Annotated in this window: 48 protein-coding genes and 3 pseudogenes (2 of these 51 running past the window's edge); 21 read left to right on the top strand and 30 right to left on the bottom strand. The window is 52.0% G+C overall.

Features of this window, described 5'->3' with window-relative positions; translation table 11 throughout:
* Both MKY59_RS29765 and MKY59_RS29770 read left to right on the top strand, forming a co-directional pair.
* Positions 1 to 113, top strand: partial view of a glycosidase gene (locus MKY59_RS29765; protein WP_236413350.1) — the 3' end only. Its footprint begins 1072 nt before the window's first position; the window shows 113 of its 1185 coding nt (coding positions 1073-1185); its start codon lies off the left edge, out of view; it ends in the stop codon at positions 111 to 113.
* A 205-nt stretch (positions 114 to 318) separates the two neighbouring features.
* On the top strand, positions 319 to 1329 hold the full coding sequence (locus MKY59_RS29770; RefSeq protein WP_236413351.1) for a substrate-binding domain-containing protein: 1011 nt from the start codon (positions 319 to 321) through the stop codon (positions 1327 to 1329).
* Positions 1330 to 1594: 265 nt separating this feature from the next.
* On the opposite strand, the gene MKY59_RS29775 is transcribed toward MKY59_RS29770, so the two are convergent.
* The 13 genes from MKY59_RS29775 to MKY59_RS29835 all read right to left on the bottom strand — a co-directional run bounded on the left by MKY59_RS29775 (position 1595) and on the right by MKY59_RS29835 (position 16812).
* On the bottom strand, positions 1595 to 3025 hold the full coding sequence (locus MKY59_RS29775) for a hypothetical protein (protein WP_339275178.1): 1431 nt from the start codon (positions 3023 to 3025) through the stop codon (positions 1595 to 1597).
* Between the two features lie 558 nt (positions 3026 to 3583).
* The gene (locus MKY59_RS29780; protein ID WP_236413354.1) at positions 3584 to 4099 is read right to left on the bottom strand and encodes a DUF2179 domain-containing protein; all 516 of its coding nucleotides are present in this window, start codon (positions 4097 to 4099) and stop codon (positions 3584 to 3586) included.
* A 208-nt stretch (positions 4100 to 4307) separates the two neighbouring features.
* Positions 4308 to 5990, bottom strand: coding sequence for a hypothetical protein (locus tag MKY59_RS29785; protein ID WP_339275180.1), 1683 nt, complete (start codon positions 5988 to 5990; stop codon positions 4308 to 4310).
* Entirely contained in the window at positions 5991 to 6776 is a 786-nt protein-coding gene (locus MKY59_RS29790) for an ABC transporter ATP-binding protein (protein ID WP_236413356.1), read from the bottom strand.
* A gap of 236 nt (positions 6777 to 7012) precedes the next feature.
* The gene (locus MKY59_RS29795) at positions 7013 to 7624 is read right to left on the bottom strand and encodes a PepSY domain-containing protein (protein ID WP_236413357.1); all 612 of its coding nucleotides are present in this window, start codon (positions 7622 to 7624) and stop codon (positions 7013 to 7015) included.
* 124 nt (positions 7625 to 7748) lie between these two features.
* On the bottom strand, positions 7749 to 8618 hold the full coding sequence (locus MKY59_RS29800) for a PepSY domain-containing protein (RefSeq protein ID WP_339275181.1): 870 nt from the start codon (positions 8616 to 8618) through the stop codon (positions 7749 to 7751).
* A 54-nt stretch (positions 8619 to 8672) separates the two neighbouring features.
* A complete protein-coding gene (locus tag MKY59_RS29805; protein ID WP_236413359.1) occupies positions 8673 to 10049 on the bottom strand; it encodes a HAMP domain-containing sensor histidine kinase in 1377 nt (458 codons plus the stop codon).
* The gene (locus tag MKY59_RS29810) at positions 10046 to 10810 is read right to left on the bottom strand and encodes a response regulator transcription factor (protein ID WP_339275182.1); all 765 of its coding nucleotides are present in this window, start codon (positions 10808 to 10810) and stop codon (positions 10046 to 10048) included. The genes MKY59_RS29805 and MKY59_RS29810 overlap by 4 nt, the downstream gene beginning before the upstream one ends.
* Before the next feature lie 50 nt (positions 10811 to 10860).
* Entirely contained in the window at positions 10861 to 11505 is a 645-nt protein-coding gene (locus MKY59_RS29815; RefSeq protein WP_339275184.1) for an SDR family oxidoreductase, read from the bottom strand.
* A gap of 162 nt (positions 11506 to 11667) precedes the next feature.
* Complete coding sequence (locus MKY59_RS29820; RefSeq protein ID WP_236413361.1) at positions 11668 to 12849, bottom strand: NAD(P)/FAD-dependent oxidoreductase; 1182 nt, start codon at positions 12847 to 12849, stop codon at positions 11668 to 11670.
* 24 nt (positions 12850 to 12873) lie between these two features.
* Positions 12874 to 13311 (bottom strand): DUF1641 domain-containing protein, encoded by a 438-nt coding sequence (locus MKY59_RS29825; protein ID WP_236413362.1) that lies wholly within the window; start codon positions 13309 to 13311, stop codon positions 12874 to 12876.
* A gap of 697 nt (positions 13312 to 14008) precedes the next feature.
* A complete protein-coding gene (locus tag MKY59_RS29830; RefSeq protein ID WP_339275186.1) occupies positions 14009 to 15829 on the bottom strand; it encodes an RNA polymerase sigma factor in 1821 nt (606 codons plus the stop codon).
* A 50-nt stretch (positions 15830 to 15879) separates the two neighbouring features.
* Positions 15880 to 16812, bottom strand: coding sequence for a hypothetical protein (locus MKY59_RS29835; RefSeq protein ID WP_339275187.1), 933 nt, complete (start codon positions 16810 to 16812; stop codon positions 15880 to 15882).
* Positions 16813 to 17011: 199 nt separating this feature from the next.
* Here MKY59_RS29835 and MKY59_RS29840 point away from each other — a divergent pair, with 199 nt between their 5' ends.
* Positions 17012 to 17185 (top strand): CsbD family protein, encoded by a 174-nt coding sequence (locus MKY59_RS29840; RefSeq protein ID WP_339275189.1) that lies wholly within the window; start codon positions 17012 to 17014, stop codon positions 17183 to 17185.
* A 169-nt stretch (positions 17186 to 17354) separates the two neighbouring features.
* Here the strand turns inward: MKY59_RS29840 and MKY59_RS29845 are convergent, their stop codons facing one another.
* Positions 17355 to 18353: an NAD-dependent epimerase/dehydratase family protein gene (locus MKY59_RS29845; protein WP_339275190.1), complete on the bottom strand. Its 999-nt coding sequence runs from the start codon at positions 18351 to 18353 to the stop codon at positions 17355 to 17357.
* Positions 18354 to 18508: 155 nt separating this feature from the next.
* Here MKY59_RS29845 and MKY59_RS29850 point away from each other — a divergent pair, with 155 nt between their 5' ends.
* Positions 18509 to 19027 carry a cupin domain-containing protein gene (locus MKY59_RS29850; protein ID WP_236413369.1) on the top strand — a complete coding sequence of 173 codons (519 nt, stop codon included), beginning with the start codon at positions 18509 to 18511 and terminating at the stop codon, positions 19025 to 19027.
* Positions 19028 to 19081: 54 nt separating this feature from the next.
* Here MKY59_RS29850 and MKY59_RS29855 read toward each other — a convergent pair whose 3' ends face one another.
* The 4 genes and pseudogenes from MKY59_RS29855 to MKY59_RS29870 all read right to left on the bottom strand — a co-directional run bounded on the left by MKY59_RS29855 (position 19082) and on the right by MKY59_RS29870 (position 23536).
* Entirely contained in the window at positions 19082 to 19738 is a 657-nt protein-coding gene (locus tag MKY59_RS29855) for a TVP38/TMEM64 family protein (RefSeq protein ID WP_339275193.1), read from the bottom strand.
* 210 nt (positions 19739 to 19948) lie between these two features.
* Positions 19949 to 20398 (bottom strand): annotated as a pseudogene (locus MKY59_RS29860) (HNH endonuclease); the annotation flags it as partial.
* Between the two features lie 1264 nt (positions 20399 to 21662).
* On the bottom strand, positions 21663 to 22838 hold the full coding sequence (locus tag MKY59_RS29865; RefSeq protein ID WP_236413371.1) for an acyltransferase: 1176 nt from the start codon (positions 22836 to 22838) through the stop codon (positions 21663 to 21665).
* 215 nt (positions 22839 to 23053) lie between these two features.
* A complete protein-coding gene (locus MKY59_RS29870; RefSeq protein WP_339275195.1) occupies positions 23054 to 23536 on the bottom strand; it encodes a GyrI-like domain-containing protein in 483 nt (160 codons plus the stop codon).
* Positions 23537 to 23677: 141 nt separating this feature from the next.
* Here MKY59_RS29870 and MKY59_RS29875 point away from each other — a divergent pair.
* Together MKY59_RS29875 and MKY59_RS29880 are read left to right on the top strand one after the other, a co-directional pair.
* Positions 23678 to 23866, top strand: a pseudogene (locus MKY59_RS29875) (HTH domain-containing protein); the annotation flags it as partial.
* A 24-nt stretch (positions 23867 to 23890) separates the two neighbouring features.
* Positions 23891 to 24400, top strand: coding sequence for a GyrI-like domain-containing protein (locus tag MKY59_RS29880; RefSeq protein ID WP_290371424.1), 510 nt, complete (start codon positions 23891 to 23893; stop codon positions 24398 to 24400).
* Positions 24401 to 24532: 132 nt separating this feature from the next.
* Here MKY59_RS29880 and MKY59_RS29885 read toward each other — a convergent pair whose 3' ends face one another.
* Both MKY59_RS29885 and MKY59_RS29890 read right to left on the bottom strand, forming a co-directional pair.
* On the bottom strand, positions 24533 to 24958 hold the full coding sequence (locus MKY59_RS29885; protein WP_339275196.1) for an SRPBCC domain-containing protein: 426 nt from the start codon (positions 24956 to 24958) through the stop codon (positions 24533 to 24535).
* A gap of 136 nt (positions 24959 to 25094) precedes the next feature.
* Positions 25095 to 26129 carry an NADH:flavin oxidoreductase/NADH oxidase gene (locus MKY59_RS29890; RefSeq protein WP_339275197.1) on the bottom strand — a complete coding sequence of 345 codons (1035 nt, stop codon included), beginning with the start codon at positions 26127 to 26129 and terminating at the stop codon, positions 25095 to 25097.
* Between the two features lie 224 nt (positions 26130 to 26353).
* Here MKY59_RS29890 and pepT point away from each other — a divergent pair, with 224 nt between their 5' ends.
* Positions 26354 to 27592 carry a peptidase T gene (pepT, locus tag MKY59_RS29895; RefSeq protein WP_339275198.1) on the top strand — a complete coding sequence of 413 codons (1239 nt, stop codon included), beginning with the start codon at positions 26354 to 26356 and terminating at the stop codon, positions 27590 to 27592.
* A gap of 153 nt (positions 27593 to 27745) precedes the next feature.
* Here the strand turns inward: pepT and MKY59_RS29900 are convergent, their stop codons facing one another.
* Positions 27746 to 28438 carry a cyclic nucleotide-binding domain-containing protein gene (locus tag MKY59_RS29900; protein ID WP_339275200.1) on the bottom strand — a complete coding sequence of 231 codons (693 nt, stop codon included), beginning with the start codon at positions 28436 to 28438 and terminating at the stop codon, positions 27746 to 27748.
* A gap of 276 nt (positions 28439 to 28714) precedes the next feature.
* Between MKY59_RS29900 and MKY59_RS29905 the strand changes: the two genes are divergently transcribed.
* Positions 28715 to 29557, top strand: a complete 843-nt coding sequence (locus tag MKY59_RS29905; RefSeq protein WP_339275202.1) for a methyl-accepting chemotaxis protein — start codon at positions 28715 to 28717, stop codon at positions 29555 to 29557.
* Positions 29558 to 29668: 111 nt separating this feature from the next.
* On the opposite strand, the gene MKY59_RS29910 is transcribed toward MKY59_RS29905, so the two are convergent.
* Positions 29669 to 31111, bottom strand: coding sequence for an alanine/glycine:cation symporter family protein (locus tag MKY59_RS29910; protein WP_339275203.1), 1443 nt, complete (start codon positions 31109 to 31111; stop codon positions 29669 to 29671).
* A 401-nt stretch (positions 31112 to 31512) separates the two neighbouring features.
* Here MKY59_RS29910 and MKY59_RS29915 point away from each other — a divergent pair, with 401 nt between their 5' ends.
* Positions 31513 to 32445, top strand: coding sequence for a response regulator (locus tag MKY59_RS29915; protein ID WP_236413381.1), 933 nt, complete (start codon positions 31513 to 31515; stop codon positions 32443 to 32445).
* Positions 32446 to 32577: 132 nt separating this feature from the next.
* Here the strand turns inward: MKY59_RS29915 and MKY59_RS29920 are convergent, their stop codons facing one another.
* On the bottom strand, positions 32578 to 32763 hold the full coding sequence (locus tag MKY59_RS29920) for an aspartyl-phosphate phosphatase Spo0E family protein (protein WP_236413382.1): 186 nt from the start codon (positions 32761 to 32763) through the stop codon (positions 32578 to 32580).
* A gap of 531 nt (positions 32764 to 33294) precedes the next feature.
* Complete coding sequence (locus MKY59_RS29925; RefSeq protein WP_339275206.1) at positions 33295 to 38490, bottom strand: SGNH/GDSL hydrolase family protein; 5196 nt, start codon at positions 38488 to 38490, stop codon at positions 33295 to 33297.
* 444 nt (positions 38491 to 38934) lie between these two features.
* Between MKY59_RS29925 and MKY59_RS29930 the strand changes: the two genes are divergently transcribed.
* The 6 genes from MKY59_RS29930 (at position 38935) to MKY59_RS29955 (ending at position 45737) form a co-directional block, all read left to right on the top strand.
* Complete coding sequence (locus MKY59_RS29930) at positions 38935 to 39558, top strand: acetate uptake transporter (RefSeq protein ID WP_236413383.1); 624 nt, start codon at positions 38935 to 38937, stop codon at positions 39556 to 39558.
* A 321-nt stretch (positions 39559 to 39879) separates the two neighbouring features.
* Positions 39880 to 41658, top strand: a complete 1779-nt coding sequence (locus MKY59_RS29935; protein WP_339275207.1) for a sensor histidine kinase — start codon at positions 39880 to 39882, stop codon at positions 41656 to 41658.
* Positions 41633 to 42424: a response regulator gene (locus MKY59_RS29940; RefSeq protein ID WP_339275208.1), complete on the top strand. Its 792-nt coding sequence runs from the start codon at positions 41633 to 41635 to the stop codon at positions 42422 to 42424. Before MKY59_RS29935 ends, MKY59_RS29940 begins: the two co-directional genes overlap by 26 nt.
* 122 nt (positions 42425 to 42546) lie before the next feature.
* On the top strand, positions 42547 to 43872 hold the full coding sequence (locus MKY59_RS29945) for an extracellular solute-binding protein (RefSeq protein WP_339275210.1): 1326 nt from the start codon (positions 42547 to 42549) through the stop codon (positions 43870 to 43872).
* 90 nt (positions 43873 to 43962) lie between these two features.
* Positions 43963 to 44844: a sugar ABC transporter permease gene (locus tag MKY59_RS29950; protein ID WP_236413388.1), complete on the top strand. Its 882-nt coding sequence runs from the start codon at positions 43963 to 43965 to the stop codon at positions 44842 to 44844.
* Between the two features lie 14 nt (positions 44845 to 44858).
* The gene (locus MKY59_RS29955; RefSeq protein ID WP_339275212.1) at positions 44859 to 45737 is read left to right on the top strand and encodes a carbohydrate ABC transporter permease; all 879 of its coding nucleotides are present in this window, start codon (positions 44859 to 44861) and stop codon (positions 45735 to 45737) included.
* A 104-nt stretch (positions 45738 to 45841) separates the two neighbouring features.
* Here the strand turns inward: MKY59_RS29955 and MKY59_RS29960 are convergent, their stop codons facing one another.
* On the bottom strand, positions 45842 to 47455 hold the full coding sequence (locus MKY59_RS29960; protein ID WP_236413390.1) for a glycoside hydrolase family 43 protein: 1614 nt from the start codon (positions 47453 to 47455) through the stop codon (positions 45842 to 45844).
* A gap of 270 nt (positions 47456 to 47725) precedes the next feature.
* On the opposite strand from MKY59_RS29960, the gene MKY59_RS29965 reads away from it, so the two are divergent.
* Both MKY59_RS29965 and MKY59_RS29970 read left to right on the top strand, forming a co-directional pair.
* The gene (locus MKY59_RS29965; RefSeq protein WP_236413391.1) at positions 47726 to 48571 is read left to right on the top strand and encodes an AraC family transcriptional regulator; all 846 of its coding nucleotides are present in this window, start codon (positions 47726 to 47728) and stop codon (positions 48569 to 48571) included.
* A 118-nt stretch (positions 48572 to 48689) separates the two neighbouring features.
* Positions 48690 to 48976 (top strand): annotated as a pseudogene (locus MKY59_RS29970) (acyl-CoA thioesterase); the annotation flags it as partial.
* 6 nt (positions 48977 to 48982) lie between these two features.
* On the opposite strand, the gene MKY59_RS29975 reads toward MKY59_RS29970, so the two are convergent.
* A complete protein-coding gene (locus MKY59_RS29975) occupies positions 48983 to 50053 on the bottom strand; it encodes an anthranilate phosphoribosyltransferase (protein WP_339278500.1) in 1071 nt (356 codons plus the stop codon).
* 25 nt (positions 50054 to 50078) lie between these two features.
* Complete coding sequence (locus tag MKY59_RS29980; RefSeq protein WP_236413393.1) at positions 50079 to 50672, bottom strand: ANTAR domain-containing protein; 594 nt, start codon at positions 50670 to 50672, stop codon at positions 50079 to 50081.
* A gap of 479 nt (positions 50673 to 51151) precedes the next feature.
* Here MKY59_RS29980 and nirB point away from each other — a divergent pair, with 479 nt between their 5' ends.
* Genes nirB through cobA form a run of 3 tightly spaced genes read left to right on the top strand, consistent with a single transcriptional unit; the run spans position 51152 to position 54772 of the window.
* Complete coding sequence (nirB, locus tag MKY59_RS29985) at positions 51152 to 53596, top strand: nitrite reductase large subunit NirB (RefSeq protein ID WP_339275214.1); 2445 nt, start codon at positions 51152 to 51154, stop codon at positions 53594 to 53596.
* A 16-nt stretch (positions 53597 to 53612) separates the two neighbouring features.
* The gene (gene nirD, locus MKY59_RS29990) at positions 53613 to 53930 is read left to right on the top strand and encodes a nitrite reductase small subunit NirD (protein ID WP_236413395.1); all 318 of its coding nucleotides are present in this window, start codon (positions 53613 to 53615) and stop codon (positions 53928 to 53930) included.
* A gap of 53 nt (positions 53931 to 53983) precedes the next feature.
* Positions 53984 to 54772, top strand: a complete 789-nt coding sequence (cobA, locus tag MKY59_RS29995) for a uroporphyrinogen-III C-methyltransferase (protein ID WP_339275215.1) — start codon at positions 53984 to 53986, stop codon at positions 54770 to 54772.
* A gap of 28 nt (positions 54773 to 54800) precedes the next feature.
* On the opposite strand, the gene MKY59_RS30000 is transcribed toward cobA, so the two are convergent.
* Positions 54801 to 55439, bottom strand: coding sequence for a TetR family transcriptional regulator (locus MKY59_RS30000; RefSeq protein ID WP_236413398.1), 639 nt, complete (start codon positions 55437 to 55439; stop codon positions 54801 to 54803).
* A 198-nt stretch (positions 55440 to 55637) separates the two neighbouring features.
* Between MKY59_RS30000 and MKY59_RS30005 the strand changes: the two genes are divergently transcribed.
* The gene (locus MKY59_RS30005; RefSeq protein ID WP_236413400.1) at positions 55638 to 56405 is read left to right on the top strand and encodes an SDR family NAD(P)-dependent oxidoreductase; all 768 of its coding nucleotides are present in this window, start codon (positions 55638 to 55640) and stop codon (positions 56403 to 56405) included.
* Positions 56406 to 56547: 142 nt separating this feature from the next.
* On the opposite strand, the gene MKY59_RS30010 is transcribed toward MKY59_RS30005, so the two are convergent.
* Both MKY59_RS30010 and MKY59_RS30015 read right to left on the bottom strand, forming a co-directional pair.
* Positions 56548 to 56832 carry a hypothetical protein gene (locus tag MKY59_RS30010; protein WP_236413402.1) on the bottom strand — a complete coding sequence of 95 codons (285 nt, stop codon included), beginning with the start codon at positions 56830 to 56832 and terminating at the stop codon, positions 56548 to 56550.
* Between the two features lie 110 nt (positions 56833 to 56942).
* Positions 56943 to 57671, bottom strand: partial view of a HAMP domain-containing sensor histidine kinase gene (locus MKY59_RS30015; protein ID WP_236413404.1) — the 3' portion only. 564 nt of this gene lie beyond the right edge of the window; the window shows 729 of its 1293 coding nt (coding positions 565-1293); the start codon falls outside the window, past its right edge — the gene reads right to left on this strand; the stop codon is at positions 56943 to 56945.

Genomic DNA, 57671 nt, shown 5'->3' on the forward strand with positions numbered 1-57671 from the left:
TCGATTACACCTTCAATACGCCAGCCGATCCATATCGCTCCCTGGATTGCGCCATTCAGCGCGGCGAGCTTATCGCGCAGAACGAAAAACTGCTGCAGCTCCAAACAACCTGAAGCGCATCCGAAGAGACCGATCCTTCCGCTGGCCAGGAACGGCCTTCTTTACCCTCGAATTTCTTTATTCCGCGCGAGTAACGATGTATACTGATATGGATTGTTACTATGCATAACGAAATGAAGAAAACCGGTAATTGGAGGACTGCACACTGGACCTATACCGGCTTGAAGGGGGCGACCAAAGCTGAAGAACAACATCACCATGCGGGATATCGCCGACAGGCTCGGGGTCAGCAGTGTGACCGTCTCGAAAGCACTTAACGATAAGGAAGGCGTCAGCGACGAGTTGAAGGAGAAGATCAAGGCGCTGGCCGTGGAAATGGGCTACCGCTTCAACGCTGCCGCAAGGTCGATGAAGGAAGGCCTGACGCACAACATCGGCGTCATTATTCCCGAGCGCTTCACCGGGCCCGACCAATCGTTCTATGTTCGTGTCTTCCAACGGATTACGAAGCATCTGGAGGATCAGGGCTACTACGGCATCCTCCATATTTTGAACGAACACGACGAAAAAGCATTGACGCTGCCGCGACTGTACAGCGAGAGCAAGGTGGATGGGTTCATCGTGCTGGGTCAGATCAGCAAAGAATACATCGAACTGGTGCAGTCGATGGAAGCGCCGAAAATATTTTTGGATTTTTACGACGAACATGCGGATATCGACTCGGTGGTCACGGACAATTTCTATGCCGCATACGAGCTGACCAACTACCTCGTTCAGCAGGGCCATCGCCAAATCGCCTATGTCGGCAATCTGTATTCGACCAGCAGCATTCAGGACCGCTTCCTCGGCTATTACAAATCCTTGCTGGAGCACCGGCTTCCGCTAAACCAGGAACTGGTGCTCAACGATCGGGACGAAAGGGGAACCTTTGTCGAGATCGAACTGCCCGAGGAATTGCCTACCGCTTTTGTCTGCAACTGCGATCAGGTAGCGCACCTGCTGGTGCAGAAGCTGACCTCCATGGGGGTTCGGGTACCGGATCAATGTTCTGTGGTCGGCTTCGATAACGACATTTACGCTATGCTGTCCGATCCAAAGCTCACCACAGTGGAAGTGGATGTCGAACATATGGCGCGAACCGCCGTACAATCCATTTTGAAAAAAATCGAGCAGCCTAACCGCAGCTTCGGACGCGTGCAGGTCAAGGGGAACATTATCTACCGCGATTCCGTCAGCACGCCGCCCGCTAATGCGGAGCATCCGCTATAAGAACTGTACCGCCCACCCGTTCCTCGGGATGCCTCAATCGCGGCTGCCCAAAGCGTCAGCCTACGCAGTTTGCTCGATCGTTCAAGCCCCGAATGGGTTTGAGCGCAGGCACAGCTTTGCACGTCGGTTCGACCGAATACAAACACCCCGCGAACGCGAACGTTCCCGGGGTGTTTGGCGTTGACTTGGCAAAGCACAGCGCCGTTCAACTTCACCGTTCCTCAGCCATGTCTGGCAAACCGTTCTCTCCAGGCTCTTTTGCCGTTTAGTAGGCGACCTTCAACCAATTCTCCTTAGACCACGAAAGCTTGCCGGCACCGGCTCCGTTCGAACCGGAAAGCCGCGCGTTCAGCGTGGATGGATCGTCCACCGAATAGCTGTAAGGCAGAGACGAGAAGCCGTTCCACGAAAACGCCTTAATAGCTGCGGGGACAGGGCCAAGCGGGCTCCCCGAAGTATCGCTGTCGCCCCGGAACGAACTTCCGTCCAGCGAATAGATCGTGTCGGCAACCCGAATTTTGCCCGTATACGCTGCATCGGACGGATCGGTCTGATTGTTGCGGACCGGGTATACCACGTCCTTGATGACTGATTTTTCCACCAGCACGGCACCGCTTTCCGTCGAAATCGCTCCATTGCTGGTGACGTCGAACTTATACCCTTTGGACGAAATGGCCGAGGCCATGGCTGACGTAATTTTGCCCTTGGCCGCACGCGCTCCGCTTGCATCCATAATGATGTTGTACGCGTGCACATTGCCGCCGCGCAGGCGCGGCATGCGGTCCTGGATGTCTTTGTACAGGTTATGGTGCAGCGTCATGGACAGATTTGCGTTGGCCGCCTCAAGGCTGGTCGAGCCCACAAGATGCCCTTTTTTCTGCGAGGAAGCGACGGCGATAATGTCCGCTTTGCTCAGGCCCACGGCACTGCTGCGAAGATAGTTGTACATCGGGTAGGCGGATTTGTTTGCCTCGAGCTCGTTGATCTGCTGCGTAACCCAACTATTCGAGCTGCCGTCGTCGCCTTTGAACAGAGACCAGGAAATGGTCACGCCGCTCGTTCCTTTTTTGGAATCCACGAGACCGTCATACGCTTTGTTGAATGTACAGTGATCGATCCAGACGCCGCTGCTTTCTTCCAGCGTAATGTAATCCCAGTCGTTTTTGTCGTAATCGCCCTTGGTCGACTCGTCCCACTCCCATAATTCATCGAATTCCAGATTGCGAATGACCACATTGGAGCTGCGTTTGATCGAGAATGCTGCATGTTTGATCTTGGACCCGTTGGCCGAAAAAATAGTCAGACCGTTAAAGCCGTCGATCGTCACCTTGCTGACGCCGGTCTGCTTCAACACGGGATGGGTCAGCGCATCGTTATGTTTGGCAAACGGGGATGTCTGCGCTGCGCCCGGAATTTCGTTCCAACCCAGATGGAGATCGTTCATGATCTCGACCACCTTGACGCCAGACCCTTTCTTGAGCGCTGCCTGCAGATCATTCGCCGTATACACCTTCCGGTATTTGGCGGTATCCGATTCGCTCACGATGCCTCCGCCTGCATTGCCTTGGGAGAAGCCCGTCAGATTATAGTCGGCGTTTCCCGCCGCCTTCACATCCGACCCGCCTGCACCCAGAAGCGTGAAACCCAATGCAAGCGCCAGGGCCCCGCTGCACAACGTACGAATCTTGTTTCTCATAGAACGATGCCTCCCGATTCATAATGGAATGTGTACGTTCGCCAGCCCTTTCCCGGACCGCACGGACATGCTCCCAATGTAATTCGGGAAACCGGTTACGACAATAATCTCTGGATCACATTCATGTTTTTGAGGCGGAAAAGCGGCTGTGATCCACCTAAAGCAACCTCCCATCATTCATGTTTAACCCTGCCTTGATCCAGTCTGAAATGCCTACAGCATCAACAAGGTAAACCCCCATCCTAATTTCTACCTCATTCAACCGCCATCTTCCAATTCCAACCTTTCCAGAATTCACGCGCTTAGTCGTAACGAGCCCTTATCCTGTTAGGGATGGGGATGCAAACGCTTATGGTCTTTGCACACCTTATACATGAATTTTGGGGTTTGGGCCTCTACACGATTTATGCATCCCAGGCACGCGAATGAGGGCGAAGCAAAGCATACATGCGCCATTCTTTTGAACATAGCGCGAGTACGCTTCGCATCTCCCCCTGGAATCGTCAGATTTCCGCCAAATAAGACACCTCGGATTCGTGGTTCGTTGATTGTTGAGCTTTACCGCTTAATGGAACGCGTCCAGAATCCGCCATGGAACTGTTTCGGTTCCACCGTGATGACAAACGCCTTCGGATCGAGTGCCAAAATGGTCTGGTAGAGCAGCTTCTGGTTTTTGCGTTTAGCCAAAATCTCCATCACCAGCCGATCCCCGTCCCGGCCGCTGCCAACCCATGAGGTTACTCCGTATCCCTTATCTCTTAACGCATTCGCCAGGCTTCCGTCCATCTGGTTGCAGATCACCTTCACCGTGACGTAGCCCAATGCAATCTTCTCCTCGATCCATGCCCCCAAGAGCACGCCAAGTCCATACCCCACCGCATAGACGATCAACGCCGCAGGCTGCTTCAAATAACTGAGCACGAGATTGAGCCCCAACACGTAAATGACGATTTCGCCCATGCTGATCAGAGCTGCGATGTACTTTTGACCTTTCAGCGTCAGGATCATCCGCAGCGTATATGCCGACACGTACACGATCTGTATCGCGAAAATGAACAACAATATTTTAAACAATCGCACATCCCTCTCTTTTCCGAACCTGGCGGGCAGCATGCGAGAAAGTACAACCTCGCTCCAACTCCGATTCGTTCTCTCGCCTGCATCTTCGTTCGACGCACCTTATCTTCATCATTGGACGTAAAGCACGAATTTTAAACGGGATGGACGAAATCTGCCCGGAAGGCATGAAAGTGCCGCGATGCGCGCGGCGGATTATGGACGTTCAGCGCCAAGAGGGAGGTTCAAGCTGCCGTCCGGAAGCCATCCCGGAGCTTGGCCGATAAAGCACCGTCCACAGCACAACATTGGCTACAAGCAATATGGCGAGATAGATCCAAATGCCTGCAGGCAAAGTACGCACCCATGCGTGCAGTCCCCACAGCAGGCCAATGACAGGCAAATACGCGAGAATGATCCATCCATCACTTTGCTGCGCCATGCTGAAGGACTGGGAGAATGGAGGCTGCTTCAGCAGCAGCTTGCCGGACGGCGGAATCAGCGCCAACGCGGTGAGCAGGATGACTATGAGATCAGGGACGATTCTCCACCCGAACGTCCAGCCGAACACGACGGCGTTAAGCAGATACATGGGCAGGAACACGTTGGTGGCGAACGCCTTCAGCGCCGCGCTGTACAATACCCCGTCATGCGCCAGCGGGGCGGCACGGAAGCTCCAGAATGCCTTGTAGTTCCCCGAAAATTTGAGCATGAGCACGACGGACATAATTAGAAACAACATGATATACATCGTATAGAACATCGAACTTTGCCTTAGCTCGCCCCACGACTCCGACTGCAAATAGGTGAGCCAGAACACGTAAGGCAGCACAAAGGATAAGCCGATGGAAGGATATACTTTGAGCTTGAATTCCCGTTCGTTCCGCATCATGTTCGCTGACAAGCGGAAGCAAGCCTGTTCTTCCCTAGAGCGGCACAACAATTGCGCGATGCGCCGATCCCAACGGCCACGCTTGCGCTTCGACGTTTGCCCGGAATGGGCCATTTTCTCCAGATAAAGCTCAAAGGACGGCATAAGCTTCACGTATGCAAACATGCCGATCATCGGGACAAGAACGCCCAGCGCGGTGAAGACGTAAATCCAAGCATTCCCGCCACCGCCTAACAACCATTCAAACGCAGACGCATACCACACCGGAGGGAGAAACATCTGCCACCAGTCTGGGGTATACACCATGTCTGTGTCGATGATGGAGAACGAGCGAATGACGAGCTGATATCCTACCGCGATGCTGATGGACAATGCGATTTGAACCGTGTTAATCATGTCCCTGAGCCTTTCCCCGTCCAGGAATCGCATCATGAACAAATAGACCAGGGATGTGCTTACGAGCACAAGCGATACCATCAGAATGAGCTCCACCAGAAAGATGACAAAAAAGATGATGCCATGTTTGACAAACGCAGCAACGAGCGGAGCGGCCGTCAAGGAACCGGTCAGGAGCAGCAAATACACGCCTGCATGGATGGCTCTTGCCAAGCCCACGGTTCGGGCGTTTACCGGTTTGGTCAAAATGATGTTGCGATCCCGGATATCCAGCAGCACCGCGGAAAAATCGGAAACCATCGACGTCATGATGATGAACATCAGCATCGCCGTCACGATACTCATGGACAGGATGTAGGGGCCCATATCCCAGATCATGAAAGGCACCATAATGATGCCCATCAACGCATAGAACCACAGGGAACGAATGTACATATTGCCGTCCTTGTTTTCCTTGGCTGCCCTGGACCCCGACAAAATGGTCGGCACCCTGCGTCCATCCATCTGGAACTTCACCTGCAAAATCAGACGCAGCATGTCGTAATCGGCTCCCGTGCGTTCGACCAGGCCGCGAAATCGGTCCAAGATCTGCAGCGAGCGAAAGTCCGGTCTCTCCACCACTCAGCCCACCTCCTGTACAATGGACACGAAACGCTCCGCAATCGTCTTATGTTCATTGAAACCCGTCAGCTGGTTGAATACTTCCTCCAGACTGCCCTCCTTGGACTGCTGCTGCAGCTCTCTGAACGTGCCGTCCGCCATGACGCGGCCTTCCTGAATGAGCACGATGCGGCTGCTGATCTTCTCTACCACATCCATAATGTGCGAGGAGTAGAAGATCGTCGTACCCTTGGCCGAGAGCTGAGCCATAATCTCCTTGAATACCATGACGCTGTTGGCATCCAGCCCGCTGAGCGGTTCATCCAGAAACAGCAGATCCGGATCATGCAGCAGCGCCGAGATTAACAGCACCTTTTGCCGCATGCCTTTGGAGAAGGATGAGATGCGCGAATGATAGGATTTCTCCAGTCCAAAACAGTCCATCAGCCGCTTCGCCTTATAGTCGGCCTCCTCGTACGGAATGCCGTACAGCTCGCCGGTAAACGTCAAATATTCCGCTGGTGTCAATTGTTCATACAGATCGGCCACTTCCGGCACGTAACCGATTCTGCGTTTGTATTCCACGCTGCCATCCTCTATATCTTGGCCAAAGATGCGGACCTTGCCCGAAAACCCCTGAACCAAACCAAGCATGATTTTGACGGTGGTGCTTTTTCCCGCGCCGTTGGGACCGATATACCCGATCATTTCTCCCCGATTTACCTCAAGATCAATGCCATTCAACACGTAACGCCCGCCATATCTCATGCGCAATCCTTCCATGGAAAGCACTTGTTGTTTATTCATTCGGTATTCCTCCCCTTCCATTTGTTATCTGCAATCCCACTATTTTACCACATTTAAGTGTTCAAAAAATGATACATTGTTCGCAATTCGTTTTCCTCCGCAGTTTCTACGATCGACAATGTGCCCCATCCATGCTTTGCAGCGCCGGTAGAACAGCAAAAAGACGCTTCCCCGGAAGCGCCTCCTCTGTTCAGGCACAGCAATGCCTTTTTATAGATAAAATTATATCGTTGGATTTAATCCTCATCATCAAAGTCCTGATCGAACTTCAACACTTTGCCCGTGTCGGCGTCGACATCGACGTCTGCCTCGCCCTGATCCGTTCTCAGCTCGACTTCGTACACATAGCGGCCGTCGTCATGGTCCAGCTCCACTTTGGTCACTTTGCCGCCGCCCACTTGTTTCAACGCGATGCTCGATGCTTGGGCTGCCGTCAGCTTTACTTCTTTGGAACCCGCAGCAACCGTGCCTGTTGTGTAATCGTCGTCATTGTCGTCATCGTCGTCATTAAGCACGGCAACAATTTTCCCGGTGTATGCATCCAAACGCACAACCGCATCGTTGCCTTTCCGGTCAATTTCGACCTCATAGAACGTTTGGCCGTTTCTGCGCTCCAAGTCCACATCGTCCACTTTCCCTTCAACCGCCTTCAAGGCTGCTGCTTTGGCCTGCGCTGCCGTCAACAGCGTTTCCGTGCCCGTTTGAGTCGTCACTTGCGAAGTCGGCTTCGACGCCTGCTGCGCGGATTGTCCACCGATGCCGCTGCTTGCCGCCGCTACGGCCGTTCCGCTCAACAATACTGCCGCCGATATCGTGCCAATCCAAAGTTTACGTTTGTTCATCATCATCCATCATCTCCTCATGTCATGTTCTGATCTCGTCTACAAATACAGCTTAACCCTTAAGGATGAGAGAGCATGGAGAACAAGATTAGAATTTGATGAGAAAACGACAAACCGGTTCGCGCCCCGCTCAATCGTCTTCCTTATCCCACGTAACCGAGCGGATGTCGCCGGAGATGGCGTTGACCTGCACCGTAGCTTCACGGCCGTCTTCCAGATCGATGTCTACCAAGTAATAAGCAATGCCGTCGTCGGTGCTGCGCAGTTCGATGTCATCGACCTCCCCAGGCACCCTCGCCAAAGCTTTGCGTTCGGCTTCCTTTTCGGTCAAAATGTGAGCCGCACTCTCCCCATCCGACTTCCGATCGGACGGCTGCAGTTTTTTCGAGGACAGCACCTTCCCTTCATAAGGGTCGATCGTCAATTCCGCACGACTGTTGTCTGCCGCTTGGACCACGGCCGTGTATACGGGGCTGCCATCCTTCTCGATCAGTTCCAGCGATTCCACTTGTCCCACGGTCTGATTCGATAGCTCCGTTTTGACCTGCTCCCGGCTTAACAGAGGTTTCTCCTCCGATCGCTCGCCGGCTTCCAATCGTTTGATGGCTTGCACGGTTCCCGTTACCGCATCCAGCTGAATGTCATACAGTCCCGTTTCGGAGCGAAGCTGTATCATATAGGTACGGTCTTTCAGCGTGGAGCTGACGATTTCCCCGGGGTACTGCTTCAGTACCGATTGCGCAGCTGCCTCGGCGGTCAACGTTGCCCGTCCGGATTCCCAAGGTCGCCACCACACAGCCGTCCATACAACAACTGCCGCCACAACGAGTCTCCCCACGATCCAGCCTAGAGCACGCAGCCCGACAGTGCCCTTACGTCCGCCAACCTGCGGGATCTGATCTTGCTTCTTCATCCGGGAATGCTGTGATAGATAACCGTTATGGCTATTATGATCGTTATGGCTGTTGTGGCTGTTATAGCCGTTATGCCCGTCCTCCATTCCATGTCCTCCTTCCGTGCTCTATGGGTATTATAAAAGGGAAGAATGAGAAATTCATGAGAACGGGACCTCCCGAGCTGCAGCCGGCAAAACGATGGACGCCTCAGTGCCTCGGCCGACACGGCTTGCAAGCTCGATTCGTGCACCTACCGCCTCGGCGATATCTTTCGCCAGCGAAAGGCCCAGCCCTGATCCGCTAATGCCTTCGCTGCGGGTTCTGGACTGTTCGACGCGATAGAAGCGGTCAAATACCTTGTCCAATTCTTCTTCGCGGATGCCGATCCCCCGGTCCACGATTCGGATCACGCAATCCCTTTTGCTTGCTTCGAGCCGGACAGCAATGTCATCCTCGCTATATTTGCGGGCATTATCCAACAGGATGAACAAAAGCTGTTTCAGCTTGCTTTCATCCGTAACTGCCCAGACGTTGTCTGGAGCTTCGCATGTCACTTTACGATGGTATGCCTCCCGAAAAGCCATGGCCGATTCCTGCACCAGTCGGGAAACATTCACCTTGTCCAGCCGCACATTCCACTGTTCGGGCTGCTTGGCCAGCTGCAGCAGTTGTTCGGTCATTTCCCGCATGCGGACCGCTTCCGACAGGATCGCATCTACCGCTTCCTCGAACACCTCCGGCTGCTCTTTGCCTCTCCGCTGCAGCAGGCTGGCATAGCTCTCGATAATGGTAAGCGGGGTCTTCAACTCATGCGATGCATCGGAAACGAACCGTTCCTGCCGTTCAAAGTTCGATTCCAGCAAATCCATCATTCGGTTGAACGTCTGGCCCATCGTGTTCAGTTCATCCTTTGAACCCGCTCCCAGCACCAGGCGTTTAAACTGGCCGCTCGACTGAATGTCGCTCATGGTGTTCGTCATCTGTTGAATCGGCCGGGTCATTCGGTTGGCCAGAATCCGGCTGGCTGCGATGGCCGGGATCAACGCCACAACCGTGACGACGATCAGTACCGTGCGCAGCACTGCAAGGCGACTCTCCGTATCCGCAATGCTCTCGGTAACCTGCACGTTGACCACTTTGCCGTCCGGCCAAATCAAGGGCACGGACACCCACACGTAACCGGTCTGGTCGACGCGGATATATTCGGATTTTTTGGCGCTTTCGTATTTGTAGGGCTGCTTGCTCAGCTCCTCCTCGTTAAACGTCGTAACCGGTGGAGAACTGGTGCCGTCCTCGTTCACGATTCGCAGCATGCCGTTCAGCGGCGCATAAGCCCGAAGCAGATCGTCCGGCGGAATCGCATCCGCCGACTGGCGAACCCCCGACACAATCGATTCGGCCTCGGCCTCGATTCGTTTGATTTCATTATCCATGGACATCCATTCAAACACATAATAGATCGACAAATTCGCGGCGATTAGCAGCACGGCGAACAGGACGGAAGAGTACCCGTATATTTTGCTGCGCAGGCTCATATCGTTTCCTTGAGCACGTAACCCACGCCACGCACGGTATGGATCAAAGGCTGCGCGAAGCCGTTATCCACCTTTTTGCGCACATAGCGGATATAGACATCCACCACGTTGGTATCGCCGTAATAGTCAAACCCCCAAACGGACTGTACGATCTGGTCGCGCGTCAGCACCTGGCGCTGGTTGCGCAGCAAATATACGAGCAGGTCGAACTCCCGCGGCGTCAATTCGATCGGCTTGCCGTTACGCAGCACTTCACGGGTTCCTTCGTTCAGCTTCAGGTCTGCCGCAGATAACCATCCGCTCTCCGGCTCCGCCATTCCGGCATCTGACACCTGACCGCCGTTTCCCCCCTCATTCGGTCCGCCCATCGAAGAAACCGCCGCCGATGCCGCCGCGGCGCTTAACCTCAATGCTGCACGTACTCTCGCAAGCAATTCCTCAATACGGAACGGCTTCGTAATATAATCGTTGGCCCCCAGGTCAAGGCCCGAAACCTTGTCTTCCACCGAATCCTTGGCGGTCAGCAGCAAGATTGGAATCGATGCATCCTTTGCCCGGATGCGCCGCAAAACCTCGATGCCGCTCAAACCAGGCAGCATAATGTCCAGCAGAATCAAATCCCACTGACCGCCTGCATATTTCTCCAACCCTTCCGTTCCGCTGCCAGCCTTTCCTACGCGGTATCCCTCATATTGCAGCTCAATTTCCAGCAGGCGCGCAATTTTCGGCTCGTCTTCAATGACCAGCACGGCTTCATCCATACAGCTTTCCCCCTTAATCCACTTTCCAGCTCCCATATCCGATATGCGTGCTACAGCTTGCCCAATGCATCCTCAATGGCATCGTTTCCGGCCACAAGATCGAATGCCCTGCGATACGTCTTCTCTTCCTGCAAAGATGCCGCGATAACGCGGGCAACATCCTCGCGCGGGATGCTTCCCGGCTTCAAGTCCGTGCCAACGGCCACTTTGCCGGTGCCCGGCTCATTCTTTAATCCGCCCGGGCGAATGATCGTGTAGTTTAGTTCACTGTCCAACAACGCCCGATCCGCATAGTGCTTTGCCACATAATAGGGCTTGATGGCCTGGGACCATTTTTCCCGCTGATCCGCGCCAAATGCGCTGACCATAATATATCGTTTGATTCCGCGTTCTTTCGCCGCTTCCATCGTTTTCACCGCTCCGTCCAGGTCGATCAGCAGCGTTTTGTCCGCTCCCGTGGAACCGCCAGAACCTGCCGTAAATACGACTGCATCGTGATCCTTCATCGCTTCGGCAAGCTCTTCCACGCTCCCCTCCAAATCGCCAATGACGACATGGGCGCCAAGCTGTTTCAACGATTCCGCTTGTTCAGCTTTTCGAACCATGGCGGTAACCCGGTGTGCTGCTTCTTTGGCCAGCAGTTCTACCAGCAGTTTTCCGATCTGTCCGTTTGCTCCGATAACGAATATGTTCATCATAATACGCTCCTTCCGGTTATGGTGATATACGCCTTAATATACCATAACCAACCGTGGCTTTTATAACCGCTGAACAGCGCCCACTTTCTACTTGAACCAACGACGAAATAATCAAAAAGGCGCTCCCGAGGAGAGCGCCCTGTTGCATTGCTACGGTTATTAGTACGCCAGTGCGAACAAACCGTGAATATGGGACAAGTAACGGATGTTACTTGCTTCTTTCATCATTGTTGCAGGCAGGCCTTTCAGGCGAGTCTGGTTGCCGCCGATCATGCCGACAGCGTCTTTGCGACCCAAGCTTCCCAGTGTTCCGGAGAATACCGGCGTGAAGCTTTCCATTGCGCCACCTTTGAACATTACGCCCAGGTTGTGACCGATGGTTTCACCCATTTGCCAAGCCAGTTGTGCTGTTGGAGGGTAAGGACGAGCACCTTCGCTAGGGAAGACCACTGCGCTGTCGCCGGCAACAAACACGTCTTTGTGGGATGTGGATTGCAGAACTTCCGTAACTTTCGCACGGCCGCGATCCACTTCGATTCCGCTGTTGGCAACAACTGCATTACCTTGGACTCCGCCTGTCCATACAAGCGTATTCGTAGGAATGGAGCTGCCGTCTTTCAGCATTACTTCGTTTTCTTTCATTTCGGTGATCGCAACGCCGATAATGAAGTTTACGCCGCGTTTTTCCAAGCTTGTTTTTGCACGCTCAACCAGCTCTGGCGGGAACCCTGCCAGAATGGAAGGACCTGCTTCGACCGTGTAGAGGGAGATATCTTTGAAATCGATACCTTTCTCTTGGCATACGCCTGGCAGAAGGTCAGCGAATTCGCCGACAAGCTCGATACCCGTCAAGCCGCCGCCACCGATAACAAACGTAGCGTCTGCTTTGTTGCCGGATTGTTTGTAAGCATCCAGACGCGCTTCAACGTGTGCACGGATGCGGTTTGCGTCGTCAACGGATTTGAGCGTGAAGCTGTGCTCTTGCAATCCAGGAATTCCGAAGAATGCCGTTTCGCTGCCCAGGGCAACGACGAGTGCATCGTAAGAGTATGTGGAACCGCTAGCCATCAGCACTTTTTTCTCGTCAGGTTTGATGCTGTCCACCGTATCGATTTTCAGGTTCACGTCCTTGCCGCGCAGCAATTTCTCCAATGGAAGGGCAACCGCCTTTTCGGCGATGCTTCCGGCCGCAAGACGGTGCAGCTCCGTAATGATTTGGTGCGTAGGGAAACGGTTAACGACCGTAATAGTCGCTTCTTCCGGGGTCAAGTATTTGCGCGCAGTCAGCGCAGTCAACAAACCGCCGTAGCCGCCGCCCAAGATCAAGATTTGCTTCGACATATCCATCCTCCGTTCTTTCTAATCTTAACGCTGTTGTTGACGCTCGTTCAGAACACTCAGGAAAGCTTGAGCGAAACGAAGCGATTTTTGTACGTTTGGATCTTTCAGCATTTTAAGCATACCGAACAGACCGACCGTCGATTGGTCGACTTGTGCACGATCTCCTGCTTCGATGGCAGCGGAAGCTACACCTTTTGCAGTGTTCACTACAGGTTTGGCAAATTCGCCCATCGCGCTCATCGTATCGCTGATCAGAACTTTGTCCGTGGCGATGCTTTGTGCGAAATCGTAAGCTTTGGTCATTACCGTAACCATTTCAGCCAGTTTAGGCAGGTTCTCTACCAGTACGGTAAGGGACTCCTGTACCTCAGGCTTCATCAGTTGATCCAGCACGTCCAGGGACTGTTGCTGGTCGGCGCCTTCTGTTACCGGCACCTCTTGTTGAGTAGGCGATTGTGACATAAGAGAAAGTCCTCCTTTACTTTGGGATAGAAGTCCGCGACTTTCATGATGCCTGTCAATCAGAGCCGAACCAGGAATACAAACGATACAATACCAATGTACCAAATTTCACACAATAGAAAGAGCGCAGCCCTTTGGCCACTCTCACATTATGCATTGTATTTAGGTCAGCATTTTGCATCCTTTCTCTCCAAACGTGGATGGACGCAAAATACATAGGTCTATTGCGGACAACAAGTGTTGACACACAAAACGACAAGCAGGCCGAAATCGAACTCTATATCCTTATATTACACCTCTTGCACATGAACATGAAAAAGAAATTTTTTACACTTGTGAAGATATTGTGAACATTGTAACAAATCCGATTTTTTTGTCAAGTATTGCGGCTCGCCGGGCGGTCCATTTACTTCCATATGCTGCCTTTCACCCTACCATATATGGTATTAGGACAAGCTCCTATATGACCATATGTACGAAGCATCACACCGGTCACGATTTTTTTTAGGCTGATAAGAAGCCCTTCTTCCAAAATCATGGTTTTTCATGCAACGAAATGCGTCACTGTGGTTATTATGCAGCGCGCCTTGCCCGCTTATTCTTCGAAGTTTCCAACAACGTCTCTCCAGGCAGAAATAAGGAATGCACGGCGTGCAATCCTTATGCCAATGACATGAATAATCAAGGTTCCTGCCTCTCATTTTCCCCCAAGCAGCTTTCGAGGTCCCTGCGTCAGCTGTTTCGCCCGCCATTCCGCCAGCATGTTCTCCAATACAGCGATGGCGGACCTTTCAAGCGCCTCAACCTGGTCAAGCAGCCTCATCGCCTGATTCGCGTTCATTTCGTCATTCGGGCGTCCGCCCTCAGGAAAAGGAAACAGGCTTGCAAGCCCATCCAGCCTGTCGGTCATCGTGCGGTAGATTCCCTCTGCATCCAGGCAGAGGGCACTGAAGTCGGCATATTCTGGTTCACTCGCCCACTTTTCGGATAGCGTTTTGAGATATTCAGCCGCATAATACCGCGCATCCTGCAGAACGGCCAGATTATAGGCATTGCCATTGGGTTCGATCCGCCCGCAGCGAAAAGCGTTCCGCCAGGCTTCATAAGCCTCCAGACCGCTAACCGTATCCTGCAAAGCATAAGGGTCCTCTCCGCGGTAGTGAGCCAATGCAGCTTCCAGGGCCCCGCCTACGTCCAAAATTCCATTCGAGCCCGCGGCATCGGCCGCCAGCACGAAAATTTCCTGGTTCAATCCACGCCCCAAATGGTCGACCGGATAAATGCCAGCACGAATGTAATCCGCGCCATATAAAGTATGATTTGAACTGTCATATCCGTAGATGAGCCCGAACTCCGGAATATTCAAATCCCAGACAACGGCTGGAACACCGCGGTCAATCGAGTAGTGGATCAAGGAAACGGCACTGGCCAACCGCTGGTCCAGGGGCCTTTTTTCCTTCGCTTTGCCTTCGCGCAGCGCCGGATCAAGCAGGTTGGCATTGAGTCCCGCTCCGGTTCCCACCCCCTCGACGGAATGTGAAGGAAACCCCATGAAGCGTAAGGCTCGCGATAGCACTTCTTTGAAATTATATGCGGTTGGACCGGCGATATGGATATCCTGCGGGAAAAGTGTCAATCGAAACGCCAGTCCGCTCATCCCCATCACCATGGGCAAGGACAAGGCTGAGCCGGTGTACAGCAGCATTTCATGCAGCGTTTCAGCGGCTGAGCTCCAGGATTGCGGGCTGCGAAAGAACCCAGGCTCACGCAAAATGACCTGTTTGCTGCCATAAGGCGCCCGTTCGGCCAGTACATCGTTTAACGAAAGACGGATATGGCGCTGAGCCAGCTTTTTGCGCCCCCGGGACAACAGCTGATACGTGTTGGCGAGAGTGAGGTCCAACGCGGCAGCAATCTCTTGCGGTGAACGCTCCTCCATAAGATAAGCATGCATGACGCCGCGTTCCTTGCCGCTCAGTCCATGAAGCAGTTCGTGAAACCGTCTGAGCTGCTCGCGCTCTGCAAGCCTTTGCTCCGGGTCGGCATCGCCGCTGGTGATGACAAACGAATCGCAATTCGCCCCGTCCCCCCTCCCGTTCCTGTTCCAACAGTGCGGGGGAGCGCCCTCATTGGGCAGGAAGGCCTCCGTTAATGCCGACAAACTGTACTCCTTCTGCCGATCCTGCCGCCGCATCCGGGAGTACGCCTGATTTCGCACGATGCGCTGTACCCAGGCCGAGAACCGTTCCGCATCCTGAAGCTGCTCCAGATAGACAAAAGCCCGAATCAACGACTCCTGCAAAATATCCTCAGCGAGATATGCATCCCTCACCAGGGAACGCGCATAGCCGAATAGCCGGACCCGGTAACGTCGCACCAGCTCTTCGAATGCAGCCGAATCGCCAGATTTCGCCTGCTTGATGAGAACAATATCCTCAAGCACGGATAATTCTGTACACTGCGCATGCGCTTCCCTGTCCAAATGATCCATGGATCGCTTCAGCGTAGATTTGTTCACGTCGATTCTCTCCTTCCCAAGATGCATGTTTCAGACTGGATACAGCAAGGCTACAGCTGAAGCAGAGCCTCTTCGATGGCAGCCTCCGTCTCGGCCAGTGCTTCCATCGCATCTGCCGCCGCTTGCCAGTGACGGGCAGCAAGGCGGGATTGACACTCGCCAAACTGTCGGGATTGTTTGTACTTCAAGCCCGATAGCTGACCATGATTATTTTTGAAAAACGAGCCGTAATCATGGGCGCGCCGCGCACCGACAGGCAGGGCAAAATATACGTAATGACTCCATTCGTCCATATCAATCGCGCCATCACGGATCTGGTTTGCCTTATGCAGTATTGCCTGTTTTCCTGTCCGCCCGGATTCCGCGGCCTTGGTCTGATACTGATTTTGCATCGTTTCCCTGAACCAGCTCAGCACGCGCTGATGCAGTTCCTTGACGTCAAGTTGCTCAACCCGCTCAGGGCCTGACCAAAAACGATAGGCACCCGGACTCCAAGGAAATACGCCTCCCTTCCATGCCTCGTTCAGCTGTTCCAGTGTCAGGCAGACATAAGGAAAGCCTGCGGGGTCATGGAGCCAGACTTCATGCTCTCGTATCTCCAGCGCCAGCACATAATGGTCGCACCCGCCAAGATTGTTATGGTTCGGGTTATACACCAGTTTGCCCATATCCAGAGGCCCAAGCATAACCGGGCCTTGATCCAGCGCCTCCCTTAGCTCATACAGAGGTAGTGCAGTGCCCTCCTCCTGTACCCGATGCTGCACGCGGAAGCCCAGCAGTTCCATCGCCCTCGTGATGCCCGAATCCGGAGTTTCGGAGCAATTGTCAAAAAAGAGCAATCCACTGGGTATCAGATGCGCTCCCAGCGAGAAACCACTGACCACTTCGAGCAGTCCCGGCTCAATGGTCTCTCCCTTGGCCGCCAGCATCATGGCTGCCGAGTTGGCGTAGCAGTACGCTCCATTTCCGATATATGCATTCATATCATACCATCCTCCCTTGAAGTTGAAGAAGCACCGCCATTCAGTGCCTATACTTGATTGACTCCGGAAGGGATCGATTTCTGACAGCTTTCTCAACAAAAAGGCGTACGAAGTGAAGAAAGGTTTCCACGCTCGGCGTTTAAAACATGCGCATCCCGGTTAATAAAGGACTACACTTCCGATGAAGGAGATGATCGACATGAGCAATTCGGCTAGCGACAAGATCAAGGCAGGCGTGAACAAAGCCAAGGGCGAGATCAAGGACCAGGTCGGCAATGCAACGAATGACAAATCCCTTCAGGCAGAAGGCAAGATGGACAAAGCCAAAGGGGCGGTCCAAGACAAAATTGCCGATGTAAAAAAACATCACTAACCGTTCGCCAAGAGGGCGATATCTAATCGTTGCGATTCATCCAACAACAGGATGAGGGCATCCCGGTCCGTTACTACATGTTTTTCGTCCGTAAGTACGGTGCGGACACGTTAAAAAGCCAAGGAAGGCGTTCGGATCCATCGACCCTTCCCTGGCTTTTTTGCTTTTGTCAGACGGCAACAACTCCGTATCTCGCCATATCCACAAGAAAATCGCGGTTCTCTCTGGAGCAACCATACTGCTTTGCGAACTGTCGCACCCAATCCTTATGTGTTTCATACCAAACGAACGTCCGCTCAAGACCTTCTTCAAGCATCGTTTGCGGCTCCCAGCCCAGTTCGGCGCGCAGCTTGCCGGAATCGATAACCAGGCTTGACCCTCGGGAATTGGTCGGCTCTTCTTCAGACAGGTTTACCCGTCCTGACGGTTTCAAATTTTGAAGTTCCCGTCCGATCTCTTGCATGGTTGTGCCCACGCCCGAAGAAATATTGTAGACATGGCGCTCCCGCCCATGATGGAGAATCAATTCGATGGCACGCAGCGCATCCTCTATATACAAGAAATCCCGGACGGCAGAACCCTGTATATCCAAAGGAAGGCCGGCGATCATTCTGGCCATGTTGCGGGGCACGACCCGGTCAGGCAATTGCCACGGCCCGTAGAGGTTGGTGAGTCGAAAGACTTTTACGGAAAGCCCGTAACATTGGGCATAGGATTGAGCCAGCATTTCGCAGGCTACCTTGGAGGCGGAATAAGGGGATACCGGCGCATACTCATCCGATTCGCGGTACACCTTCCCATGCTGCCCGCCATACACTTCAACGGAAGAAGCAAGGATAACCGGAATGCGATGATCGGCTGCGTGCTGCAGAACGGACTGAGTGCTTGCCGTATTGTTTTGAAACACTTCAACAGGCCGGTGGTACGAGTAATCGACATGAGGCATTGCCGCAAGATGAATGATGCAATCTGTGTTTTCAGGCCATTTCAAACCGCCGCTTATCAGATTATGAGCGATAAGATGCATCGTTGAGCTGTTCGATCCCATGGAGAATCGCTGGCAATAATCATCGAGATCGATCAAAGTAAGGCCATGTCCCCGCTCCGCCAAATAACGGGCGAGATTGAATCCAACAAATCCGGAAGCACCTGTAATGACAATGTTCACCAGTTCATCCCTCCTAGGCCATCATTGTATGCTTGAATCGTACATGCAATGATTATACCTCAAAACGATACAATTCGTATCGTTTTTTCATGCGTTTTCAGAGTTCTTTGTCCGCAGCGTCGGGAATGGGTAATACTTAGTGAGGTGATGCATAGATGAATTCAAAAGAGGCTGGCGTGGATACCCTGTATTTCAAGGATGACGGGATCATTCCAAACAACCCCATTTTGCCTGTTCTGCTGTACCGGCATGTTTGGGCAGCCCAACCGGTTGAAGCCGAACATCTCCTGAACAGGAACGGTTGGGGAAATAGCTGGACCAACGGCGTATTTGATTTTCACCACTACCATAGCAATACGCACGAAGCGCTTGCGGTCATCCAAGGATCGGCAAAGCTCTTGCTCGGCGGAGAGCACGGGCAGCCCGTTTGGGTTGAAGCAGGGGATGTCATCGTGCTGCCTGCCGGAACAGGCCACAAACGCATGGAAAAAAGCCCTGACTTTCGCATCGTCGGGGCTTATCCGGAAGGAATGAACTACAATCTTAAGACTGGCGAACGATCTGAACGACCAGCGGTGCTGCATGAAATTCGGGAAGTGCCCTTGCCTCTTACCGATCCCGTGTACGGCAGTGGGGGCCCGCTGGTAGAGCATTGGGGCAAATTGCGGGGATAGGGGCCGCAAACAGCCGGCATGGCGCGCGACCTCCATTGTTTAGGGGATATCCCCTCAGGAGGAAATCGACTCGCCTGCCGGCGGATCCAGCTTGCTCATATCCTCGCGTTCGGAAGAACGGGTAAAGTGGCGTTCCAGCTTGCGGCTGGCCCACAGCGAAATCGCAATGAACAGCAGTACGCCCAGCCAGCGCACGGGATGCTCAAGGAACTGTTCCACGTTTGAACCGATATATGTCACGCAGAAGATCATGATCGCTTTCCCCAGCCCGACTGCCACCAAAAAAGAGGCCAGTCTCATTCTTGCGATACCTGCAGCCACATTAATGATGACAAACGGACCCACCGGGAAGATGCTTAGCAAAAACACATATCCCATGGCATTGCGCCGGATCCATACCATGCTTCGCTGTACGCGCGGTTTGTTGGACCAGCGTTCCACGAACCTGGATTTGCCGACTTCCCTGACCAGCAGGAACGTCACCGTGCAGCCCAGCACGATTCCGATCCATGAATACAGGAATCCGGCCCACAATCCGTACACGGCTCCGTTTATCCCCACGATCAGCAAGGTCGGCAACGGCGGCACGAACGACTTCATAAATGTCAGCAAAATGCCCGGCAATGGTCCGAGCGAGCGAAACTTCTCCATCCAGAACCGGATGTTCTCTTCCGTGATGTACGACATGATGTCCAAGGTCGTCAGAGTCATGCTCTCCCTCCATCCGTCAGTATTCAAACCTTTATTCGAAGGCGTTGATTCTCATAAATGCGCTCACCCAAGTATAACGTAGAAGCCAGTCCCGAATGGATGTTAATTTGATGAAATTTTAGCTTCTCGGCGTGTTTACGCCCGGCATTAGCGAACCGTTTTTTTATGTACTTGCTGTTTAGACAAAAAAAGAGCCTAATGGCCCTTTTCTCATTCCATGATCACATTCATTTCTTCCTCTATCGTGTTCATCTCATCCTGTATCGCGTTCATCTCTTCCTGATGGGCTGCATTCCATTCGGGTATGCCGGAGCGCATGAACTCGTCCGCATCCATCGCCGCCTTGGACTGGTTGCACAGATTGCAGGCGCACACGCAGTTCATCGGCGTGGTATGACCGCCCTTGGCCCGAGGGAGAAGGTGATCGATCGTGTCTCCATAGGAACCACAGAAATAACAGGTATATCTGTCACGATTCAGAATATATCGCTTGAAGTCCTTGTTGCTGAACAATCGGCGAATCGTATATCGATTGACAACGACGGCGGCCTTCTCCTTCACGAGCGTTACCGCAAGCTCCATCTCGACTTCCTGATGCCAGCGCCGCCCCTTGTCCGTCTTGCCGCGCATGCGTACCAAACCCTGCCTGTTCGTACGCAAAAACGAAGGGTCTTCCGGGTCCAATACCGAAGGTTTCGCCGCAGCATGGCGACGCGGGCGACCATCCGCGACGGCACTTCGGTTGCGATTGGCATGGGCAGCTGCCGGACGTTTGCCGTCACTCGCGGCAGCCTCTCCATCTGCTGATTCCTTTCGTGCGGGGGATGCTTCTTGACGCCCGCTCTCCGCCCGGACCAACGGGCGTGTGCCTGCCTCATCCCCTGCAGACTGTTCGGCTATCGCCTGCAGTTCCGGACGTTTGCTTTTGCGTTTGCGCCTTCTCCGCTTTCGTTTGACGGTTGCGGAATCAGCAGCAACAGCAGCTGCAGGTATGCTTGCCGTCCCGGAATCGGGTTCGGTTGCGAGACCTTCCGTGATAACCGGCGATCGTGCAGGCTTCGGAGATGCAGCTGTTGCACTGTCGAAAGCTGCGGTTTTGGCACGTTTTTTTCGCGGTTTGCCGATGCCGGACGCGCCCGATAAATCCTTGGTCTCAGATGAAGCTCGCCCTTCGTCTCGAGCCTGAAGCGCTGCGGCATCCACACTTCTCTGCCCTGACCATGCCGGTCCGCTTGCCAGCCCGGCCATCGGCTCACCCTTATTCGCGCCAAGTTGGCGACAATTGCGGCAGGCCCCGCGTCTGGAGCCGGCACCAGCCCTTTTTCCGGTTCTGCGCCGAAAAGCGGACAACGGGTAGGTATGTCCGCAATATGTACATGTTTTGGTCTGTCTGGCCTCATGTTCTGTCATGCTGATCCGGAAAGGGGCTGTGCCCATCTCCATGATGTCACCTCGATTCCGTATGAATCCGGTTTCTTTCCATTGTATCACATCCGATAAGAAAACCTCTAACGGAGGCATTCAGGGAGTCAGACTGCTTTTCGAAGACGGATCGGATTAAGATTGCATCGTTAAGCCCTGCCGAACGGTCTAATTCCGGCAATCCTTATACCAGCACTCCTGTGCGATTTCCGGACCGTTCTCCGTTCCGTTTCCCTGCGCTCGTCCGCATTCGCGCAATATATGTTCCACATACTCAAGTATATCTTCGACTGCTTTTCCGCATTGTTCGCATGTCTTCATTCGAATCACCTTATTTCCAAAATTGGTTTCATGTCCACACCCTTCTTACCCATTATACACCAGAACGAAACACCTGTTCTCATTTTTTCAAAAAAGGCTGTAAAAAGCGTAAACAAAAAAACCGTATCCCTAACCCTAAGGTCGACAAGGATACGGTTTATTATTCCATGCAGGATAGACGTTAACGAACGTCCACCTGTCCCGGATTGCTTTGAGGTACCAAACGCGGTTTGGGCTTCGGCAGATTTCCGAAAATGACCCAAGCGAACGGGATGAACCTCGCTGTCAGGGCTACCACGATCCACGAGGCAACGAGTGCGATGCCGAAACCTCCCGCATACCACAGATGCACCAGCCAAGATGTTCCCGTTTGCGGCGGAAACTCGCGATAGACCAGCAGGAAGAATGGATGAATCAGGTAGATGCCGAACGACAAAGCCCCAAGCGAGCTCAGCGGCTTCACGAGGAATTTCGGACCCTTGCGGTACAGCAGGTAAGAAATCTGGATGAGCACCAGCGCGCAGGCAAAGGTGTGTACATTCCACAACAGCTCATAATACAGCGTATTGTACGTAGCTATTTTCATGCGAAGCAGATAGTAGATGTATACATGGCCGAGACCTGCCCCGATCCATACAATCCATAAGGCAATCCATGAAGCTACGCGGCCTGTGGTCGCATTTTCGCGGCTAACGATAAACCACTGCTTGATCTTCGGAAAATACACCCCGATGAATGCTCCTAGCATGAAGTAGGAGAAGTAAGAGAATGCCCAGCTTCCTTTGTTCGGTACCTGGAATCCGTATTTGTTGCTTACGATGAAGGCCCATTGAATAAGCAGCCCGATCGGCACGGACCATTTAACGACGGCAGGATATTTCTTGAGCAGCCATAATACCAACGGAAAGAGCAGGTAAAACTGCATGTTGATAAACACGAAGTACAAGTGCGTGTAAGCTTTGCCCGTAAACAACTTGCTGATGAAGCTGATGGCCGATTCCCCGAACGGACGCCCCTGATAATGCGTAACGTGAAGAATCACGAAGTAGAACAGGGAGAACAGGAAATAAGGCAGCAAGATATACACGAACCGTTTCTTGTAGAAGTTGCCGATCAACTTCTTGTCGAGCGGACGGGAATAATAGTTATAGAACAGCACAAAGCTGCTCAGAAAAATAAAAGAAGGCGTACCATACTTCATGAAAATGTTAATGAAATTGTACAACCAGTAGTATCCCGATTCCGTCATGTCAACAGTGGCATATGAAGTCGAGTGCACGCACAGAACGCCGATAATGGCCATGGCGCGGACCAGATTCAACTCCGGTATTCGTTCTCTTTTGATCGTTTCTGTCATGTTTTGCGTTTCTCCTTAATTATTTCGTCAATAACGTATTGCGATAATCTCAATCTCTATTAAAAAGCATATAGCTTAATAAGGGTAGTCCAACTTCTTAAAAATTCCTGAATTTTCAACTTTTTTTGCCATCATAAAATTTCACCAAATGCAAAAAAGACCGCAACGACGCGGTCTGTAGGAATAAAGCGGAATCAACCTGTATGCCAAAAAAATTATTGGCTGACGGGGATGAATATGGAAAACTCAGGTTCAGGATCGTACGGGTCCTGATCCATCGGGTACACCTCATAATGGGTAAACGGCTCGTTCAACGCTTTGAAGCCTTGTTGCTCGATCCAGGCATAAATATGGTTGTAGGATGCCTCGATGCTCTGTCCTTTGACATGACTGCATGTGGCATAGGTCTGTGCAGGTACATCCATGCGCAGCATGCCTTCGGGAACCGAAGCCTCTTGTTCCGCTTCAACCTCGACAGCGACAAGATGCGAAAAATGAGTTTCCTTCATATGATAGGACAGACCTAGCAGTTCCTTTGGATGGAGAACACCTTCAATTTCCGGCAATCGCCGTTTGAATTCCATCTGCACAGCTCGAATGCCACCGGCACCCGCCTCCGCAAATGTTCCCTCCCACTTCAATCCGATGACTACCGCGGCATCCTTATGCAGAAGCATCGCTTCGTTGACCTGATTCATCGTTCTCCTCACCCTTTCAGCGTTTGTTCGTTGTTCACGCATGCTGTCTTTGTTGTCGCTAGCCTGACTCTATTTTATACTAATATAATGACAAATTCTGTCACAATAAAAAACATTTCTTCTTAAGGAGCGACCGGTATCATGACCAAAACGCAGCGCTTGATCGAACTGATGATGCGGGTATATGAGAAACGAACCTTTACCGTGGAAGACATGGCCTCCGAGTTCGGCGTATCCTATCGGACCATGCTGCGGTATTTGCACGAGCTCAGCGGCATGGGGGTACCTTTGTATGCAGAGGCCGGCAGGGCCGGAGGGTATTCCTTGCTGCCCTCTGCTGCACGAAAAGGAATCATGACCGATTCCATACAGCCGGCCGCCGATCCATTCCGGCGCGTATTACGTCCCGAGATCCACATTGTCGGCATCGAGTTCCAAGCCCCCTTCACAGCCGTGTATATGGCCAAGGTCATGATCCCCAGGTTATGGTCGGAACTGGAGCGCAGGCGGCATGAAATCGTTCGTCAAAAGCAAGCAGGGAACAGTACGGGCGTTACGCTGAGCCGTTCAAAGATATATCGTTACGTGGCCGGGGTGGAGGTGTCGCACCTTCACGAAATACCGCAGGGTATGGTCGGCTTGACCCTTCCTGCGTGCGAATATGCCGTTTACACCCACCAGGGCGGCTCCGACCGGGCTGAAACCGATCAAACCTTCTTATGGTTGGCAGAAAAGCTGAGGCAACGCGGGTTGGAGCCGAACATGACAGCTTACTCGTTGGAATCAAGGCATTCCGGCGATGCGCAGTCCATGGACATTTACATCCCCTTACTCGATAACGCTGCAGAAGGCGTAAGCCCATAATCCGTTCATAAACCTCGTTAGCTCCCTGCCGCGAAGTCTAAGGTTCTTATAAAATACAAAAACCACAGGATTCTCCCGGCATTCCGTCGGAGCATCGCTGCGGCTTTTGACATGCTATCGTTCTAATCGGAATCAGGCGTGGCCTTCCACGACCCGACCGAGCTTCTGTACAATTCCAGTCCAGCCCTGAGACATTTTCTCTCGTACGATGGCGTGAGCCTGCCCAAACTCGGTCAGCTTGTCCGCATCCCAGCCGTCGTGAATCAACGTGAAGTCCGTGTTCTCCCCATGCGCTTCAAGTTCGAAGGTCAGCGTCCAATCTTTCCCCCAACGAAAAGAGAGCTTATGCAGCGGCTGCACTTCGGTGACCTCGCAAGGGGATTGGCCAAATGGTCCTGCCTCCAAAATGAACTTGTGGCCCACCACAGGCTCCAAGTTGCTGGGCATGAACCAGGAAGCCATGCCTTCGGACGTGGACACGATATTCCATACCTTCTCCGCAGGGGCCTGCAGCGTGAGTTGTTGCCGGATTGCCGGCAATGCACTTGATGATTCCATATCTTCGCCTCCTTGGCAAGGTTATTGTTCTCTGTACACTTTGTTTCAAACGTTGCTCCTACCACTATATCCGGGGATCGTGCAAATATGCAAATAAGCCGGTGCATGGCATCTCCATGCCTCGGCCCGGCCTCAATCAGTATCCACGCGTATATTGCTGCGCAATGGCTGCCTGCTTGACGTCCGCACCCAACTTCAGTGCGGCATGGTTGGCCCAATACGGATCACGCAGCATGCCTCTGCCTACCGCCACGAGGTCGGCATCGCCGTTGCCGATCACGGCTTGGGCAAGGGAGGCGTCATCCAGCAAACCCACGGCAATGACCGGGACGCCGAGCTCATCTCGGAAACGGCGGGCAAACGGAACCTGGTACCCGGGATAATTGCCCGGCTTCCGCGTTCCAGACGGGCCCTCGCCGCCGGAACTGATGTGGAAGATGTCGACGCCCACTTCCTTATATGCCCGTGAAATGTCGAGGGTATGTTCGATATCGTAGCCTCCGTCGGCGTATTCCACGGCGGAAATGCGCATAATAAGCGGCATGGTATCCGGCATCACCTTTTTAGCCGCACGAATGATTTCGCAGCCGAAGCGCGACAAATCTTTACCGTATTCGTCCTCGCGATGATTCATCAGCTTGGAATGGAATTGGTGGATCAGGTATCCGTGCGCCCCGTGAAGCTCAATCGCGTCTACACCCGCTTGAACTGCTCGCCGTACGCCGTCCGCGAATTTTTGCACCATGGCCTGAACCTCTTCCGTGCTCAGCGCACGTGGAGTCTTGAAGTTTTCGCCAGGGAACGTCACTACGGAAGGAGCCACCGGCTGTTTGGCATCCTCTGCTTTTCGCCCTGCATGCGCGATCTGGATCGCCACTTTGGAGCCATATGCATGCATTCCATTCACAAGCTTGGCAAAAGCGGGAATATGCTCATCGGACCAAATGCCCAGGTCATTGTCGGTAATGCGCCCGTCCGGTTCCACATCGGTCATCTCAATGATGATCAGGCCGGTTCCCCCAACCGCCCGGCTCACGTAGTGAACGTGGTGCCAATCGTTGGGAATGCCGTCTTTCGCCGTTACGGAGTACTGGCACATCGGTGCCATGACCACGCGATTATTCAACTCGAGCCCCTTGAAGCGATATGGCGAAAACAAAGATTCTGTCATTTTCTCATCATCTCCTAAGTAAATCGTTATTTATTTCAATGTCCTGAAACACGATCGGAAAACAACCCATTCGTCATTCAATATCTTATTATGAACCTGATCAGCATAATTACAAGTACGGACATTTTTTACCGCTCTACTCTTTTTATACTTAACCCGGCCCGCGCGAACCCCATCCAAAACATGGTATGATATTTGCAAACCGTTCTGAAGGAGTGATACGGATGAAAGATATTTTAATCCAAAGACTGACCACCTATGCCCAAATGGACACCCAATCCGACGAAAATAGCGAAACCTGCCCTTCCACGCCAGGCCAATTGGAGCTCGGCAAACATCTGGTCGAAGAATGCAAAGCCATCGGTCTGCAAGACGTCACCATGGACGAGAACGGTTATGTCATGGCAACGCTGCCTTCCAACACGGATAAGGACATCCCGGTCATCGGCTTTCTGGCCCACCTGGACACCGCAACTGACTTTACGGGCAAAAACGTCAAACCGCAAATCCTTGAAAATTACGATGGACAAGACATCGTCCTTAATGAAGAATTGGACGTTGTTCTGTCCGTCGCCGAGTTCCCTGAGCTGCATGAATACAAGGGGCATACATTGATGACGACGGACGGCACCACGCTGCTCGGCGCGGATAACAAAGCAGGCATCGCCGAAATCATGACGGCCATGGCTTATCTGATCGAGCATCCGGAGATCAAACACGGGAAGATCCGCGTTGCCTTCACGCCGGACGAGGAGATCGGTCGGGGACCGCACCGCTTCGATGTGGCAGCATTCGGGGCCAAGTACGCATATACGGTCGACGGCGGTCCGCTTGGAGAATTGGAGTACGAGAGCTTTAACGCCGCAGCCGCCAAAATTACGATTCGCGGCACCAACGTGCACCCCGGAACGGCAAAAGGCAAGATGGTGAACTCGGCCAAAATCGCGATGGAGCTGAACAGCCGTCTGCCGATCAAAGAGGCCCCCGAGTTTACGGAAGGCTACGAAGGTTTCTATCATTTGTTATCGATTGAAGGAGACGTGGAGCAGACCCGAATGAGTTACATTATCCGGGACTTTGACCGCAACAGCTTTGAAGCCCGCAAATCCACGATGCAAACGATTGTGGCCGAACTGAAAACCAAATATGGCGAAAAGATTGTCAATCTCGAACTCAAGGACCAGTATTTCAATATGCGGGAAAAGATCGAGCCTGTGAAGCATATCGTGGATATTGCCCATGAAGCGATGACGCGGCTGGACATCGAACCCGTCATTCGTCCGATTCGTGGCGGAACGGACGGATCGCAGCTCTCCTATATGGGCATGCCTACGCCGAACATCTTTACCGGGGGAGAGAACTATCACGGCAAATTCGAATACATCTCGGTCGACAATATGGTTAAAGCAACGAAGGTTATTATTGAAATAGCGAAGCTGTTCGAGGAACAAGACGCGAAGTAAACAACGTCCTTCACTTTCTCGGCAGTGCACGCCTCATGCCGCATGCCAGCTAGCAAGTCAACGCAACCTGCAAAGAGCACCCTCAGCAACGATCGGGGGTGCTTTTATGCATGGGCATCGCTCACGTTGCTCCCGTTTATCCGTTTCGGTCCATTATTCGTACATATTCCCCCCGGCGATTTCCCGCAGCTGCTCAACATCCCGAACCACGATCTTTTTCTGTTCTTTGCGGATGATGTCCCGCTCGCACAGATCCGAAATGACGCGGTTTAAATGTCTGTAGCTCGTACCCAACAGATCGGCAAGCTCCGTCAAACGGGAGGTCTGGATCTCCTCATTGACTTGTCCCCCTTGCTCCATCGTGGATAACATGTAACTGGCAAAGCGGCTTTCTACCGGATATAACAAGTTCAGGCTCGAAAAATTGGAGAACGTATAAAGCTTGTGGGTTATATGTCCAAGCATGAAATGGAGAAATTTTGGATTGCTGGCATACGTGCTTTGCAGGAAATGGTAGCTTATACCAAGCAGCAAGCTTTTGCTCACCGTTTGCACCGTGTTTTTGGCCTCCTTGCCATTAACGAGCTCCAGATCGCCCACCAAAGCAGGCGGAGTGGAGAAACGAAGCAGCAACGATTTCCCGTTAGGCGACGTCGTATAAATCTTAAGCTTGCCTTCGACGAGAAAATACAGACGATCGGGCCGTTCGCCTTTGGAACAAATGATTTCTCCCTTGGAAGCTTCCAACAGCCTTAACTCGCCAATGGCAGCTTCATTCAACACCTGATCCAGACCATGCTCTCTCGCAAGCCGACGAACCTGTTGAAAGTCCAATATTTCTTTCATACCGAATAACCTCCTGCGTCATCTTTTGAAGGCCAGTCATGGACACATGTCCTGTTTTTGATATATGTACATAGGAATATCTTGATATAAAAATAGTTACTATTAGAACTTATATCCAGCACCACGATATAAATGGATGTTTCACTGAAAATATTACGTTAAACATTCACAAATTTATCTAAAATACAGTTAATGATAGCGCACTCTTATCCGATGATATATACAGTTTGTTCACCTTTTGTAGACATCACTCCAGCCAGGAAAGGAACATCAGCCATGAATATTATAGAAGCTCTTACGAAATCCCTGCCTTACATCAGCCGAATTCTTAGAGAACCCGTCGGCCTTTCATTATATGATCATGAAAAGGTAGTCGACGTGATCACCAACGAGAAGTTCAGCCTTGGTTTCAAGCCGGGCGAGCCGCTCCTCGATAACTTCAAAAACTTCTCCGCTTTGGTGAATGGTCGGGAAGCCTCGCTTACCAAAGTGCCGGCAGAAGTGTACGGATTCGAAATGGACGTGCTCAGCATCCCGATTTTTGACGACGAAAATAAGGTCGTTGCCGTGTTCTCCGCATCCTACGATCAGTCCAATCAAAATCATCTTGAAGCCATTATCCAAGAAAACCAAGCGATTAACAGCCATCTGGTGGACATGGTGCAGCACGTTGCCGCTCATGCCGAGGAATTGCAAGCGACCAGCGAGCAAATTCTCGAGAACACACGCCTGGCCGTGCAAAATTCGAGTCAGATCAACAAGGTCGCCGGCTTTATTCGAGAGATTTCGGAGCAGACCAACCTGCTTGGCTTGAACGCCGCCATCGAAGCCGCCCGCGTGGGTGAAGCAGGTGCAGGATTCGGCGTTGTGGCGTCCGAAGTCCGCAAGCTCTCGATCGATGCCAAACAAGCCACGACGGATATCGATGCCAGCCTGAAAGACGTGCAGCATGTCATCAAACAAATGGAGGTTGAGGTATCGCAGATCGCGGCTTCTTCCCAAGAACAAGCAACGCTTGTACAGTCTTTCACGGATGTGATCGAAAAGTTGAACGCAACCGGGGAGCGTATGAAACTGCTCGCAGACCAACTCATTAGCTACACGGTTGAAGCCAAGTAATCCGTTATGCAAACAGGACTTCCAGGAAAACTACGTAAGTAGGATCTCCTGGAAGTCTTGTTTACTTTATTTCAATTTATAGAAACCGCATAAATCAACCACGCTAGGCCACTACGAGCGCAGTACGATCTTCCGATCACTGTTGTCCGCAGATGGCGATTCCGGCTCCCAACATTCAACCTCGCCCGGAATGCGGATGCGATCGCGGGTGAAGACCGGGTCCCGCCCTTCTGCCTTTTGCCTCTTGTAATCCTTCAACGCTTCAAACGTTACTTTAGACAGCATCAGGATTGCGATCAAATTCACCACAACCATCAGCCCCATGAACAAGTCAGCCAGATCCCATACCAGCTGCACCTTGGCGACGGCACCAAACACGACCATCGCAATGACGCAAACGCGGTATAACCAGAGCCATCCTTTATTGGACTTCAGGAATTCGATGTTTGTCTCCCCGTAATAATAATTGCCGATAAGCGTACTGAAAGCAAACAGAAACACCATAACAGCCAAAAAGCCGGAAGCCCATGATCCGATATGCACGCTTAATGCCGCCTGGGTAAGCTCAATTCCGCCCAAATTCGATCCTTCGTACAATCCGGACATCAAGATGATCATGGCCGTGCTTGTGCAAATGATGAGCGTGTCGGTCAATACGCCAAACGCCTGAATGAGCCCCTGCTTGACGGGGTGCGAAGTATCGGCCGTTGCCGCAGCGTTCGGCGCACTCCCCATCCCCGCTTCATTCGAGAACAAACCGCGTTTGACGCCATTCATGAGGGCAGCACCGAGCGTCCCCCCCGCCACTTGCTCGAACCCGAAGGCATTTTTGACGATCAACGCAATCATTGCAGGCAGTTCCGTGACGTTCGACAGCACCACGAAGGCAGCCACGCCGATGTAGAGCACGGCAAGCACGATGACGATGTATTCGGAAGCTTTGGCGATGCGTTTGACCCCGCCCCAGATGATCGCGGCGAATATTACCGCCATGATGATGCCCACCGTCAGACGATCCGTGCCAAACGAATTTTGAAAGGCAACGGTGATCGTGTTGGATTGCACCGCATTAAACACCAGACCGAACGAGAGAATGATCAGGACGGCAAACAACGCACCCATCCAGCGTTTTCCCAACCCCCGTTCCATGTAATAAGCCGGTCCTCCCCGGAAACCGCCGTTGTCCCGGACTTTATAGATTTGGGCCAGCGTGCTCTCCACAAAACTGGAAGCCGCACCGATAATGGCGATGATCCACATCCAGAACACCGCCCCCGGACCACCCAAAGCGATGGCCAACGCAATGCCCGTAATATTGCCCGTGCCCACGCGCGCAGCCATGCTGATGCAAAACGCCTGAAACGGCGATATGGTGCCCGGCTTCTTGCTCTTCGGCTCGGTAAGCACCTTCACCATGTCTCCAATCATGCGAAACTGCATGAATCTCGTTCTCGTGGTAAAATAGACCCCGCACACGACCAACAAAATAATCAATAACTTGGACCATAGAAAATCGTTGAAAAACATGACGATATCTTGTATTGTTTGCTCCATCAGCACTGCCCCTTATCTTCTATAATTCATTCGAATCGGCGATCTGCCCGGCTCTCGGGCTTTCATATACACATCCTGCACTGCCGTTTGCATCATTTCGCATATGCTTAAAGTAACGATGTTACTTATAGTACGGGAACATCTACCGAAATCGACATTTATCTACGTGTGATGGGCAAAATTTTTGTTATAAAGTGATATTCGGCCATATGTTGTGACTTTACTTGACACGATGAGGATGATAGGCGCAATGACCGCCACTCATCAGAAATGTATGCATGTTTCTGAGACACACCGCCAAAACAGGGCATACTGTGGGCAAAGATAGGATGGGGAGACATCGGATTTTGTGCAAGCCGTTCGCAAATAGGTCGCTTGTGATCAAGAAAGGAGGAAGAAGGTTGAGGTATTTTATCGTGGATGACGATCAAGGAATCCGTTCCATGCTCGGTGATATTATAGAGGATGAAGGACTGGGTGAAATTGCCGGCGAATCCGAAGACGGGATGCACGTACACGCGGAGCTGCTTGAGCTGAACAAAGTGGACATCCTGCTGATCGATCTGCTTATGCCGCAGCGTGATGGTATTCAGACGATCCGCGCGCTTGGAAACCGTTTCGGCGGGAAAATCGTCATGATTTCGCAAATCGAATCCAAAAGCATGATCGGGGAAGCTTACTCGCTTGGCATTGAATACTATATTACTAAACCGCTCAACCGCCTGGAGATCGTATCGGTACTCCGCCTTGTCAACGAGCGGTTGAGAATGCAGCAGTCGATTCAGGAAATCCAGCGCACGCTTCAAGGATTGACAGGGATTCAAGGGTCTGAGCGCCAAAGCGGACAGGCCGCCGAAAAAAACATTACGACCGCGGGACATCATCTGTTATCGGAAATGGGCATGGTGGGGGAAGCGGGCAGCAAAGACCTGCTCGACATGCTGGAGTTTCTGGAGGAAACCGAAACGGAAGAGCATAAGCTATCCCCGTACATGTTCCCTTCCCTTAAGGATGTTTTCCATAACGTTGCCTTGCGCAAACTGGGAGCAGACGCGTCTCCCGCTGAGATCAACAAGGAGATCAAGGCTGCCGAACAACGCGTTCGCCGCGCCATTTTCCAAACGCTCAGCCATGTTGTTTCGCTCGGGCTTACAGACTATACCCATCCCAAGTTCGAAAACTACGCATCAAAGTTTTTTGATTTTACCGAAATCCGCAAAAAAATGCTGGAGCTGCAAAACAACGTCGAGCCATCCTTGTCCCAAACAAGGATCAACACCAAAAAATTCGTTCAAGTGCTGTACCTTGAAGCGAAACGCCTTCTGCAGCATTGACCGCCACATCCACAAACAATGCGGACATGTCCTGACCGGAAGTGCACAGCGCTATCGCTGCCTGCTGCTCCCGGCCATTTGCATGTCCGCATTGGGATAAAGCTATATGAAAAAGAAGATTAGCATGAGAAATTAAATCGGCCTGACCCCAGCCTTGCTTCCATGTTTTCGATGATATTCGTTGATCAGCTCGTCCAATGCCATGGACTGCCGAATGACATCCGGATGCCCTAGCCCACCTTTGTTATGTTCCACCAGCATGTGCAGGTTATGTCTCGCTTTTTCGATTTGACTTTTCAGATCCAAACTCATTACCATCACCCGAGACCTCCTTAATACTGTGATATAGTTTAGGTTTTGCTGTCAATCTTCGGTTGGATTAACATATGGCATCATCGGCTCGGGTGCGGCTGCATCACCCATTTTTTGAGATTCTTTACGGATATAGTAACACATTAAGGCACAATTTGACTCTATAATATCAAAAAATAATGACGAAAAACCCCAAATCCCCCCTCATTCATAGCCATATATGGGATCACATCGTTAATAGGCGTCTATATATTGTGTTCAAGTACAACATGAATCGAATGCTGCAAAATACTAGAAATGGAGTAATAACCCGATCGATTACGATCACAAATTCCAATGTGACTATACTGTGAATATTACCCACTTGTCGCTTTTTATGACATCACATTTGCAAGAAAAATGAATTTCTTGTCCATGTAGACCAAAAAGCACCCCTCTGTCGAGATTCGACCCGCATGGGCCGACCCAGATTGCAGAGAGGTGCTTCTCCTCATTTGCCAACCGATCAATTCGTTATCGCTTTGTGATCAGGATTATTCAAGGTCTGACGGTTACTTTCAAGACATCACTCTTTACCGATCCACTTTCATTGATCCATTCCACAACATACTCATATTCCCCCGGAGCTCTGTCCGAGATCGTCACCTTCGCCTCTTGGGCATTAGGCGTGGCTGCCGTCAGCGTCTGTGCATCGATCTCTGCTCCGTTCTCATACAGGCGATATGAGGTAGCATTGGTGCCCCACCACATATTGATGGTAATGATGTAATTGCCGTCGCCATCCCAATTGTCGGATGAAAGCACAGGTTGGCCTGGCGATGCATCCGCAACCGTCACGGTGAGCGGCGCACATTCGGTCGTCCCTTTGGCATTTATCAGCTCACACGTGTAAACATATGTGCCGTTGACTCGTCCTGAAATGTCCGTGACCGCCTTCTGGGCCGATGGCGTCGACGCAGCAAGCTGCTGGGTATCGATCAGCTCGCCGTTCTCATACAATTTGTATTCGGTACCGTTGTTTCCCCACCACATGTTCATCGTGATCGTATAACTTCCATCAGCGAGGCCGTCTCCATGCGTGTTATTATCGGACAACACCGGCATTCCCGGTGCCCCGTCTGCCTGATCCGCAGTCACGACCGTCACTTCGACCGACAATTCGGTGGCCAGACCGGCTCCATTCACTGCTCGTGCAGTGAACTTGTGTTTGCCGACCAGCCCCTTCAGACTGATTTCGTCACCCTGTTTCACCAGCTCCCCATCCCAGGTCAGCACCAGTTGGGTAATGCCCGATTCGGGATCTTCGGCTTGGACGTCCACCTTCAATACTTCATCTTCCTTCATTTTCTCTGCAGGCAGTCCGGAAATGACCGGAGGGGTTGTATCCTCGGGGGCTTGCGGTTCACCGACATAGCGGATGCTCGGTGCTGCAGGCTGTTCCATGCCTACGCCAAGATGAAAACCCGTATGCGGCGGTTGGTTATAGGCAACATTTTGCCATGCTACGCCAAGACGATACACCGGATCATGCATCAGCGTGCGAATTCTCACGTCCGTCTCATCCGTTGTCGTGTAGATGCGGAGCTCCGAGCTGTCCTCGCTGCGCCACATCACTTCCTCGCGCCAATCGCCGAACAGGTCAGCCTGCAAGCTCGGATTGGCTTTGGTGCCGTTATTGGAGGCTGATCCCGCAGCCGTGAGCAGGTTCACCGTGGTTTGATTTTCGTAATCCCATTTGTCGACTCGAATGCCGTCCTGCAGCTCGCGCAGCAGGTCCCCGTCCCACCAAATGCCGAAATTCGTGGAAGAAGGAATATTCGCGGAGATCAGTTCCCCCTGGGCACTGTACAGACCGGTAATCGGGATATGCTGTTCATTCGTAATGGTTGCAGCCCATACTTCCGATCCCGGGTAATTCGGATCGATGTCTGCCGCCATACCGCGTCCGGTATCCATGCCGGTGAATACGCCCCAAAGCACTTCTCCTGTCGCTGCATCGCGCATTTCCATTCCGTACTGCGAGCTTTTGTTCTCGTGCACGCCGAACACTTCCAATCCCGAACGCGTCGGATCCAGATCGCTTAAATGCATGGCATCCCCGTGGCCGAGCTTGGTGTTGTACAACGGTTTGCCGTCATCATCGATCGCCATGGCACCAAACGTAATTTCGTCCTTGCCATCTCCGTCGACGTCGGCAACCGACAAATTATGATTGCCTTGACCGGCATACTCCGCGTGCCCGTCATCATTGGAATCGAAACGCCATACCTGGCTGAGTTTGCCGTCGCGGAAGTTATAGGTTGCAAGCACGGTGCGCGTATAATAACCGCGGCTGAACATGGCGCTTGGACGTTCCCCGTCCACATAAGCTACCGCTGCCAGGAAGCGGTCTACGCGATTGCCGTATCCGTCTCCCCATGAAGCCACGTCCCCACGCGGCGGATCATAGTCCACCGTATCGAGAGCAGCTCCGGTCTTGCCGTCAAACACGGTGAGGAACTCGTCGCCGAGCAAAACATACCCCGAGCTGTTGCGGTGGTCGGCATCGGCGTCGCCAATCACCTTGCCCTGCCCGTCGACGGTGCCGTCGGCAGTACGCATCATCAGCTCTGCCCGGCCATCGCCGTCAAAGTCGTATACCAAGAACGGAGAGTAGTGAGCCCCTGCGCGAATATTCCGCCCCATGTCGATGCGCCACAGCCTGGTTCCGTCCAGCTTGTAAGCGTCCATGTACACGATGCCCGTGTATCCGGCCTGGGAGTTGTCTTTAGCGTTAGATGGATACCACATCAGCACGATCTCGTACTCTCCGTCACCGTCCAGGTCACCCACGCTGGCATCGCCAGCATGGTACGTATATGGCTGACCATCTTTCGTATAGGCATCCGCTGGCTTCTGCAGCGGTATCGGCAAATACTGCTCCTGCCATACGCCGAACTCCTTGGTCGCCGCTTTTTCAATGCCATTCAACACACTTGTAATGCGGTATTTGGAATTCTCCGTTCCTTCCGCATCGGTATAGTTCGTGCTATTCGCGATCGGCTCCTCATTCAGCTTTTCTCCGTCGCGATATACGTTGAATGCAATGGATTCAGGGTCGAGGCCCAGCATGCGCCAGCCGAGATAGTTGCCGTTATCCGTCCGAACCGCTACCGGTGCGCGATCCAAATACTCCATCTCGCGTTCCAGCTTCGTTGCGACAGGCGTCTCAAGGACGGCCGACAGCTCCGATACGCCGCCCGCATTGACGGAAGCGACTTTGTAGTAATAAGGAATCGTGCTCAGAATCGTGGAATCCGTATATGTCGTTTCTTTGGTTCGACCGATCAGGTCGTAAGGTCCGTCTGCCTTGACCGCGCGATAAATCTGATATGAACGTGCGCCTGCAGCTTCATTCCAGCCGATGGTGGCATCGTTCTTGTTAATGTTCTGCAACGTTAAGCCGGAAGGCACTTCGGCTTTGTCGACGGTGGAATCAATGGTCGATACGGACAAGGCATTGGAAGTTACCGATTCCGTCCCTGTGCTGTCCACGGCTGTAACCGTGTATACATATTCTCCGCCCAGCTCCACTTCGTTGTCCACGTAGACGGTCTCTGCCGTCGTAGCCAGCAGCTCGGCCTTGGAGGCTCCGCGGGATTGGCGATACACCTTGTACTCGGCCGCATCCGCCGCCGCTTCCCATGATAGGGCAGCCGTAATCGGATCGGCGTCGAGGTTCAATTCATCCAGCTTCAGGTTTGCGGGAGCCGTCAATACGGGCGTGATCTCGATCCCGTTCAAATGCGCCGTTTGTCCGCTGAACACCAGATTCATCTGTCCATCCTGAACCGTGACTTGGTTGAACACCTTTTCGGCAATATTTTGGGCGCCGGAGGAGACGGTACCATAATCTTTGCCTTCGATGTTGACGTTCGTTCTGGCCGATCCGATCCAGTCGCCCGTATACGTCTTCACCGAGTACGTTCCGTTCGGCAAATCCACCTTGAATTCGTACGACCCGCCGAAATAAATGACGAAATCGCGGCGCAGGTCATCGGTGGCGCTGCCACGGTCCCGATCCGCCATATTGGCTGAAGAGGTCAGGCCGTAACCCCGTTCCGGCGTATAAATCGTATTCCGATTGACCTCGGTGTACCCTGCAGCTACCGGCGAGCCGACCGGGCCGAAATCATAACGGTAATTGGCCGATTTGGTCGTAAAGCCGACTTCATCCGAAGCTTCCGATTCGCCGCGTCCGTTCACGGCAGTAACTCGAACGGTGTAGGATTGTCCTTCGGCCAATCCGCTAAGCGTAAGCGTAGGCACGGTGGCCGTTCCTGCCAGCTTGTAGGCTGATTCCGGCTCGGATGCCAGTTTCCGGTACACTTTGTAAATATCAGCGGCGTCATCAGCCGTCCATTTCAACACAGCCCCTGCGTTGCTGATGCTGCCTGCTCTAAGATCCTGCGGTTTGGCCGGCACTTCGGCCGGAACCTGCGCATCCTTGACGGCGGCGGACAACGGAAGGTCCAGCTCACGGATGGCATTGGCAACAAGCCTTGCGATCTGGATCGCTCCGTATTCCTGGAAGTGGGTATTATCCGTTGCGCCGTTCGGGAAGGCCTGGTAGATACCCGCCGGCACATGAAGGAATACCGACAAGGTCGCCTCCGGCCCGATGGAATCGTAATATGCGATGCTAAGCGCGCTGAGATCGATCAATTTCACGTTTTTCTCGGCCGCGACTTCCTTCATCGCCTGCACGTATTCAGGGAAGGACACATTAAATTTGCCCGTATCCGCGTTGAAATCGCGGCGTCCCATCGGCGTCACCAGAATTGGCGTAGCACCCCGCTGCTCCACCCCGTCTATGTAAGTCTTCAGGTAGTTTTTGTAATCGGCGGGTGAGGCGTAGCGATCGGGAACGCTGATCGTTGCGTCGTTATGCCCGAATTGAACCAGAAGGTAATCGCCCGGACGAATGGCGCGCAAAATTTCATCCAGCCTGCCTTGGAAAATAAATGACTTGGAGCTGCGTCCGCCGATGGAATGGTTTTTGATCTCCACGGCATCACTGAAGAACGATGGCAGCATCTGGCCGTATCCGGCTTGAGGTTTCCAGTACGGGTCATACGTCTGCATGGTGGAATCGCCCGCAAGGTACAGCACCGGTTTGCTCCCGGCCTCCCGCTCAGGCAACCTTTCAATCGTAAGCGCATTCAATTTGGCGGCCGTTCCGGCGAACTCAAAGTTCATCTGCCCGTCCACCAGCGCAATGTCGAAGCTCATCTCCAAAAATTCACCAGCCGCTTTGGCCGTGGGCAGCACCTTATCCATGCTCTCCACCTTGATGGCAATGTCCGTATTCCCTTGCGGGTCGCCCGCCACCAGGGAAACGGTGTAATCGCCATTCGGTAAATCAACCTTGAAGCCTGCCCCTTCGGCCAGCAAGGCAAAGTCCGATTTGATCGGATCTTCCGTGCCCCGATCCTGTACCGTAACTTTAGACAGATCCGTGAAGCCGTAACCCGCCCCGGCAGAATAAGCAGCGCTCGCGTCAACCGCCGTATATCCGTCTGCCGTCCCACCCGAACCGAAGTCGTATTTATGAAAGATTGCATCGGCAGCATTCCCTTCGGAAGCAGCCGCACTTACCGTTGTCATGCCAAACATCGTCCCCCAGCCCATGCTGGAGATGGTAAACACCCATATGAGCAAGATCAAGCCGATTCGTCGCGTCTTCGCGATCATCAATACCCATCCTTTCGTCATCTCATGATTGAATGATTACAGACAAATTGATGAAACCACTAAACAAGTAAGCGCTTGCAATATGTCGTATCCAACGTTTTTCTTCTCTGATTTATGTCATTTCCGGGCCCCGCATCGGCCCGCCCGCTTCCCTCCCCATACCAAAAGTAAATTACTTTCTAGATACTATCCTTTCTCCCAGGGAATGAACATGTAATTTTCCGTCTTCTTCCATTAAAAAACCGATTTTTTGATGTATTACTCTTGCTCAAAACCGTTTCAGTGGATCAGCACCGCCATAGCGATAAATGTCCTTTTCAATCATCAACCATTCAGTTACAATAGGGCAATGTGTGTCCGGACCCAGCGGATACAAAATTAAACCATTCAAGGATGTATGCTTCGCACCATCCGATTTGAACCATTGGAGGCTTATCAACAACTATGCAAACCGATTCACGCACTCAAGTCAAAATCATAAACGCCGATCCCAGCGCGATGGGATTATTCGGGCTGGCCATCGTCACTTTGGTCGCCTCTTCCCAAAAGCTCGGCATCACGGAAGGGCTTAGCTACGCGATCCCATGGGCGATTTTCCTCGGCGCGTTCGCGCAATTGTTCGCTTGCATTCAAGATTCGAAAAGAAATAACACCTTCGGTACAACGGCCTTTGGCGCATACGCATTTTTCTGGTTTGCGATGGGGGCAAACTGGCTGATCAAAATGGGCGTGTTCGGCTCCACTCTTGCGGAACAAACCGATGGCAAGCAGCTCGGATTCGCTTTTGCCGGATATTTGATCTTCACCCTGTTCATGACGCTGGGCGCCGTGGAAGCGAACAAGGTATTGCTGATCATTTTCATTCTGATCGATTTCCTGTTCCTGGGCCTTACCTTCGACGCCTTCGGCATTGCCCCGCATATTTTCCATACCATTGCAGCCTATGCCGAGCTGTGCATCGGAATCGTATCATTGTATGGTACGGGAGCTTCGGTGCTGAACGCCCACTTCGGGCGAACGTTCCTGCCCGTTGGTGGACCATCCGGCATTTTCAAAGCCAAGGCTTAATAATATAGAAACCGCATAAATAAACCACACCAGGCTACTGCGATTGCAGTACCATTTTCCGATCGCTGTTATCCTTTTCGAAGGGGTGTCCCTCAGTCATCATCGATGACTGAGGGACGCCCCTCTTTTGTTCAATGCTCGAACATTTCCCCATTTCATTCAAGCACTTTTCCTTTTCAAGCATCGGGAAGATGAAGGTATTGTCGAACGAAGAAGAACGAATTAGAATTTGAGAATGTGCAGCTGACGTCACATCGAAGCTAAAAGACCGCTAACAATCAAAATGTAAGCACTTACAGATTGAAAGGAAACGTGAACCTCATGATCGATTCCCGTAATTTAAACACACTTCGCAATCAAATTTTTATCGGGTCCCTATTTGTCATGATGCTTGTTCTCGGCTCCATTGCTTTTATTCTGTATCAGCAGGTTTCCGTTCTGCTTAGAAACAATGCGGAAAGCCACATTGAGCAGACCGCTATTCAGACAACAGGCAAGCTGGAGGCTTTAGTGAGCCAAATTGATACCTGGACCTCTCAAGTCGCGACGGATCCTTCTGTCCAGCTTTACTTGGCTCAGGAGTCCGCAGGCAGGACACTCAGCTTTACAGAGAGACAAAACCTGCAGGAAGAGGTGCGCAAGCTGGAAGCTTACGCAGCCTCCATCCGCTCCATCGAAATTTACACGAAGGAATACCGTAGACTTCTGCCGCTGGATGATGTGCAGCTGGATCAGCGCGTAGAACACGGACTAGTGGATGAAGCAGATCGAGCACAGGGCAGACTGGTCTGGTTCGGCATTGATCCGCGGGATTCTCACAGTGTCGTTGCGATCCGCAACATCAGACTGATCAACCAGTCGTTTGAGGCAGCCGGTTATTTGGTCGTACGTATCGATAAAAGCTACTTTCAGCTCACGGATACCCAATCCAACAGCAATCGGCCGCTGGAGTACATGAATCTGTTCGACGGAGCCGGCAAGCCTATTTCGATCGCTCCCATGCCAGGCATCAGCGCGAATATTCAAGCGCACCAGCTTCAATCTTCCATTCAGCTGGACGGTAAATCGTATATCACGGTGACGAAGCCTTCGGAAAAGACAAGCTGGAACCTGGTCATTTTATCCCCGGCAGATTACAAGGCAGAGGGCATCAGCCTGCTTCAAACCGTCATTATCGTTTCAGGCATTGGAGGCGCCCTGCTGTTCATCATCCTGTCCTTTTTTCTATCTACAATGATTACGAAGCCCATTCTGAACTTGATTAAGGTGATGCGGAATTCCAAATTCGGGACGTTAAAGCCAAGTACAGTTACCTCTGCCACACTTGAAATACGGGAACTGAACAACACATACAATCAGATGGTGGACAGAATGAATGAGCTCGTAGAGGTCGTGTATCAAAAAGAAATTTTGCAAAGCCGTACAGAGCTTAAAGCGCTTCAGTCTCAGATCAACCCCCATTTCTTGTTTAACACGCTGGAAGCCTTCTACTGGGCGCTCGACGAAAAAGGAGAGGATGAGCTGGCTGAGAGTGTCATTGCGATGTCCGGTCTGTTTCGCTATGTCATTAACCGGGGGGATGAGGACGAGTGGGTGGCTATAGATCATGAGCTGACGCATGCTGAGCGTTACTTGACGATTATGAATATCCGGATGGGAGACAGGCTCTCCTGGAGTATCACATGCGATCCTTCATTACGATCTGTTCCTATACCCAAGCTGCTGATTCAGCCCCTTGTCGAAAATGCCATTCTACATGGAATTGAACAGCAAGTCGGCCCAGGGAGCATTGAGCTGACGGTTTCTCCATCAGAACGTCCGGGATATACGCAGATTATAGTCAAAGACAGCGGACCGGGAATGGACGACGAGAAGATTCAATCCCTATACACGGCCATGAAAGAAGGACGTTCGGCTTCTTCAAAAGGAAAGGGCATCGGCATTGCCAACATCTACGGAAGATTAAAGCTTAGCTACAGCACCAAGGAACCTGAAATGCGTATAACGAGCCAAGCAGGAAAAGGAACCGTCATTGCACTTACGATACCAAATGAACCGGGAGGGTCTTTTTATCATGAAGACAATACTCATTGTGGATGATGAACCAAGAACCAGAGAAGGCATACGGAAAACGCTAGAATCTTGGTCATCCGGACAGCACACGATCCATATTTTATCGAGTGCAGTAGAAGCGTTGGCATGGCTGCAGGTGAATCATGCCCATCTTGTCATTACCGATATTCGCATGCCGGAAATCAGCGGGCTCGATTTGATTGAACAAATCCATTCGTCCCCCTCCCCTCCTGTCGTTATTGTCATTTCAGGGCATGCCGAGTTTGATTACGCCCAAAGAGCGCTGAAATACGGTGTAGTCGAATATTTACTCAAGCCGATCGACAAGAAGAAGCTCGTTGCGGCGGCGGAGCTGGCTCTTAAGCGTTATGAGGACCGGAACCAAGTAGAGCAGATGAAAAAGCTGGTCGATCCAAAATTGATGGAGACCGCTCAAGAGGATCGTATGTACAGCACATCGATTCGGGAAGCGATGGATTACCTTGATCAGCATCTGAACGAGCCGGTATCCCTGCGTGATCTGTCCCGGGTGCTTCATATGAATACAAGCTATCTTAGTTCCTTGTTCAAGGAGCAAACCGGCCTTACCTTCAGCGATTATATGACTCGCAAGAGACTCCAACGCGCCAAGGAGCTCCTCGTGAATACGAGACTTTCCATTAACGAGATTTCGGAGCTCGTCGGATACCAGACTCCGAAATATTTTGTGAAAGTGTTTCGAACAGCGGAGAATGTAAGCCCGGGCAGGTATAGAGCGAATCTGCAAACCAGCTCGGAGGAGAAAATCCAATAAAAGTGGTATTACACCCAAAGCCTGTTACGTTATGCGCTTACAAAAGCTTTGCTACAATTCAACTAGAGTCGATAAAGCGGTTTCACAACCGACCAAGATCAATAAGCAAAGGGGATGTAAACGTGTTCAAATCTAGTAAAAAGTGGACGTTTATGATCATGACGCTATGCTTCGCCATCGCGCTTGCCGGCTGTGGCAGCAGCGGCAGCAATGGCAGCGCAAATGGAGATGAAGGTGTCTCGGACGGCGATAAAACAACAATCAGCTTTATGCATCTGTGGCCTGAGGGTGTATCTGCCGGACAAAATAAAATCGTAAATCAAATTATTCAAGATTACCAGACAGAAAACCCGAATGTAACGATCAAGACAGAAGTGCTGGACAACGAACAGTATAAAAACAAGCTGAAGGTACTCTCTGCTTCCAATGAATTGCCTGATGTCGGCATTACCTGGGCTGCAGGCTTTATGGCCCCTTATGTTGAAGGCGGACTGTTCACTCCGTTAGATGATCTGCTGGACGGTGATTTAAGCGGAAAATTTGTAGAAGGAACAACGGAAGCCTTCAATATCGATGGCAAGACATACGGTCTGCCGCTGGAGTTTAACATTACCCCTGTTTTCTACAACAAGGCTATTTTTGAACAGTATGGACTGGAAACACCGCAATCGTATGATGAATTGAAACAGGTTATTACTACTCTTACCGACAACGGTGTTGCTCCCATTGCGCTCGGCAATAAGGACCGCTGGACAGGATCTCTCATTTACATGTTCCTTGCTGAACGCTTTGGCGGACAAGAGGCGCTTGCTAAAGCGATTAACGGCGAAGGCTCCTTCTCCGATGAAGGCTTGCTCAAGGCGGCAGCTGAAGTACAGTCACTCGTAGACAGCAACGCTTTTATTAAAGGCTTTAACGGGCTTTCCAATGAAGAAGCCAAATCCGAGTTCCTGAATGGAAACGCAGCAATGTACATCATGAGTACTTGGGAGCTTCCTAACTTTACAACGAACGAGGAAATCCCTCAGGAATTCCGCGACAGCGTCGGTTTCTTTAAATTCCCTGCAGTCGAAGGCGGCAAAGGAAGCGTTGACAGCTGGGTAGGCGGACCCGGCGTAGGATTGTTCGTATCTGAGAATTCCAAAGTCAAAGAAGAAGCAAAGAAATTCGTAGAGTATTTTGTAGCTAAATGGGGTGAGCAATCTGTTACCGGCGCAGGTGTGATCCCGGCAACTAAAGTAGACACTGCTTCACTTGAGCTCCCTCAGCTGTATATTGACTTGTTCAACGAAATGAACAAAGCAACCAGCATTACTTTGTATGCCGATGTGCAGATGCAGGCATCAGCGGCTGAAACCCATCTGAATCAAATCCAGGCATTGTTTGGCAAAGCGGTGACTCCTGAAAACTTCGCTGCCGAGCATGACAAGGCTATTTCCGGGAAGTAACCAACAAGAAAACCATCAAAATCAGGTGAGCTGGCCCGGTTCTTGCACCGGGTCAGCTTATTATGCAGAACGGAAAGGAGTTTGACTCAAATGGATAAGGTAATGTCTAACAAGAAGATGATCGCACTCTACGTCCTTCCATCCCTGCTGTTAATTTTGGTGCTCGTTTATATCCCGATTCTGTTAACTGGATATTACGGCCTGCATGAATGGAACGGAATAGGCGCCATGAAATTTATCGGATTGGATCACTATAAGGAGCTGCTGCAGGACAGCGTATTTTGGAGCAGCGCTTGGCACTCCCTCTTGCTCGCTTTCTTCTCAGGCTTAAGCTTGATTATATATCTGGCTGTGGCTATGGTTGTAGCGGGTCGCATTAAGGGAGCTAATCTGTTCCGCAAAATCTATCTCGTCCCCATGCTGCTGTCCTCTGTTGCTATTGCACAGCTGTGGCTTCGGATGTACCATCCGACAAACGGGGTTATTAACAGCTTTCTGACGTCCATCGGCTTCGAGGACCCTCCTGCATGGCTGGCAGACCCTTCACTTGTACTGATTGCGCTCTTTATTCCCATCCTATGGCAGTATGCAGGTTTCTATATTCTGATCTACTACTCTGCACTGAAGAACATCCCGACATCGCTTGAAGAAGCGGCAAAAATCGACGGCGCTACAGGCATACAGATTGCCCTTAGAATCAAGCTTCCGCTTATTATGGAAGTCATTAAGGTTACCATCGTGCTATCCCTTGTGGGTTCGCTTAAATATTTTGACTTGATCTACGTCATGACAGGCGGCGGGCCAAACGGCTCAAGTGAAGTTATGGCCTCCTATATGTACAGCGAGGCATTTAAATCCTACGACTTCGGATACGGCAGCGCCATCGGCTTTTTCCTGCTCATTATCTGTCTTGTCGTGACCTGGATTATTCGTAAATTAACAGCGACCAAAGATACGATTCAATACTCATAAGGAGGTAACACATCATGATGGAAAGCACTGCCCGGCTTGGCGGATCTGCGCAATCCGGTTCCGGTATACTAAAAAAGACCGGATATTCGCTTCTATACATTATATTGATCGGGGTTGCAGCATTCCAGCTGTTTCCACTCGTATGGCTGCTGCTCTTCTCGCTCAAAAATAACCAGGAGGTATTTAACCTGCCTCCGCTGTCTCTACCGGCAAATCCGAAGTGGGAAAACTATGCAAAGGTATGGAACTCAGGCAATATTGATGTTTACTTTTTCAACAGTGTTTGGATAACCGTGGCAGCAACAATCATCACCGTGGTGCTTGGAAGCCTAGTGACCTTTGCCATCACCCGGATGAAATGGAAGGGCAGCTCTCTTGTCCTCGGCCTGTTTATGGTCGCGATGATGATTCCTGTCCATTCCACATTAATTCCGTTGTTCAGCATGTTTAACAAGATCGGCCTGACGGATCATCCGCTTTCACTGGTGCTCTCCTATGTCGCCTTTAATATGCCGATTACGATTATGATCCTGCTGGGCTTCTATTATGCGCTTCCTAAAGAGGTCGAAGAAGCGGCCGTAATCGACGGATGCAGCGTTAACCGAATGTTTTTCCGCATCGTTCTTCCGATGACAAGCTCTGTTATTGCCACAACAGGAATCATCAACATGATTTATAACTGGAATGAATTCATCTTCGTAAATACGTTTATCAGCTCCGATCAATATAAAACACTGACCGTTGGCGTCCAGAACTTTATCGGCCAGTACACAACCGACTGGGGCGCCATCGGTGCGACGCTGATGATCAGTATTCTGCCGATTCTCGTTGCCTACATGTTCCTCAGCGACCGGATTGTTGAGGGAATGGCGGCCGGAGCCGTAAAAGGCTGATGTAGAACAGGCTGTTTATGCGATTAATACAAGAAGCTCCGAACCTCTTGCGCAGGATTAATCCTTTGCGGAGAGACTCGGAGCTTTTTTAACACATGTTTAGATTACGCTTCGTTGCTCTTGTAGATAAAGTAATCAAAATCGGCAGGCAGGCTTTGGCCTGATGTGTCTTGAGAACGCATGCCCACAAATGCGCCGGTGAAGAAGCCGCCGCCTTGAATGTAATCATCCGACAGCTTGTGAGATTGGAACTGTACTGGAATAGTCGACCAATTCCGGCCATCCCAAGAATAAGAATACTCGTAAATGTCGTACTTCACATCGACACGCAGGTATACGTACTCCGCTTCGTCCGGGATAACAATTTCCTGCCCCTGCAGAGGCTGGGAGAACGTGAAGTTATCACATACTGCAAGCTCCAGCACCCTTCCCTTTTCCTCATTCCAGGTAATCTGGCAGGAGGTCCAGTTCTGGGTATTGTAGTAGTTTGCAAGTCCTGCTGATTGCTGGAAAGTCGTTGGATTAAACGCAACTTTCGTCTCTGCTGTAAAGCGGAAATGCTGCCAGCGTCTTGCGATGAAGGCCTGCGTAAACTTGGACGAGAAGGACTCTTTGCCGTACAATCTCAAATGCCCCGGGCGATCCGTCAATGAGAGAACCGAGCTGCCAAGCGGAATACGCAGGCTTTGGAAATGCAGATTCAGCTCTTCGCTGTCAAAATCGTCTTTTTCCGGGAAGTCAGGATCCCACTTGACCTCTTCCATATTCGGACCTTCGATCTGAAGGGAAGGCTGGTTGCCGCCGACGACGTAAGGCCATCCGTCTCTCCATTCAAGGCGTTGAATCGCTGTTTCACGTCCGAGCGGACAGTATCCTCTCGGATCAAGGAGCGGATGTCCTTCTCTCGAAAGAGGTCTTCCTGTCAAATGGACAAGGAACCACTCGTCGGTGTGCGTATGCACGATGGAAGAGTGCCCCGCCTTTTGCAGCGGATTCCTCGGATGTGCAAAGGACGAAATGAGTGGATTCTCCGGATGCACTTCATAAGGTCCGCGTAGATCTCGGGAACGGGCCAGCGTGGAGCAATGATCATACTTCGTTCCGCCTTCCGCAGTGAGCAGGAAGTAAACACCGTCAATTTTGTACAAATGCGGAGCTTCTGTCAGCTTGATACTGGTTCCTTTAAAGATAATCTCTGCTTTGCCCACCAGCTTCTGCTGTACCGGGTCAAATTCCTGCAGAGCAATTCCGTAGAAAGGGTGATTTCCAACACGCTGATCCCAAACCATATTGACAAGGTACTTTCTGCCGTCCTCGTCGTGGAACAGGGAGGGATCAAAGCCTGAGCTGTTCAAATAAATCGGTTCAGACCATTCTCCGTCAACGGTGTCACAGGTAACCAGGTAGTTATGAGAATCTTTCCACTGTCCCTCCGTCACTTTAACATCCGTGTAAATAAGCCAGAACTTCCCGTCACAGTAAGACAATGCTGGCGCCCAAATGCCTCCTGAATCGGGATTTCCCATCATATTCAGCTGGCTTAGACGATTTAAAGGCCTTGATACGAGCCTCCAGTTCTTCAGGTCTCTTGAATGATAGATTCCTACACCCGGAAACCATTCAAATGTCGATACTGCAATATAGTAGTCCTCCCCGGCACGGCAAATGCTTGGATCCGGATTGAACCCAGTCAAGATCGGATTCTGAATAACAGCCATCGTTTTGCTCCTTTGCATTACGGATAATCCTGTCTGCTGGCACTATATTTACCCTTCTTCTTCAACAGGCAGAAATCCGTGAAAATTTAGTAGTATACTGTAATCATAGCAAAGTTATTTATACTTACCCATATCCAGAAGAAGTCACTATTTACCCAAATCAAGCAAAAGTTTGCTGACCTATTGGAAGGTGCATCGATTATGGAACGCAGAGAAAATGTGATAAGAGATCATAGGGGGAACAAAGAGGAATATAAAGGAACTGAGTTTATGCTGCCTGATATGAATTCAACCTTCCGTGTCTTTGCTGCCCATTACCGCACCGTAGATCATCATTGGAGCTATCCTGTTCACTCCCATCCCTTCTTCGAGGTAAACCTCGTTTTATCCGGTACTCAAGAGATGAAAGTGAATGGGCAGCATTTTACACAACAGCCAGGCGACCTGCTGCTCCTTATCCCGGGAGAGGAACACGAAAGCTATGCGGCCGCTCACCGAGGCATGACTTATTACTGCATTCATTTTGATGTAGATGAACCGGATTTCAGAGAGCTGCTATGTGCCAGGGTCAGTCCTTTCTCAGCCTCAGACAGCGAGCTTAGCAACGCGATTCGTCCCGCACTGGACAAACTGATTATGCTTACGCTGGAGGGAGCCGGCGTGAGCGTCCAGTCCCGCATGATAATCCTGTCCGCCTTGTTTGAGCTGTTCGGAACACTCAGTCATGTCCTGTCTCAGGAAGGGCACGGCATCTCGTCGCAAATATCCCCCACCGCTTCCTATGTTGCCTCCAGGCTGGAGCAGATCGTCGGCGACATGGACAGTGAGGAGGGGGAAATTCGAACCCATGAAACGATTGAGTCCATAGCACAAGACGTCGGATACAGCACATCTTCAGTCAATCGCATGTTTACCCGTTCATTCGGCTTATCGCCAAGACAGTACATGTCTATGCTGATGCTCAAAAAGGCCAAGTTGCTGCTCATGAATCCCGAGACGTCCATCAAGGAAATTTCCTCTAGACTGGGCTATAAAAATATCGCTCATTTCAGCAGGCAGTATAAACGCTGGACCGGGGAATCTCCAAGCCAATTCCGCGACAGATTCCACAAATAATGGACCGCTTACGCACATGGCGAAGACAGGATAGACTAATTCCGGAAGACCGAGGCATTCGGCAGCTTCAGCGGTCGACATCCTGTTTCCGATCGATCGTCGGACTCGGTAATGCTGGGATCTGTTCGCAACCTGGACGGGCCGGAGTTCGATGAAAATATTCGTGTAGGTGATTCGCGAGGATCTGAAGACAGGGGAAAAGAAAATCACCGCAACGGCCTTTCTTAACTTTGTGGCTTTGACGAAAATAAACGCAAGCTGATCGTACCCAGGATCAATCCGGAAACGGAAGAGGAGAAAAAACGATATGAAACCGCTCCTGTACGGGCAGTCATGAGAAGGCAGCGGCGGGAAGAGAGCAACAAATTTGCCGACTTCCTGACCGTTAGCTGCCCTTGGGAATAATGCTTCCTATGTGGTCGAAGCCGGATATGTGGACAGCGTTCTGCGATCCGGCAGCTCCCCGCCCATAGCCAGGCACCACTGCCGATAAATGCGGTATGCCGATCCATCCTCAAGCAAGCCCTGACATGTATAAATGCCTTCCTCGATGGAACTGACGCGTCCCATCGCATACAGGCGAAAGCCTCCATTAAGCGCAACCTGGTTGATAAAAGCAACATGCGCTTCACCGCTCAATACCGCTTCGGCAACCTCCAGCTGCTTCTTCGCCGTCCACGCCAGCTCGGGTGCAGGGATATCCAAATCGTACGCCGCTGGGTCCACGAGCTCCAGCTGCATCTCCCCGTTTTCCACGCCGTATACCCGCGTAGGCCGATCAATATACAAGTCCTCGGAGCCTTCCATGCCCTGAACGACATAAGCGCGGCGGTACCGGAATCGGGTAAGAAGCTTGGCGATCCGGTCCAGGAACGTATTATGGAACACGCCAAACACGAGATAAGGGGAGTGGTTGAAATCAATCAGCTTCTCCGCCGTATTGAACACCGTACGGAATCCCAATTCCTCCCGGAGCGGTCTAAGCTTACGCAGCGGCGCGCACCAGTCCTCGGACGATACATACATGACCCCAGTCCGCAGCGCAGCTTCCCTTGCATCCTCGCGATCCATCTGCCGCGGATCAATCCCGGCTTCCCGCAGCAGTACCGGCAAAGTCACCCCCCACTTGGGAGGCAAAGGCTCGCTGCCGTGCAGCGTGACCCGTGCCCCTGAAGCAGCAAGCACAAAGGCGGTCGGATACGTCGCCATGAACGATTTGGTTCGGCCGTCATACGGACCTGCGCAATCCAGCCCGTCTTCGAAGACGGCCATTCGCTCCGCGCCGTTACGGCAGGCATGCACAAACGCCTCCAACTCTTCCACGTTCTCCATTTTCATGCGCTCGGCCATCAGGAAGGCGGCTGTCTGCACCGGAGATGCTTCCCCATTCAATATTTTACCCGCAACCGCAAACGCTTCTTCGTAGTTCAAATCGCGCGCACCCCGTTTGCCCCGTCCAACCTCTCTAAGTATGGCAGACATATCCACAATGAATCCCCCTTCCGAATTAAGACTGAAGCAACTGATGGGCCTTCACGATTGCCTTAGCCACATCCACCATCCGTTTCCGTTCATCCATCGCTTTCCTGCGCAATTGATCATAGGCTTCCGATTCGGAGATATGCCTCATCTCACACAGAATGGCTTTGGCCATATCGATCCATTTCCGGTCCTCCAGCCTGGAATGGAGCTGCTGGCGTTCCCGTTCCCACTGCTTGCGTTCCATATAATGCCTGGCAGCAAAGTGGAGCGTCCAATGAATCTCCGCCCCCGCCATGGAAGGGGTGAGCATTCCATCGAAGGCAACACCGACCTCGCAAACCTCAGCGGATGTCGAAACCGTATCGGGTGCACACCACCAGAGCAGCGGTGTTCCCGTTTTGCCCTTTCCCAAGCAATCAGCCCAATGTTCTGCCTCGGTCAGAGGTAAATGTAGAACAGAAGCATCCACTTCGCCGGCCAACTTGAGAGCATCTTGCTCATTGCTCGTAACCTGAACATGATACCCGTTAGCCCCCAGCAACTTCTCCGGTGTCGGAGGGATCATGTCGGATGAGGCGAATGGAGGCGGCGACACACGGATGACCAATATAGAACGCATGGCGGATCAATCCCTCCCACTACTTAATCGGAAATTTGCACAAAATCGCAATGTAAGCGTTTCAATCGTTAATTTATGTCACATCGAATGACACTTTTCACTTCAATCGCCTTCATGTAATTCGAGACGAGCTTTTCGTTCAACGACCGATTCTGACGCCTAGGCAGCTCGCTTCATAGAAGCAAACGACCGGCTGATACACCCAATGTAAACATAATTAACTTCAAATTTCAATTACTTTTTTGTGTTAACTATGTTGACATATTGAGATGGATATTCTATAGTTAGCCATAACAACACCATATGATATCGATCACAGTTACAACGGCGTAGCTGGTGAAAACGGCAAAGAAGCCTGTTTTGCAATCTCGGAGTCAAGGGATGCGCATGTATGCGCACTCCTCCGGGGCATGACAGGCTTTTTCTATTTCAGGCAAGGCTGCAGGAATCACGCAGAATGGACCAAGGGGGTTATCGACATGAGTACAATGAAAAAACTGGTGCTGGTCGGCAATGGCATGGCGGGCATCCGCACAATTGAACATATTCTCAAGCTTGCACCGCACGCTTACGAAATTACCGTTTTTGGCGCGGAGCCGCATCCCAATTACAACCGGATCATGCTCTCCTCCGTACTGGCCGGCGGAACGAGCATTGAAGATATCGTCATCAACGACTGGAGCTGGTACGAAGAACATGGCATCCGCGTCTATCCAGGCGACCCTGTCATTCACATCGATGCCGATCGCAAGGAAGTGTTATCCCAAGCCGGCGTGCGGGCGAGTTATGACGAACTGATTCTGGCAACCGGTTCCCAAGCATTCATCCTGCCCATCCCGGGCTCCGACAAAGAAGGCGTCATCGGCTTCCGTGACATCAAGGATTGCGAAACGATGATGCAAGCGTCTCAAAGCTATCGCAAAGCTGCCGTCATTGGCGGCGGACTATTGGGCCTGGAAGCGGCGCGCGGATTGCTGAATCTCGGGATGGACGTTACCGTGATTCATATCAACGGTCATTTGATGGACCGGAACCTCGACCTTCCGGCAGGATTGATGCTGCAGCGGGAGCTGGAAGCACAAGGCATGAAGTTCCTGTTAAACAAACAGACCGAGGAAATTACGGGCAAAAAACGGGTTAAAGCGCTGCGTTTCACTGACCAATCGGTCCTCGAAGCCGATCTTGTAGTCATGGCCGTCGGCATTCGGCCGCAGATCGATCTTGCCCGTAATGCGGGAATCAAGGTGAATCGCGGCGTCATCGTCGACGATTACATGAACACCAGCATCCCGGGCATCTCGGCTGTAGGCGAATGCGCAGAGCACCGGGGCATCGCCTATGGACTTGTCGCTCCCTTATACGAACAAGGGACGGTGCTCGCGAAGCGGCTTGCCGGCGCGGCAACCCAGGGTTACGAAGGGTCGGTGACCTCCACCAAGCTGAAGGTGTCCGGCGTCGATGTGTTCTCGGCAGGTCAATTCAAGGATTCGGCCGATACCCGCAGCATCCGGATCCAGGACGACGTGGACAATGTCTACAAAAAGATGGTGATCAAGGATGGCCGGCTGATCGGAGCTGTACTGTTCGGCGATACGACCGACGGCGCCTCCCTCTTCTCCCTCATCAAAAGCGGGGAGAACATCGGCGGCCGCGAGAAGGAAATTCTGCTCGGCGTGCCTGCTGGAGGCGGATCAGGCAGCGGCCCGTCCGCAGCCGAGCGCATGGCGGCCATGCCGGATGACGAGATCGTCTGCGGATGCAACGGAGTCACCAAAGCGGCCATTGGCGATGCCGTGCTGAACAAAGGCTGCAATACACTTGGCGCAATCAAATCGTGTACCAAAGCCTCCGCTTCCTGCGGAGGGTGTAAGCCCATCGTGGAATCGCTGCTCGTACACTTTGCAGGAGATGCCGTCGGTGAACAGGTGAAAGAAGGCATCTGCGGATGCACCTCCCTCGATCGTGACGAGATTGTCGCAAGCATCAAGGAGATGGGCCTCAAGAGTGTCAAAGAGGTCATGAACGTGCTCGGCTGGAACGAGCCTGAAGGCTGTTCCAAATGCCGTCCGTCCCTCAATTATTACCTCGGCATGATCTGGCCGGGCGAATATGAAGACGAGCGGGTATCGAAATTCACGAACGAGCGGTACCATGCCAACATTCAAAAGGACGGCACATACTCCGTCATCCCACGTATCTATGGCGGCGTCACCTCTCCTGCAGAGCTGATTAAAATTGCCACCGTAGCCGAGAAATACGACGTTCCGATGGTCAAATTCACGGGCGGGCAGCGTCTCGACCTGCTCGGCGTGCAAAAGGAAAACCTGCCGAAAATATGGGAGGAACTCGATATGCCTTCCGGCTTCGGTTACGGTAAAGCGCTGCGGACGGTCAAAACATGCGTAGGCTCCACCTTCTGCCGTTTCGGCACGCAGGATTCCATCGAAATGGGCATCCGCCTGGAGAAGAAACTCGACAAAATGGTGGCTCCGGCCAAAGTTAAACTGGCCGTATCCGGCTGCCCGCGAAACTGCGCGGAAGCCACGATCAAGGATCTCGGCGTCGTGGCGATCGATGGCGCATGGGAAATCCATGTCGGCGGCAATGGCGGCGTCAAGGTTCGCGCGGCCGAACTGTTATGTACGGTGAAGACCGATCTGGAAGTGGAAGAATGGACGTATGCCTACTTGCAATATTACCGCGAGAACGCTCGCTGGAACGAAAGAACGGCAGCCTGGATCGAGCGGGTCGGACTGGACCACGTGAAGGAAGCGCTGGCGGACCGGGACGTGCGGCTGGCCTTGATCGAAAGACTGGAGCTGACGCTGGGACATACCGTTGATCCTTGGAAGGAAATTATCGAGAACGACGAGCTGCGCAAAAACTTCACGCCGCTGGCCAACGTGCAGCCTGCAGCCCACTAGAGAAGGAGGAACAGCAATGGATCGATTGCGAATTGGACATCTGGCGGACATCGAGGAAAAGGGAGCTCGCACCTTCATGATCCGCGATACGGAAATCGCCGTATTCAAGCTAAGCGATGGCAGTCTGCATGCGGTGGAGAATCGGTGCCCCCATAAAGGCGGAAGGTTATCGGAAGGCATGGTATGCGGCACGGCCGTTCACTGCCCGCTGCATGACTGGAAAATCGACCTGCGGAGCGGCAAAGTATATGAACCGGACGATGGGTGCCTGAACACGTACAAAACCGAAGTGGATAGCAGCAGCGGCGATATTTACATTACGATTGCAGGATAAGCGACAGCATGGTCGGAAGTAATGGCCGACATTTCATCAAGGAGGAATGGCTCATGAACCAAAGCAACCGAGGCTCCCGGGGGATCGTCAGCATCATCGGGGCAGGCCCTGGCGATCCTGATCTGATTACGGTCAAAGCGCTGAAATGCATTCAAAGGGCCGATGTCATCCTGTATGACCGTTTGGTAAATGACCGGCTTCTCGCCGAAGCGCCGGACGATGCCTTGCGCATCTACTGCGGCAAAGCTCCTGGCTTGCACTCCATGACTCAGGAGATGATCGGGCGCATGCTGGTAACCCATGCCCTTGAAGGAAAAAGGGTCGTGCGCCTCAAGGGAGGCGATCCGTTTGTCTTTGGCCGCGGCGGCGAAGAGGCTCTGGCGCTCGCCCAAGCCGGCATCGATTACGAGATCGTGCCCGGCATCACTTCGGCGACGGGCAGCTCCGCGTCCTCCCAAATCCCGCTCACCCATCGCGGACTCTCCTCTTCGTTTGCCTGCATCACCGGAACGGGTAGCGATGGCAGAGCTTCTTCCGTCCGATGGGACCTGCTCGCGCACGGCGTCGATACGCTGGCGATCTATATGGGAATAAGCCAGCTGCCCCATATTCAGCAGGAACTGCTTCGGCACGGCAAAAGCGGCTTCACTCCGGCCGCGTTGATCGAACGAGGCACCACGTCAGCCGAACGTGTCATTACCGGTACGCTGGCCGACCTGCATATGCTGGCCGTATCCGAAAAGATCAGCAACCCGGCGCTGATCGTCATCGGCGAAGTCGTGAAGGTTCGCGAACAATTGCTGCATCTGCAGTCTTCCGCGGAGTCCTCCATGACAGGTTAAGGTATAGCCCTCACTCCCCTCGTGCTCATTAATCCGACAATATGCGCTCGTGAATCGTCCGACCCTTCTGCCCTGGCTCGATCAGCAGACGGGTCGGTTTGATGTTGATCAGAGCCGTCAATTGTTCTCCCATATAGTGCGCCGAATATTTGAATCCCGTCTCCGCCCAGTGCATGATGACGCCCACAGTAGCCGAAACGAGATAGCTCAACATGATGTCATAGTTGATCGTCTGCTCGCTATCCTCGGTCACCAGCACGAAATCCTTGGTCAGATACGTTCTGAACATGCTGCACAGTCGCGAATTCATGTCGTTATGCATCGTCATGAGCGCCCGAAAGATGTCCTGATGGGCCTCGATATATTCAAATACAGGCATGGTGGAAGGCAGCATAGCCGTCATGTCCACCTCTTTCAAGTTCATATACGGTTCGGCATATGCCCTCCCCACGCCTTGCATGAAATCCTCCAACATAAACTCAAGCAGCTCGGGTTTGCCCGGAAAATGCAAATAAAACGTGCCGCGATTATAATCTGCGCGTTCCGTAATATCGCGAATCGTTACCGCATCTACCCCTTTTTCCAAAATCAAAGACACGGCCGCAGCGATAATTGCATCCTGCGTCCTGCGTGCCCTCCGATCATGAGGATGGTGTATAATCAACATTTTCGCCTCCTTTGTCCATTATTGCAGCCTAAATGAACACTGCTTACATGAATGTACGATAGCGGACATTTTCATCGTCAATGATTATTGTCACAACTTTGTGTATATCTTAACATTAAGACAGGAAGTACAGATGACCATTTGTACCATTCATCAATAGGCCCACCAACCATTTTATACACAAGGAGAGATTTAATCATGAGCACATCCTATACACAAACAGCCGTTATCACAGGAGCAGCCGGAGGCATCGGCAAAGAATTGGCACGTCGTCTCGCCGAACGCAAAATCAACCTGGTTCTCGTCGACTTGAACGAAGAAGCCATCCAACAAACGATTGAAGAACTTCAACTCGACAAAGAACATGTCATCGCGGTCAAAGCGAACGTATCCCAAGAAGAAGACGTTAAAAACTACGTGAAACAGGCGGTTGACAAGTTCGGACGCATCGACTACTTTGCCAACAATGCAGGCATCGAAGGCCCTACCGGCCTGATCGAAGACCTGAGCGTCGAAGCGCTCGACCTCGTATACAACGTGAACGTACGCGGCGTGTTCCTTGGACTGCAGCATGTCATTCCGGTCATGAAACAACAAAAATCCGGCGCGATCCTGAACACGTCTTCCCTCGCCGGCCTGATGGGCGCACCGGCAGTATCGCCATACATCATGTCCAAACATGCGGTCATCGGATTGACTCGTACGGCAGCCAATGAGCTTGCATCGTTCGGAATCCGTGTCAACGCCGTTCTGCCGGGTACAATCAACACACGCATGATGCGCCAAATCGAAGCCAATTCCGGCGACGTGGAAGGTTATCAAGATGCGACAGTAGCCAGCATTCCGATGGGACGTTACGGCGAACCGGAAGAAGTGGCTGCCGTCATGAACTTCCTTCTATCCGAAGAAGCTTCTTATGTAACGGCCTCGTTGTACACCGTCGATGGCGGGATGATGGGGCAATAAAATAATAAGATAGATCTGCTTGCTTGGAATCCCTCAAACCAAAAGACCTGTATCAGCATCGCCAGCGCGGTGGTGATACAGGTCTTTCGTTTTCTTTTGGGCATGTGACGACGGCCTCAACACGCCAATTCCTCACAGCTCTTTAATCTACGTATCCGGCGTGTCCTTTCTCGATCAGGTAATCCATTTCGGCATCGAGAATGCTCTCCACCGTCAGTTCGTCCAGCTTGACATCCTTGCGGCCAACAATGTAGTCGGCCAAATCGTCGCCGTCAATGTCCACGTCGCCTTTGGCGTTCTGATGGGCGCGGTTGATATATTCCTGCTCATGCTTCAGGACAAGCGCGATATCCGCTTGGCCGGCCTTCGTTTTGTCTGCGATATATTGCATCATTTCCTGCTCGTTGATTGCATTTGATTCTGACATGTTATGTTGTCCACTCCCTCGGTTCTTTTCCTTCTGTTATTGTAGCATAGCCATGCCCCAAGCAGGCATGCATTATGCCTGCTTCGCCAATTTTGCCGCCATGGTGCTGCTTATTGCGGCAACCGGACATAGAAAGTAGCGCCTTCGCCCACAACGCTTCGGGCAAAGATTTCGCCCCGATGCTGTTCTACGATGGAACGCGCAATGGCCAGTCCGAGTCCATGGCCACCATGCTTTCGAGCCCTGGAAGCATCTGTCCGATAGAAGCGGTCGAAGATTCGCTCCAGATGTTCTGGCGCGATCCCCTCACCGGTATTGGACACGGCAAGCTGAACGCCGTGATTATGGTATTTTTTCAGCGTCAGATTCACCGCCCCCCGGGGACCGGAGTATTTCACGGCATTATCGAGCAGAATGAGAATGACCTGCTGGATCTGCTCGCTGTTGCCATTCACCATGAGTTCAGGCTCCACGCTGTAATCAAGGGATATGTTTTTTTCGAAAATAACGGCCTCCATCGTCAAAATCACGGTCTCCACCACCTCGCTCAGATTAAAGCGGGCATGGATCATGCTTGCTCGGCTATCATCCATTTCGGTCAGGTACAGCAGGTTGCTCGTCAACCCGGCCATCCGTTCCGTTTCCGATTTGATGTAATGCAGCCATTTCGATTGGTTGGCAATCGTATCTTCGCTGTTGGCCAGCAGTACGTCGGTATTGGTATTAATGATGGCCAGCGGCGTTTTCAACTCATGGGATGCATCGGCAATGAACTGCTTCTGTTTATCGAAAGCTTCCCTCACAGGGGCAATTGACCGGTTCGCAAAATAACGACTCAG

Source organism: Paenibacillus sp. FSL W8-0426 (assembly GCF_037969725.1).
Classification (GTDB): Bacteria; Bacillota; Bacilli; order Paenibacillales; family Paenibacillaceae; genus Paenibacillus; species Paenibacillus hubeiensis.

Bases quoted from the DNA above. Each gene is read 5' to 3' on its own strand.
- MKY59_RS29910 (WP_339275203.1), bottom strand. From the start codon at position 31,111: ATGGAGCAAACAATACAAGATATCGTCATGTTTTTCAACGATTTTCTA.
- MKY59_RS29865 (WP_236413371.1), bottom strand. From the start codon at position 22,838: ATGACAGAAACGATCAAAAGAGAACGAATACCGGAGTTGAATCTGGTC.
- nirD (WP_236413395.1), top strand. From the start codon at position 53,613: ATGGATCGATTGCGAATTGGACATCTGGCGGACATCGAGGAAAAGGGA.
- MKY59_RS29940 (WP_339275208.1), top strand. From the start codon at position 41,633: ATGAAGACAATACTCATTGTGGATGATGAACCAAGAACCAGAGAAGGC.
- pepT (WP_339275198.1), top strand. From the start codon at position 26,354: ATGAAAGATATTTTAATCCAAAGACTGACCACCTATGCCCAAATGGAC.
- MKY59_RS29965 (WP_236413391.1), top strand. From the start codon at position 47,726: ATGCTGCCTGATATGAATTCAACCTTCCGTGTCTTTGCTGCCCATTAC.
- MKY59_RS29905 (WP_339275202.1), top strand. From the start codon at position 28,715: ATGAATATTATAGAAGCTCTTACGAAATCCCTGCCTTACATCAGCCGA.
- MKY59_RS29795 (WP_236413357.1), bottom strand. From the start codon at position 7,624: ATGATGATGAACAAACGTAAACTTTGGATTGGCACGATATCGGCGGCA.
- MKY59_RS29840 (WP_339275189.1), top strand. From the start codon at position 17,012: ATGAGCAATTCGGCTAGCGACAAGATCAAGGCAGGCGTGAACAAAGCC.
- MKY59_RS30000 (WP_236413398.1), bottom strand. From the start codon at position 55,439: ATGTTGATTATACACCATCCTCATGATCGGAGGGCACGCAGGACGCAG.
- MKY59_RS29950 (WP_236413388.1), top strand. From the start codon at position 43,963: ATGGATAAGGTAATGTCTAACAAGAAGATGATCGCACTCTACGTCCTT.
- MKY59_RS29870 (WP_339275195.1), bottom strand. From the start codon at position 23,536: ATGAATCAGGTCAACGAAGCGATGCTTCTGCATAAGGATGCCGCGGTA.
- MKY59_RS29855 (WP_339275193.1), bottom strand. From the start codon at position 19,738: ATGACTCTGACGACCTTGGACATCATGTCGTACATCACGGAAGAGAAC.
- MKY59_RS29820 (WP_236413361.1), bottom strand. From the start codon at position 12,849: ATGTCGAAGCAAATCTTGATCTTGGGCGGCGGCTACGGCGGTTTGTTG.
- MKY59_RS29810 (WP_339275182.1), bottom strand. From the start codon at position 10,810: ATGGATGAAGCCGTGCTGGTCATTGAAGACGAGCCGAAAATTGCGCGC.
- MKY59_RS29955 (WP_339275212.1), top strand. From the start codon at position 44,859: ATGATGGAAAGCACTGCCCGGCTTGGCGGATCTGCGCAATCCGGTTCC.
- MKY59_RS29815 (WP_339275184.1), bottom strand. From the start codon at position 11,505: ATGAACATATTCGTTATCGGAGCAAACGGACAGATCGGAAAACTGCTG.
- MKY59_RS29805 (WP_236413359.1), bottom strand. From the start codon at position 10,049: ATGAGCCTGCGCAGCAAAATATACGGGTACTCTTCCGTCCTGTTCGCC.
- MKY59_RS29770 (WP_236413351.1), top strand. From the start codon at position 319: ATGCGGGATATCGCCGACAGGCTCGGGGTCAGCAGTGTGACCGTCTCG.
- MKY59_RS29975 (WP_339278500.1), bottom strand. From the start codon at position 50,053: ATGTCTGCCATACTTAGAGAGGTTGGACGGGGCAAACGGGGTGCGCGC.
- cobA (WP_339275215.1), top strand. From the start codon at position 53,984: ATGAACCAAAGCAACCGAGGCTCCCGGGGGATCGTCAGCATCATCGGG.
- MKY59_RS29890 (WP_339275197.1), bottom strand. From the start codon at position 26,129: ATGACAGAATCTTTGTTTTCGCCATATCGCTTCAAGGGGCTCGAGTTG.
- MKY59_RS29880 (WP_290371424.1), top strand. From the start codon at position 23,891: ATGACCGATTCCATACAGCCGGCCGCCGATCCATTCCGGCGCGTATTA.
- MKY59_RS29930 (WP_236413383.1), top strand. From the start codon at position 38,935: ATGCAAACCGATTCACGCACTCAAGTCAAAATCATAAACGCCGATCCC.
- MKY59_RS29900 (WP_339275200.1), bottom strand. From the start codon at position 28,438: ATGAAAGAAATATTGGACTTTCAACAGGTTCGTCGGCTTGCGAGAGAG.
- MKY59_RS29775 (WP_339275178.1), bottom strand. From the start codon at position 3,025: ATGAGAAACAAGATTCGTACGTTGTGCAGCGGGGCCCTGGCGCTTGCA.
- MKY59_RS29920 (WP_236413382.1), bottom strand. From the start codon at position 32,763: ATGGTAATGAGTTTGGATCTGAAAAGTCAAATCGAAAAAGCGAGACAT.
- MKY59_RS29835 (WP_339275187.1), bottom strand. From the start codon at position 16,812: ATGAATGCATATATCGGAAATGGAGCGTACTGCTACGCCAACTCGGCA.
- MKY59_RS29935 (WP_339275207.1), top strand. From the start codon at position 39,880: ATGATCGATTCCCGTAATTTAAACACACTTCGCAATCAAATTTTTATC.
- MKY59_RS29800 (WP_339275181.1), bottom strand. From the start codon at position 8,618: ATGGAGGACGGGCATAACGGCTATAACAGCCACAACAGCCATAACGAT.
- MKY59_RS29850 (WP_236413369.1), top strand. From the start codon at position 18,509: ATGAATTCAAAAGAGGCTGGCGTGGATACCCTGTATTTCAAGGATGAC.
- MKY59_RS29825 (WP_236413362.1), bottom strand. From the start codon at position 13,311: ATGTCACAATCGCCTACTCAACAAGAGGTGCCGGTAACAGAAGGCGCC.
- MKY59_RS29790 (WP_236413356.1), bottom strand. From the start codon at position 6,776: ATGAATAAACAACAAGTGCTTTCCATGGAAGGATTGCGCATGAGATAT.
- MKY59_RS29925 (WP_339275206.1), bottom strand. From the start codon at position 38,490: ATGATCGCGAAGACGCGACGAATCGGCTTGATCTTGCTCATATGGGTG.
- MKY59_RS29980 (WP_236413393.1), bottom strand. From the start codon at position 50,672: ATGCGTTCTATATTGGTCATCCGTGTGTCGCCGCCTCCATTCGCCTCA.
- MKY59_RS29960 (WP_236413390.1), bottom strand. From the start codon at position 47,455: ATGGCTGTTATTCAGAATCCGATCTTGACTGGGTTCAATCCGGATCCA.
- MKY59_RS30010 (WP_236413402.1), bottom strand. From the start codon at position 56,832: ATGTCAGAATCAAATGCAATCAACGAGCAGGAAATGATGCAATATATC.
- MKY59_RS29885 (WP_339275196.1), bottom strand. From the start codon at position 24,958: ATGGAATCATCAAGTGCATTGCCGGCAATCCGGCAACAACTCACGCTG.
- nirB (WP_339275214.1), top strand. From the start codon at position 51,152: ATGAGTACAATGAAAAAACTGGTGCTGGTCGGCAATGGCATGGCGGGC.
- MKY59_RS30005 (WP_236413400.1), top strand. From the start codon at position 55,638: ATGAGCACATCCTATACACAAACAGCCGTTATCACAGGAGCAGCCGGA.